Origin of the sequence: Geodermatophilus amargosae (assembly GCF_900116515.1) — a bacterium.
GTDB lineage: Bacteria > Actinomycetota > Actinomycetes > Mycobacteriales > Geodermatophilaceae > Geodermatophilus > Geodermatophilus amargosae.
In genome coordinates, this window is the sequence record NZ_FPBA01000033.1 from 1 (window position 1) to 47,203 (window position 47,203).

45 protein-coding genes are annotated in these 47,203 nt (G+C 75.3%); 15 read left to right on the forward strand and 30 right to left on the reverse strand.

Annotation, left to right across the window (positions count from 1 at the left end):
• Positions 1 to 240: leucine zipper domain-containing protein (locus tag BM414_RS25890; RefSeq protein WP_139246051.1), on the reverse strand; the 240-nt coding region annotated here is incomplete at its 3' end.
• 330 nt (positions 241 to 570) lie between these two features.
• Positions 571 to 1,161 (reverse strand): hypothetical protein, encoded by a 591-nt coding sequence (locus tag BM414_RS25895; RefSeq protein WP_093584361.1) that lies wholly within the window; start codon positions 1,159 to 1,161, stop codon positions 571 to 573.
• A gap of 173 nt (positions 1,162 to 1,334) precedes the next feature.
• On the opposite strand from BM414_RS25895, the gene BM414_RS25900 reads away from it, so the two are divergent.
• The 4 genes from BM414_RS25900 to BM414_RS25915 all read left to right on the forward strand — a co-directional run bounded on the left by BM414_RS25900 (position 1,335) and on the right by BM414_RS25915 (position 4,050).
• Positions 1,335 to 2,645, forward strand: a complete 1,311-nt coding sequence (locus BM414_RS25900) for a HupE/UreJ family protein (RefSeq protein WP_093584362.1) — start codon at positions 1,335 to 1,337, stop codon at positions 2,643 to 2,645.
• Positions 2,646 to 2,672: 27 nt separating this feature from the next.
• Positions 2,673 to 2,846: a nuclear transport factor 2 family protein gene (locus tag BM414_RS29750; RefSeq protein ID WP_175551816.1), complete on the forward strand. Its 174-nt coding sequence runs from the start codon at positions 2,673 to 2,675 to the stop codon at positions 2,844 to 2,846.
• On the forward strand, positions 2,843 to 3,508 hold the full coding sequence (locus BM414_RS25910; protein ID WP_093584364.1) for a hypothetical protein: 666 nt from the start codon (positions 2,843 to 2,845) through the stop codon (positions 3,506 to 3,508). The genes BM414_RS29750 and BM414_RS25910 overlap by 4 nt, the downstream gene beginning before the upstream one ends.
• 101 nt (positions 3,509 to 3,609) lie before the next feature.
• Positions 3,610 to 4,050 (forward strand): VOC family protein, encoded by a 441-nt coding sequence (locus BM414_RS25915; RefSeq protein ID WP_093584365.1) that lies wholly within the window; start codon positions 3,610 to 3,612, stop codon positions 4,048 to 4,050.
• A 17-nt stretch (positions 4,051 to 4,067) separates the two neighbouring features.
• Here BM414_RS25915 and BM414_RS25920 read toward each other — a convergent pair whose 3' ends face one another.
• From BM414_RS25920 to BM414_RS31665, 5 genes are all read right to left on the reverse strand, one after another.
• Positions 4,068 to 4,997 (reverse strand): ABC transporter permease, encoded by a 930-nt coding sequence (locus tag BM414_RS25920; RefSeq protein WP_245785001.1) that lies wholly within the window; start codon positions 4,995 to 4,997, stop codon positions 4,068 to 4,070.
• Positions 4,994 to 6,202, reverse strand: a complete 1,209-nt coding sequence (locus BM414_RS25925) for a quaternary amine ABC transporter ATP-binding protein (protein WP_093584366.1) — start codon at positions 6,200 to 6,202, stop codon at positions 4,994 to 4,996. The genes BM414_RS25920 and BM414_RS25925 overlap by 4 nt, the downstream gene beginning before the upstream one ends.
• Before the next feature lies 1 nt (position 6,203).
• Positions 6,204 to 7,163, reverse strand: a complete 960-nt coding sequence (locus BM414_RS25930) for a glycine betaine ABC transporter substrate-binding protein (RefSeq protein WP_093584367.1) — start codon at positions 7,161 to 7,163, stop codon at positions 6,204 to 6,206.
• Positions 7,164 to 7,295: 132 nt separating this feature from the next.
• Positions 7,296 to 8,189, reverse strand: coding sequence for a TauD/TfdA dioxygenase family protein (locus tag BM414_RS25935; RefSeq protein WP_093584368.1), 894 nt, complete (start codon positions 8,187 to 8,189; stop codon positions 7,296 to 7,298).
• Between the two features lie 52 nt (positions 8,190 to 8,241).
• Positions 8,242 to 8,331 (reverse strand): putative leader peptide, encoded by a 90-nt coding sequence (locus BM414_RS31665; protein WP_342716339.1) that lies wholly within the window; start codon positions 8,329 to 8,331, stop codon positions 8,242 to 8,244.
• A gap of 99 nt (positions 8,332 to 8,430) precedes the next feature.
• Here BM414_RS31665 and BM414_RS29755 point away from each other — a divergent pair, with 99 nt between their 5' ends.
• Together BM414_RS29755 and BM414_RS25945 are read left to right on the forward strand one after the other, a co-directional pair.
• On the forward strand, positions 8,431 to 8,811 hold the full coding sequence (locus tag BM414_RS29755) for a nuclear transport factor 2 family protein (protein WP_093584370.1): 381 nt from the start codon (positions 8,431 to 8,433) through the stop codon (positions 8,809 to 8,811).
• A gap of 87 nt (positions 8,812 to 8,898) precedes the next feature.
• Positions 8,899 to 9,993 carry an SPL family radical SAM protein gene (locus BM414_RS25945; RefSeq protein WP_093584426.1) on the forward strand — a complete coding sequence of 365 codons (1,095 nt, stop codon included), beginning with the start codon at positions 8,899 to 8,901 and terminating at the stop codon, positions 9,991 to 9,993.
• Between the two features lie 42 nt (positions 9,994 to 10,035).
• Here BM414_RS25945 and fdhA read toward each other — a convergent pair whose 3' ends face one another.
• On the reverse strand, positions 10,036 to 11,253 hold the full coding sequence (fdhA, locus tag BM414_RS25950; RefSeq protein WP_093584372.1) for a formaldehyde dehydrogenase, glutathione-independent: 1,218 nt from the start codon (positions 11,251 to 11,253) through the stop codon (positions 10,036 to 10,038).
• A 169-nt stretch (positions 11,254 to 11,422) separates the two neighbouring features.
• Here fdhA and yaaA point away from each other — a divergent pair, with 169 nt between their 5' ends.
• Both yaaA and BM414_RS25960 read left to right on the forward strand, forming a co-directional pair.
• Positions 11,423 to 12,169, forward strand: a complete 747-nt coding sequence (gene yaaA / locus BM414_RS25955; protein ID WP_093584374.1) for a peroxide stress protein YaaA — start codon at positions 11,423 to 11,425, stop codon at positions 12,167 to 12,169.
• A 154-nt stretch (positions 12,170 to 12,323) separates the two neighbouring features.
• Positions 12,324 to 14,936 carry a SpoIIE family protein phosphatase gene (locus BM414_RS25960; RefSeq protein ID WP_093584376.1) on the forward strand — a complete coding sequence of 871 codons (2,613 nt, stop codon included), beginning with the start codon at positions 12,324 to 12,326 and terminating at the stop codon, positions 14,934 to 14,936.
• Between the two features lie 36 nt (positions 14,937 to 14,972).
• Here the strand turns inward: BM414_RS25960 and BM414_RS25965 are convergent, their stop codons facing one another.
• Both BM414_RS25965 and BM414_RS31540 read right to left on the reverse strand, forming a co-directional pair.
• Complete coding sequence (locus BM414_RS25965; protein ID WP_093584378.1) at positions 14,973 to 16,688, reverse strand: DEAD/DEAH box helicase; 1,716 nt, start codon at positions 16,686 to 16,688, stop codon at positions 14,973 to 14,975.
• A 61-nt stretch (positions 16,689 to 16,749) separates the two neighbouring features.
• Positions 16,750 to 17,310, reverse strand: a complete 561-nt coding sequence (locus BM414_RS31540; protein WP_093584380.1) for a GNAT family N-acetyltransferase — start codon at positions 17,308 to 17,310, stop codon at positions 16,750 to 16,752.
• Here BM414_RS31540 and BM414_RS25975 point away from each other — a divergent pair.
• Positions 17,261 to 18,688, forward strand: a complete 1,428-nt coding sequence (locus tag BM414_RS25975; RefSeq protein ID WP_093584381.1) for an amidase — start codon at positions 17,261 to 17,263, stop codon at positions 18,686 to 18,688. The genes BM414_RS31540 and BM414_RS25975 overlap by 50 nt on opposite strands.
• Before the next feature lie 48 nt (positions 18,689 to 18,736).
• Here the strand turns inward: BM414_RS25975 and ppk2 are convergent, their stop codons facing one another.
• The 7 genes from ppk2 to BM414_RS26010 form a co-directional block, all read right to left on the reverse strand.
• Entirely contained in the window at positions 18,737 to 19,789 is a 1,053-nt protein-coding gene (ppk2, locus tag BM414_RS25980) for a polyphosphate kinase 2 (protein WP_245785003.1), read from the reverse strand.
• Positions 19,790 to 19,841: 52 nt separating this feature from the next.
• Complete coding sequence (locus tag BM414_RS29765; RefSeq protein WP_093584382.1) at positions 19,842 to 20,441, reverse strand: lysophospholipid acyltransferase family protein; 600 nt, start codon at positions 20,439 to 20,441, stop codon at positions 19,842 to 19,844.
• Positions 20,442 to 20,717: 276 nt separating this feature from the next.
• Positions 20,718 to 22,052 carry an alkaline phosphatase gene (locus BM414_RS25990; protein WP_093584383.1) on the reverse strand — a complete coding sequence of 445 codons (1,335 nt, stop codon included), beginning with the start codon at positions 22,050 to 22,052 and terminating at the stop codon, positions 20,718 to 20,720.
• 205 nt (positions 22,053 to 22,257) lie between these two features.
• Positions 22,258 to 27,183, reverse strand: coding sequence for an NAD-glutamate dehydrogenase (locus BM414_RS25995; protein WP_093584384.1), 4,926 nt, complete (start codon positions 27,181 to 27,183; stop codon positions 22,258 to 22,260).
• Between the two features lie 63 nt (positions 27,184 to 27,246).
• Entirely contained in the window at positions 27,247 to 27,615 is a 369-nt protein-coding gene (locus BM414_RS26000; protein WP_093584433.1) for a phage holin family protein, read from the reverse strand.
• Between the two features lie 196 nt (positions 27,616 to 27,811).
• Positions 27,812 to 28,186 (reverse strand): nuclear transport factor 2 family protein, encoded by a 375-nt coding sequence (locus BM414_RS26005; RefSeq protein ID WP_093584385.1) that lies wholly within the window; start codon positions 28,184 to 28,186, stop codon positions 27,812 to 27,814.
• A gap of 52 nt (positions 28,187 to 28,238) precedes the next feature.
• The gene (locus tag BM414_RS26010) at positions 28,239 to 28,955 is read right to left on the reverse strand and encodes a GAP family protein (RefSeq protein WP_093584387.1); all 717 of its coding nucleotides are present in this window, start codon (positions 28,953 to 28,955) and stop codon (positions 28,239 to 28,241) included.
• Between the two features lie 75 nt (positions 28,956 to 29,030).
• On the opposite strand from BM414_RS26010, the gene BM414_RS26015 reads away from it, so the two are divergent.
• The gene (locus tag BM414_RS26015; RefSeq protein WP_093584390.1) at positions 29,031 to 29,630 is read left to right on the forward strand and encodes a TetR/AcrR family transcriptional regulator; all 600 of its coding nucleotides are present in this window, start codon (positions 29,031 to 29,033) and stop codon (positions 29,628 to 29,630) included.
• Between the two features lie 54 nt (positions 29,631 to 29,684).
• Complete coding sequence (locus tag BM414_RS26020; RefSeq protein WP_093584434.1) at positions 29,685 to 30,872, forward strand: ATP-binding protein; 1,188 nt, start codon at positions 29,685 to 29,687, stop codon at positions 30,870 to 30,872.
• Positions 30,873 to 30,889: 17 nt separating this feature from the next.
• Here the strand turns inward: BM414_RS26020 and BM414_RS26025 are convergent, their stop codons facing one another.
• On the reverse strand, positions 30,890 to 31,906 hold the full coding sequence (locus tag BM414_RS26025; RefSeq protein WP_093584393.1) for a zinc-dependent alcohol dehydrogenase: 1,017 nt from the start codon (positions 31,904 to 31,906) through the stop codon (positions 30,890 to 30,892).
• A 244-nt stretch (positions 31,907 to 32,150) separates the two neighbouring features.
• Here BM414_RS26025 and BM414_RS30420 point away from each other — a divergent pair, with 244 nt between their 5' ends.
• Positions 32,151 to 32,417: a ZIP family metal transporter gene (locus BM414_RS30420; protein ID WP_217644939.1), complete on the forward strand. Its 267-nt coding sequence runs from the start codon at positions 32,151 to 32,153 to the stop codon at positions 32,415 to 32,417.
• Between the two features lie 17 nt (positions 32,418 to 32,434).
• Positions 32,435 to 33,355 carry an alpha/beta hydrolase gene (locus BM414_RS26035; RefSeq protein WP_093584397.1) on the forward strand — a complete coding sequence of 307 codons (921 nt, stop codon included), beginning with the start codon at positions 32,435 to 32,437 and terminating at the stop codon, positions 33,353 to 33,355.
• On the opposite strand, the gene BM414_RS26040 is transcribed toward BM414_RS26035, so the two are convergent.
• On the reverse strand, positions 33,352 to 35,082 hold the full coding sequence (locus tag BM414_RS26040) for a SpoIIE family protein phosphatase (RefSeq protein ID WP_093584400.1): 1,731 nt from the start codon (positions 35,080 to 35,082) through the stop codon (positions 33,352 to 33,354). The genes BM414_RS26035 and BM414_RS26040 overlap by 4 nt on opposite strands.
• Positions 35,083 to 35,296: 214 nt before the next feature.
• On the opposite strand from BM414_RS26040, the gene BM414_RS26045 reads away from it, so the two are divergent.
• Entirely contained in the window at positions 35,297 to 36,949 is a 1,653-nt protein-coding gene (locus BM414_RS26045) for a SpoIIE family protein phosphatase (protein WP_093584403.1), read from the forward strand.
• 115 nt (positions 36,950 to 37,064) lie between these two features.
• Positions 37,065 to 37,523: an ATP-binding protein gene (locus BM414_RS26050; RefSeq protein ID WP_093584406.1), complete on the forward strand. Its 459-nt coding sequence runs from the start codon at positions 37,065 to 37,067 to the stop codon at positions 37,521 to 37,523.
• 4 nt (positions 37,524 to 37,527) lie between these two features.
• On the opposite strand, the gene BM414_RS26055 is transcribed toward BM414_RS26050, so the two are convergent.
• From BM414_RS26055 to BM414_RS26105, 11 genes are all read right to left on the reverse strand, one after another.
• A complete protein-coding gene (locus BM414_RS26055) occupies positions 37,528 to 38,127 on the reverse strand; it encodes a GDSL-type esterase/lipase family protein (protein WP_175551819.1) in 600 nt (199 codons plus the stop codon).
• 132 nt (positions 38,128 to 38,259) lie between these two features.
• The gene (locus BM414_RS26060; protein ID WP_093584411.1) at positions 38,260 to 38,751 is read right to left on the reverse strand and encodes a hypothetical protein; all 492 of its coding nucleotides are present in this window, start codon (positions 38,749 to 38,751) and stop codon (positions 38,260 to 38,262) included.
• On the reverse strand, positions 38,748 to 39,110 hold the full coding sequence (locus BM414_RS26065) for a response regulator (RefSeq protein ID WP_093584413.1): 363 nt from the start codon (positions 39,108 to 39,110) through the stop codon (positions 38,748 to 38,750). Before BM414_RS26065 ends, BM414_RS26060 begins: the two co-directional genes overlap by 4 nt.
• Positions 39,107 to 39,631 carry a chemotaxis protein CheX gene (locus BM414_RS26070; protein ID WP_093584415.1) on the reverse strand — a complete coding sequence of 175 codons (525 nt, stop codon included), beginning with the start codon at positions 39,629 to 39,631 and terminating at the stop codon, positions 39,107 to 39,109. The genes BM414_RS26065 and BM414_RS26070 overlap by 4 nt, the downstream gene beginning before the upstream one ends.
• Positions 39,628 to 40,017, reverse strand: coding sequence for a response regulator (locus tag BM414_RS26075; protein WP_245785004.1), 390 nt, complete (start codon positions 40,015 to 40,017; stop codon positions 39,628 to 39,630). The genes BM414_RS26070 and BM414_RS26075 overlap by 4 nt, the downstream gene beginning before the upstream one ends.
• Entirely contained in the window at positions 40,014 to 40,838 is an 825-nt protein-coding gene (locus tag BM414_RS26080; RefSeq protein WP_093584422.1) for a CheR family methyltransferase, read from the reverse strand. Before BM414_RS26080 ends, BM414_RS26075 begins: the two co-directional genes overlap by 4 nt.
• Positions 40,835 to 41,953: a protein-glutamate methylesterase/protein-glutamine glutaminase gene (locus tag BM414_RS26085; protein ID WP_093584423.1), complete on the reverse strand. Its 1,119-nt coding sequence runs from the start codon at positions 41,951 to 41,953 to the stop codon at positions 40,835 to 40,837. The genes BM414_RS26080 and BM414_RS26085 overlap by 4 nt, the downstream gene beginning before the upstream one ends.
• Positions 41,954 to 42,436: 483 nt before the next feature.
• Complete coding sequence (locus BM414_RS26090; protein WP_093584424.1) at positions 42,437 to 43,330, reverse strand: hypothetical protein; 894 nt, start codon at positions 43,328 to 43,330, stop codon at positions 42,437 to 42,439.
• 245 nt (positions 43,331 to 43,575) lie between these two features.
• Entirely contained in the window at positions 43,576 to 44,028 is a 453-nt protein-coding gene (locus BM414_RS26095) for a chemotaxis protein CheW (protein ID WP_175551820.1), read from the reverse strand.
• Position 44,029: 1 nt separating this feature from the next.
• On the reverse strand, positions 44,030 to 46,405 hold the full coding sequence (locus tag BM414_RS26100) for a chemotaxis protein CheA (protein WP_093584425.1): 2,376 nt from the start codon (positions 46,403 to 46,405) through the stop codon (positions 44,030 to 44,032).
• 164 nt (positions 46,406 to 46,569) lie between these two features.
• The coding region (locus BM414_RS26105) for a methyl-accepting chemotaxis protein (RefSeq protein WP_245785005.1) at positions 46,570 to 47,203 on the reverse strand (634 nt) is incomplete at its 5' end.

Genomic DNA, 47,203 nt, shown 5'->3' on the forward strand with positions numbered 1-47,203 from the left:
GGCCGCGACGATCCGCGCCACCGTCTCCGGTGACGTGGTGCCCGGCATCCGGTGCGGGCGGGAGGAGCGATCAGCCAGGCCGGCCTCGCCCTCGCTCCGCCAGCGGCGCACCCACTTGTGAACCGTCTGCCGGCTGATCCCGAGTTGTTTGGCGACCTCACCGGGCCGGTGCCCAGCCCGGACACGAGCGACGATCAGCTTGCGGGCATAGACGGTCGTGCGGGCATTAGCGTGGGCCACGGAGACCTCCGGTTAGGAACGGCGACGTCAAGCACCGCCACTCCTTCCGGAGGTCTCCTTCGTCATCAAGACACCACGCCGACTGTCAACAACGTTCCTGGTTACGACAACTAGGACGTCGGCCGGACCCCGTAAGGCACATCCGGGGCACACGGGAGTGCCCCGACGTCCCGGGCCGCGTCGACAGCGCGGCGCGTCCGGATCCTCGCTGTCGGGCATCACGTGGCCGGAGGTGCCGAGGAGGACGGTGCCCCGGCTCGACCAGCCGGGGCACCGTCGCCCGATCGCAGCCGAGTTCCTGGTGCCCGTCGCAGCTCCGACCGGTGCGGGTCAGGCGTCGAGGCCGGTGAAGGTGGGCGTGGCCTCCTCGCCGTCCCAGTTCACCCGGAAGCTGAAGGCCTCCTCCAGCGCGGCGCGGTACTGCTCGGCCTCGTCCTCGGTGATGGTGCCGGCGGCCAGCAGGGTGTCGATGGCCGGACCGTACTTCGCGACCAGCGCGTCGATGAGGGTCTGCGGGTCGATGCCGAGGTCCTCGGCGACGGCGACGAGGTTCTGTCCGGCGTCCATCCGGACGTGCAGCTCGTCGTGGCTGATGGTCAGCACCTCGTCCAGCACGTCCTGGACAGGCTGGTGACCGCGGTGCAGGTCGAGGCCGGCGTCGCCGTAGGCCTCCTGGATCAGCTCGACCAGCTGCTCCTCCGTGGTCACCGAGGAGACGTCTACACCGCCGGGGCCGCCTCCGCCCATGGCGCCGCCCGGGCCGCCGGTGTCGGCGGTCTCGGTGGTGGAGCTGTCGCTGGTCGCGGAGCTGCTCGTGCTGCTGGTCGTGGTGGAGGCGGCCTCGGCGGTCGTACCGCATGCTGCGGCGACGGGGACGGCGGCGGCGAGGAGGACGGCGGCCAGGGTCTTGCGGAGCTTCACGGGGGCTTCTCTCGTTGTCGGGAGGAGTCGGTCGGGCTCCACGGTGGGCGGTCGGTCTCCGCCGTCGCTGGATGCCCGCTGTGCATCCGCTGTGAGCGGGACCTCACCCTCGGTGGAGATCCCCCAGCCGACGTCGAGGAACCTCCCAGCAACGACCGGCACGGTCGGTCGCCATGACCCCCCTCCTCCGACGCCGCACGTCCGCCGGCGCCGCCCTGACCGGCGGCCTCACCAGCGCCCTCGTCCTGCTCACCCCCGCGACCGCGGACGCCCACAGCCTCGACAGCAGCACGCTGTCGGTCCGCATGGGCGAGGACTCGGTGGACGCGACCGTCAGCGTCGCGCTGGAGACGCTGGATGCGGCGCTGGGCACCGCCTACACGAGCAGCAGCGACGTCGACTCCTACGCCGAGGCGGTCACCGCCTACCTCGACGAGCACCTGACGGTCACCGGTGCCGACGGGACGGCATGGACCGAGACCTACACCGACGTGGTGCGTCAGTCGGTCGAGGGCATCGAGTCCCTCAGCGTCGAGGTCACCCTCGACCCCGGCAACGCCGACCCCGCGGCGTTCACCGTGACCTACGACGGGATCATCGAGGCCGACCCCTCCCACGAGGCCGTCGTCGTCCTCACCGACGCGGCCGGGGACATCTCCACCGCCGGGGTCCTCACCGCCTCCGACGGCAGCCTGCAGATCGGCGAGGCCGCCGGGGGCGGCATCTCCACCGGTCTGCCCGACATGGTCGGCCACGGCCTGCACCACGTGCTCGAGGGCGCCGACCACCTGTTGTTCCTGCTGACGCTGCTGCTCGTGGCGCCGCTCGCGGTCACCGCCGGGCGGTGGCAGCGGCGCGTGGGCCTGGCCGCGACCCTGCGCCGGGTCCTCGCCGTCGTCACGGCGTTCACCGTGGGGCACTCGCTGACGCTGATCGCCTCCGCACTGGGCTGGGTGTCGGTCCCCGGCGCACCGGTGGAGGTGGCCATCGCCGCCTCGGTCGGCGTGGCCGCGGTGCACGCGATGCGGCCACTGGCCCGTCGCGGTGAGGTCCTCATCGCGGCCGGGTTCGGCCTGGTGCACGGGCTGGCCTTCGCAGGCATCCTCACCGACCTCGGCCTCGACGGCTCGGCGTCGGTGTCCGCGCTGCTCGCCTTCAACGTCGGCGTAGAGCTCGCCCAACTGCTCACCGTGGCGCTGGTCTTCCCCTCGCTGTACGTGGTGTCCCGGACCCGCTGGTACCCGGCACTGCGGCGGACCGGCGCGGTCCTGGCGCTGACCGCCGCCACGGGATGGGCCCTGGACCGCCTCGGCATCCTGGCGAACCCCCTGGCCGGCGCGGAGGAGGCCGTCATCGCCCACCCCGGGTACGTCGTCGCCGCCCTCGCCCTCCTGGCCGCCTCGTGCTGGGCGGATGAGCGCCGCCGACCGACCCGCCCGACGGAGCCGACGCTGCAGCCGACTCCCATCCCGTCCGCGTTCTGAGTGCCGCGGCGCTGCCCGTCGTCGAGCGTGACGCTCACCGCCGGCCTGCACCGGGCCACCTACCAGGACCACCCGGTGGCGGTGGCCGTCCGGGGCGGCCAGGTCTGGGTGCGCCGGGACGGGCGCTGGCAGCTGGTCGCCATCCAGTTCAGCCCGCTGGCGGAGGAGCCGCCCGTTTCCCCAGGAGGAGCGGCACGATGACCGCCACCGGCTCCGCACCCGACCGCGGCGCGCTCAGCGGGCCGGCCTCCGGGGTGCTCTTCCTCGCCGGGGTGGCCGGCGCACTCGTCACCGCTGACGTGCCCTACCCCCGTCCCGGTTCGGATGCCGCGACGATCCGCCGGTTCTTCCACGGCAACCGCGGCCCGGCGCGGGTCAGCGCGACCGGGCAACTGCTCTCCGCCGCGGCACTGGCCCGCTTCACCGCCTCGGTGGTGCGCCTGAGCGCGCCCGCCGGGCGCGACGTGCGGACGGCGGCCGCGGTGGGCGGCGCCGTCGCGGTGGCCTCGCTGACCGCCTCCTCGGTGGTGACCACGGCGCTCACCACCGACCGGGCCGCGGACGACGACCGCGCCGTCACGCTGCACCGCCGTGCGTTCCTGGCCGGGGGCGTGGTGCACGGCGCCGGGTTCGGCCTGCTCGTGGCAGCCCTCGGCGTCGCCGGACGACGCACCGGCCTGTTGCCCGTCGCGCTGTCCCGGGCGGCGCTGGGCTCGGCCGCCGCCGGCCTGCTCGCGCCGCTCCACCTGGTCGCCGAGCCCGCCGCCTGGGTCATCCCGGCCGGCCGGTTCAGCGGACTGCTCGTCACCGGGATCAGTGGCGTCCGGATGGCACGCGGCGGGCTCCCGTCCGTGCGCCGCTGAACCCGTCGTGGCCGCCCACCGCGGTCTCCCGGATGTCGAGGACTCGCCGTCTGCTCCGTCCTCGGGCCGGATGGACACGACGAGCACAGGAGGATGCACCCATGTCCCACATCCGACGCTTCGACCACGTCGGCATCACGGTCGCGGACCTCGACGCAGTGACGGCGTTCTTCGTCGGGCTGGGTCTCGAGGTCGAGGGGCGGACCTTCGTCGAGGGCGAGTTCCTGGACACCGTCAGCGGCATCCCCGACTCCCGCACCGAGATCGTCATGCTCCGGCCGCCCGACGGAGGTACCCGGCTGGAGCTGGCGAGCTTCGTCCGGCCCGACCACGAGCCGGGATCGCCCGAGGCGATGGCCAACGAACTGGGGCTGCGCAACGTGGCCTTCGAGGTCGACGACCTCCAGGCGGCCGTCGACCGGCTGGCCGCGGACGGTCACGGCCTGGTCGGTGGCGTCGGACAGTACGAGCAGGTCTGGCGCATGGCCTACGTGCGCGGACCGGAGGGGATCGTCGTCTCCCTGGCCGAGCGGATCGGCTGAGCCCCCCCGCCCGGTGGTCAGCGGGCGGTCAGCCGGCCGGGGGACGCGAGGCCGGCCTCCGCACCGCCGGCGGGCCGCTGCTGCCGTTCGGTCTGCCGGCGCAGGTGCAGCAGGCGCGAGAGGGCCGTCCGCTGCCCGAAGGCCCCGGTCAGCCGGTCGAGGAAGATCGCCAGGAGGACGACGGCGAGGCCACCCTCGAACCCGCTGGCGACGTCGAGCTGGGTCACCGCCCGCACGACCACCGCCCCGAGTCCGGCGGCACCGAGCAGGCCGGCCGTGACCACCATCGACAGCGCCAGCATGATCACCTGGTTCACGCCGGCCATGATCGACGGCAGCGCCAGGGGCAGCTGGACCTCCCGCAGCACCTGGCCGGGCCGGGCACCGAAGGCCTGGGCCGCCTCGACGACCTCCCGGTCCACCTGCCGGATGCCGAGCTCGGTGAGCCGCACACCGGGCGGGATGGCGAACAGGATGGTGGCCACCACGCCGGGCACGACGCCCACGCCGAAGAAGAAGACGGCGGGGATCAGGTAGACGAACACCGGCGTCGTCTGCATGAAGTCCAGCACCGGCCGGACCGCGACGCTGACCGCCCGGCGCCGCGCCGCCAGGATCCCCAGCGGCACCCCGATCGCCGTGGCGATGACCGCCGCGACCAGCACCAGCGCGAGGGTCTGCATCGTCTCGGCCCACAGCTCCAGCGACACCACCAGCAGGAACGCCAGCAGCGTGTAGAGCGCCAGCCAGGGGCCGCGCAGGACCAGCGCGACCACCGTGAAGACGACGATCCAGACCACCGGCGGCGGTGACACCAGGACGTCGGTCAGCCCGTCGACGAGGACCTGCATGACCGCGGAGATGGCGTCGAACAGCCAGGGCACCGTGTCGAGCAGCCAGTCGATGAGGTCGGAGACCCACTGACCGAGCGGGAGGTGCGGGATCACGGGCGCCTCCCCCGGACCGGGACGGCCGACAGCGCGTCGAGCACCGCGGCCCGTGGCACGACCCCGAGCAGCCGCCCCTCGGTGTCGACGACGCCGAGGGGCACCACGTGCCGCCCGACCAGGTGGACGAACTCGACGACGGGCCGGTCGGCCGCGATCGTCGCGTGGTCGGCGACCAGCTCACGCGGGCCGATCGCGGTCCGGCCCTCCTGCAGGGCGCGGGCCAGCAGGTCGTCGCGCGCCACGCCTGCGATGCGCCCGTCGCCGTCGAGGACGTGGACGCCGTTGGCCTCGGCCGCACCGAGCGCCCTGAGCACGTCGCCGCAGCCGTCCCCGAGCCGCGCGGTCATCCGTGGCTCGCGGAGCAGGTCGCCCGCGGTGAGCACCCGGGTCCGGTCGACGTCGGAGGTGAAGTCGGCGACGTAGTCGTCGGCGGGCGCGGAGATGATCTCGGGGCCGGTGCCCAGCTGCACGGTCCGGCCGTCCTTGAGCATGAGGATCCGGTCACCGAGCCGCATCGCCTCGTTGAGGTCGTGGGTGATGAAGACGATGGTCTTGGTCAGCTCCGCCTGTAGCCGCTCGAGCAGGTCCTGCATGTCGCGGCGGATCAGCGGGTCCAGGGCGGAGAACGGCTCGTCCATCAGCAGCACCTCCGAGTCCGCGGCCAGCGCGCGGGCCAGGCCCACACGCTGGCGCATGCCCCCGGAGAGCTCGTCGGGCCGGGCGTCGGCCCGCTCGAGCAGGCCCACCGTCTCCAGCGCCCAGTCCGCCCGCTCGCGCTGCTCGGCCGCCCCGGCGCCGCGGACCTTGAGCGCGTAGGCGGCGTTCTCCCGCACCGTGCGGTGCGGGAGGAGCGCGAAGTGCTGGAAGACCATGCTGATCTTCTCGTTGCGCACCGTGCGCAGCGCCGCGTCGTCGAGCGCCCGCAGGTCCCGGCCCTCGACCTCGACGGTGCCGGCACTGGGCTCGATGAGCCGGTTGAGCAGGCGCACCAGCGTGGACTTGCCCGAACCCGACAGCCCCATGACGACGAACAGCTCACCGCGCTCGACGGTGAAGCTGACGTCGTGGACCGCCAGCGTCGACCCGGTCCGGCGGTGGATCTCGTCGCGGCCGAGACCCTCGCCGGCCAGCCGCAGCGCCTCCTGCTCCCGCGTCCCGAAGACCTTCGTCAGGCCCGAGACGCGCAGCACCGGCGGGGCCACGTCAGCCGATCCACTCGGCGATCTGGTCGGCGTGGGCGTCGACCCACTTGCGCGCCACGGTGGACACGTCCTCGCCGTCGACGTCGACGCTCTTCTGCATCGCCTCCATCTCGTCGACGGAGATCCGCAGGTCGGTCAGCAGGTCGACGAAGGCCGGCGCCTGCTCGGCGAGCTCGTTGCTGGCGGCGATGTTGGCGCTGTACGACGGCATCGCGCAGGCGCCGTCGCCGGTGGTCAGGCAGCCGTCGGTGTAGGGCGTGGGCTCCTCGAGCTGCACCATGTCGTACTGCGCGAACACCGCGTGCGGGTGGTACAGGTACAGCACGATCGGCTCCTCGCGGCTGTAGCTGTTCTCCAGCTGCGCGAGCTCGGCCGCCTCGCTGGAGACCACGTGCTCCAGTTCGATGCCGTAGCCCTCCAGCCGCTTGGCGTTCTGCTCGGTGGTGATGTAGCCGGGGTCGGCGTCGTAGAACTTGCCGCCCAGCTCCTCGGCGTAGTCGTCGAGCTGCGTGACGCTGGTCAGCCCCTCCAGCGGCCCGCCGGCCTCGACCGCGTAGGCCGGCACGAACCACCCCTGGGCCGCGTCGCCGTAGGTCTCCGACACGATCTCGACCTGCTCGCTCGCGGAGTCGGCCAGCTCCTGCTGGTTGGGCAGGGCGACCTCGGTGAGCAGGTCGATGTCACCGCGCTGCGCGCCGGCCCAGGCCGCGGCCGGGTCCAGCTGCGTCGTCGCCAACGACGCGACGCCGAGGTCGGGGTGGTCGGCGGCGATCTCGCTGAGGATGCCGTTGGTCAGGCCCGCGGCGGTCCAGCTGAACTGCGCGGTCTGCACGGTGATCCCGCTGCCGCTCCCGCCGCCGCTGCCGCCCGCCTCCTCGGCGGTGCACCCGGCGACGGCGGCGGTCAGGACGGCGGTCAGGGCCACCGCGGAGGCGCGGGGGCGGAGAGTGGTGCGCTGCATGGGGTTCTACTTCCCTGGGACGTCGGGCCCGACGCGGGCCGGCGCGGATGGAGGCGCGCGAGGAGGCGCAGACCCCGGTGGGGCCTGCGCCTCGTCACTCGGTCGAGCGCTACGGACGACCGTAGCCGCGGGTCAGCGGACCGTCGTCCCGACCGGGGCGTCCCCACGGAGCGTGATGCGGTGCATGACGCGGCGCTGGTCGCCGTAGTCCCGGTTGGCGTAGTGCACCGTCGAGCGGTTGTCCCACATGACGACGTCACCCACCGCCCAGCGGTGCCGCACGATGTGCTCCGGCTTGGTGATGTGCGCGTAGAAGAGGTCGAGCAGGTACCGGCTCTCGGCGTCGGACACGCCCTCGAGGTGCGAGACGAACCCGGGGTTGACGAACAGCCCCTTCCGGCCGGTCTCCGGGTGCACCCGCACGACCGGGTGCGAGACGGGGACGAGGGCGCGGAACTCCTCGCCCTCCCACGTGGTCCGCGCCTCGCGCTGGGCGAGGTAGTAGCCGAACTCGCGGGTGCCGTCGTGCACGGCGACGAGCTGGTCGGCCAGGCGCTGCACCGGCTCGCTGAGCGAGCGGTAGGCCAGTTCGAGGTCGGCCCACTGGGTGTCCCCGCCCACCGGCGGGAGGACGACGGCGCGCAGCACCGAGCCCAGCGGGGGGCGGCGCACGAAGGTGACGTCGGTGTGCCAGACGTCGGCGAACCCGCCGGTGGCGCTGTCGAGCGCGTAGATCTCCGGGTGCTCCTCGTCGACGCCGGGGACGACCGGGTGCGACTCGGTGACCTCGCCCAGGCGGCGGCCGAGCGCGACCTGGCTGTCGGGGTGCAGGTCGTGCTGCCCGGCGAAGAACAGCACCTTGTACTCGGCGAGCGCGGCCCGGATGGCCCGGACCTGGTCGTCGGTGGCGCGGGCGAGGTCGACGCCGTGGACGCGGGCGCCGATGGTCGGCTCGAGGCGCTCGAGGTCGAGGATGCCGCCGTCGACGGCGGCGGGCGTGGTCGGGGCGGCAGCGAGCAGGGTCATGCGAGGTCTCCGGAGGTGGGTGCGGGCGGGCGGGCGGGGCCGAGGACGGGTGTCAGACCCGACAGAGCGCGCTCGCGCACCGCAGCAGGTCGACGTGCCGGCGCTCGACGAGCGCAATCCGCACAATCTCGACCGGATGCATGGGGAATACCGTAGCGGGTGCTCGTCCTCCCGACACGACGGGTCCCCTGTCGGGCCGCGGGGCATCGACGTCCGGGAGGCCGGCGAGGAGCATCGGCCCATGGACGAGCAGTCGGTCCGGGCGGCGCTGGAGCACTACATCCGCTTCAGCGCGGCCGGCGACGAGGACCGGGCCAGCGAGATCTACTGCGAGGACGCCGTCCTGGAGTTCCCGCAGTCCGGTGAGCGGTTCGAGGGCGTGGCGAACTTCCGCGAGTGGCGGCGGGAGTACCCCGCGGAGGTCGAGCTCGAGATCGTCCGGGTGCGGGGGCGGGACGACTTCTGGGTGGTCGAGATCCGCGCCCGCTACGACGGCGGTGCGTGGCTGTTCGGCCCGGCGCTCTACGAGTTCCGCGGGGACCTCGTCGCCCGCGAGACCATCTACGTCGGCGAGGCGTGGGAACCCCCGGAGTGGCGGGCGCGGTGGCGGGCCGCGCCCTGACCCCGGGGTGGCCCACCTCACGGGCTGACCTGCGCGGATGTCCTCGGGAGGGGCATCGGCGAGCCGCCCGCGGTGTTGTACCCGTCGATGACCGCGCCTGCCCTCGAGGCCCCCTCCCCCACCCGTCTGTGGACGCCGAAGCGCGTCCTCGTCACCCGCTCGGCCGCCGAGCGCCCGCACGGGCAGCGCGTGCTGGCCCGCCTCGAGGCCGCCGGCGTCTCCGACGTCGAGCTGCTCCCCGGGGACCGGCTGCCCAACCTCCGCGGCGACGACGACCGCGCGGCCTTCATGGCCGCCAAGGACACGATGGCGCTGGTCGTCCCGCCGCCGTCGAAGCGCAAGCTCCAGCCCATCCCGCCGTCGGCCGACTTCCGGCTCGACCTGGCCGAGGGCTGCCCCGCGCACTGCCAGTACTGCTACCTCGCCGGGTCGCTGTCCGGCCCGCCGATCACCCGGGTCTGGGCCGACCTCGACGAGGTGCTCGGCGACCTCGACCGGTACGTCGGCCAGGGCCGCATCACCACCGGCACGCTCGAGCGCGGTGACGAGGGGACGACGTTCGAGGCCTCCTGCTACACCGACCCGCTGGCCATCGAGCACCTCACCGGCGGCCTGTCCCGCATGGTCGAGCACTTCGGCACCCACACGTGGCCCGGCCCGGTGCAGCTGCGCGCGACGACCAAGTTCGACGACGTCGCGGGTCTGCTCGACCTGCCGCACGGCGGGCGCACCCGGCTGCGCTTCTCGCTCAACGCCGCCTCGGTCGGCCGGCGGTTCGAGGGCGCCACGAGCAAGGTCGACGCGCGCATCGCCGCCCTGGGCGCCGTCGCCCGCGCCGGCTACCCGGTGGGCCTGACCATCGCGCCGATCATGCCGGTCGAGGGCTGGCGCGAGGAGTACGGCGCCCTGCTCGACGCTGCCGCCGCGGTCCTGCCGGCCGGCACCGACCTCACCGTCGAGTGCATCACCCACCGGTTCACGCCGGGCAGCAAGGAGACGCTGCTCGACTGGTACCCGCGCACCAAGCTGGAGATGGACGAGTCCCGCCGCACCACCAAGCGGGGCAAGTTCGGCTCGGTCAAGCACGTCTACCCCAAGGAGACGATGGCCGAGCTGCGCACCTGGTTCGAGGCCGCCCTCGCCGACCGTCTCCCCCGGGCCCGCTTCCTCTACTGGACCTGAGTGCCCGGGGTGGCGGGACGGTGCCCGCCACCCCGGGACGGCTCACGCCGGGATCAGGCCGTTCGGGTTGAGCACGTACTTCTTCGCCGCGCCCTGGTCGAACTCCTGGTAGCCGCGCGGGGCGTCCTCCAGCGGGATCACCTCGGCGTTGACCGCCTTCGCGATCTGCACCCGGTCGTGCAGGATCGCCATCATCAGCTGGCGGTTGTAGCGCATGACCGGGCACTGGCCGGTGGTGAACGCGTGCGACTTCGCCCAGCCCAGCCCCAGCCGGATCGACAGCGAGCCCACCTTGGCGGCGTCGTCGACCGCACCGGGGTCACCGGTCACGTAGAGCCCCGGGATGCCGAGCGCACCGCCGGCCCGTGTGATGTCCATCAGCGAGTTGAGCACGGTGGCCGGCGCCTCGTGCTCGGCGTCCTTCCCGTGTCCGCGCGCCTCGAAGCCGACCGCGTCCACACTGCAGTCGACCTCGGGCTCGCCGAGGATCTCCGCGATCTGGTCCTTGGGGTCGCCCTTGGAGACGTCCACGGTCTCGCAGCCGAAGCTGCGGGCCTGGGCCAGCCGGTCGGCGTTCAGGTCGGCGACGATGACGACGGCAGCCCCGAGCAGGTGCGCGGAGGCGGCCGCCGCGAGACCCACCGGGCCGGCGCCGGCGATGTAGACCGTCGAGCCGGTGGTGACGCCGGCGGTGACGCAGCCGTGGTAGCCGGTCGGGAAGATGTCCGACAGCATCGTCAGGTCACGGATCTTGGCCAGCGCCTGGTCGCGGTCCGGGAACTTCAGCGCGTTCCAGTCCGCGTAGGGCACCATGACGTACTCCGCCTGCCCGCCCGTCCAGCCGCCCATGTCCACGTAGCCGTAGGCCGAGCCGGGGCGGTCGGGGTTGACGTTGAGGCAGATGCCGGTCTTGCCCTCCTTGCAGTTGCGGCAGCGGCCGCAGGCGATGTTGAACGGCACGCTGACGATGTCGCCGACCTCGAGGAACTCCACGTCGGAGCCCTTCTCCACGATCTCGCCGGTGATCTCGTGGCCGAGGACCAGCCGCTCGGGCGCCGTCGTCCGCCCGCGGACCATGTGCTGGTCGCTGCCGCAGATGTTGGTGGCCACCGTCCTCAGGATGACCGCGTGCGGGGTCTTGCGACCGACGTTGGCCGGGTTGACGCCCGGGCCCTCCTTGAGCTCCAGCCCCGGGTAGTCCAGGTCCGCGACCTCGACCTTGCCCGGACCCATGTACATGACCGCCCTGTTACCTGCCACGGACACGCCTCCTCGTCACGACGTGCCCGACGGCCCGCCGGGCGCGCCTTCCCCCCACCCGCGCCGGTCGGCGCGGGGAGGCGAGTGTGTCGCGGGTCACCTCCGGGGACCGGTGGCTCCACTGGCCGGTGCGCGGGACCCGGCACGTTGCCACGTAGCGTCGCCGGTCGTGCTCGTGCTGCTCCCGCCCTCGGAGACCAAGTCCCCGGACGGCGACGGCGCCCCGCTCGACCTCGCGGCCCTGTCCACGCCGGAGCTGACGCCGGTCCGCGCGCAGCTGGTCGAGGCGCTGATCCGGCTGGCCGCCGACCCGCCCGCGGCCCGCACGGCGCTGGGCCTGCCCCCTGCCCAGGACGTCGAGCTGGCCCGCAACGCCGCGCTGTGCACCGGCCCGACGAAGCCCGCGGTCGAGCGCTACACCGGCGTCCTCTACGACGCCCTCGGCGTCCGCACCCTGACCCGAGCGCAGCGGGCCCGCGCCGACCGGCGGCTCGCCGTCGGCTCGGCGCTGTTCGGTCTGGTCCGCGCTCCCGACGCCATCCCGGCCTACCGGCTGTCCGCGGGCTCGGTCCTGCCGGGGCTGCCGACGCTGCGCGCGCTGTGGCGGCCGGCGCTCGGCCCGGTCCTGGCGGCCGCTGGCGAGCTGGTCGTCGACCTGCGCAGCGGGGCCTACCAGGCGCTGGCGCCGGTCCCGGGCGCGGTGACCGTCGACGTGCTGAGCGAGCGCCCCGACGGCAGCCGGGCCGTGGTGAGCCACGCGAACAAGGCGCACAAGGGGCGCGTCGCCCGGCTGCTGGCGACCACCACGGCCGAGCCGGACGACGTGGTCCGGGTGCGGGCGCTGCTCCGTCGCGCGGGGTTGCACGTGGAACACGACGGCGGGACTGCACTCACGCTGGTGCTGCCGCCGACCTGACCGCGCGTTGTCACGGTCGGTCACTGATTCGCGCTTCTCGTGTGAGGCCTGTTGGCCGCAATGGACGTCGCTTACGCTGTACACGGCGTCCGGACCCAGCACCGGCCGGGGCGCTGTTGCATCGAGTCGGCCACGAGCCGGGCGAAGGGGTTCGGTGGACGACACGTACCGCCCTCGCGGCGAGGGGCCGGTGGAGAGCACGCACGCCGCGGCGCAGCTGCTCCGGGCCGACCGGCCCCGAGCACGGGCCGCGCGCCGCCTCCGTCTCCGGGACGCCAGCGCCGCGCTCGACCGCCTCGCCGAGCTGGCCGCCCGGTTGCTCGCCGCACCGATCGCCCAGATCTCGCTGCTCGACGACGTCGAGGTGATCGTGGCCGGCACCGGCCTGCCGCCCGGCACGGTGGGCCGGGAGGCCCCGCTCGACGCGACCGCCTGCGCCGTCCCCGCTGCCGAGGGCCTCCCCGTCGTCGTCCCCGACGTGCGCGACGAGCCCCGGGCCGCCGACCTGCCGCAGGTCAGGGCAGGGGTCGTCGGCGCCTATCTCGGAGCGCCGATGATCGACGCGGACGGGTTCGCCGTGGGTGTCCTCTGCGTCGCGGCCCCGACGCCCCGGACCTGGGCGGACACCGACGTCGCCACCCTCCGCCAGCTCGCTTCCGCCGCCGTCGCCGAACTGGAACTGGCCGCGCTGCGCACCGAGCACGAGAGGGACCGGCTGCGCTGGGGCCTGGCGATCGACGCGGCGGGCATCGGCACCTTCGACTGGGACCTCCGCACCGGCGAGCTGACCTGGGACGCCCGGCTGATCGCGATGTTCGGCTACGACGTGGACTCCTTCGGCGGCACGATCGAGGCCTTCAACGAGCGGGTCCACCCCGACGACCTGCCGCGGGTGACCGACGCCCTGCAGGCGAGCATCGCCGCGCGCGGTGACTACGAGGCCGAGTACCGCGTCGTCTGGCCTGGCGGGGAGACCCGCTGGGTGCAGGCCCGCGGCCGCACGCTGGCCGACGAGACCGGCGCGGCCACGCGGGTGCTCGGCGCCGCCTACGACACCACCGCCGAGCGGGCCGCCGGCATGCGGGTCACGCGGGTGCTCGACGCCATGCCGGCCGGCTTCTACTCCCTCGACCGCGAGTGGCGGTTCACCCACGTCAACGCCGAGGCCGAGCGGCTGCTGCAGCACAGCCGTGACGAGCTGCTCGGCCAGGAGCTGTGGACGGCGTTCCCCGCCGCCGTGAACAGCGTCTTCGAGGAGAGCTACCGCACCGCCGTCCGCACCGGCACTCCGGTCCATTTCGACGCGCACTACCCCGCGCCGCTCAACGGCTGGTACGAGCTGCGCGCCTGGCCCAGCCCCGAGGGGTTGTCGGTCTACTTCCTCGAGGTCACCGAGCGTCGCCGCGTGCAGGATCGGGCCGAGCGTGCGGCGCAGCGGCTGGCCCTGCTCGCCCAGGTCAGTGCCGAGCTCGCCGGGGCCCTCGACGCCCAGACGGCGACCGCGCACCTGCCCCGCCTCGTGGTCCCGGCGCTGGCCGACTGGTGCATCGTCACCGTCGTCGACCCCGACGGGCGTCCGCGCGACGTCGGGTACTGGCACGTCGTCCCCTCGTCCCGTGCCCTGGTCGAGCGCTACGCCGCGGTCCGACTCGACGCCATGCCGGCCACCGCGCCGCTCATGCGCGCCCTGCTCACCGGCGAGGCGGTCATGGAGCGCACCGAGGCCGTGCGCGCCGTGCTCGCCGACGGCGAGGCCCGCGACCTGCTGACCGCGCTGGACCCCGAGTCGGCGATCGCGATCCCGCTGCGGGGCCGCGACCGCACCCTCGGCGTGATGACGCTCTACTACCGCCGGGGGTGGACGCCGCGCGACGAGGACCTGGCCACCGCCCAGGACGTGGCCGACCGCGCCGGCCTGGCGCTGGACAACGCCCGCCTCTACGGCCAGCAGCGCGCGCTCGCGGAGGGCCTGCAGCGCAGCCTGCTCACCGAGCCGCCCGAGCCCGACCACGCCGAGATCGCCGTCCGCTACCTCCCTGCGGCCGAGGCCGCGCGGGTCGGCGGCGACTGGTACGACGCGTTCCTGCAGCCGGGCGGGGCGACGATGCTGGTCATCGGCGACGTCGTCGGCCACGACACCGAGGCAGCGGCGGCGATGGGGCAGCTGCGCGCGCTGCTGCGCGGCATCGCCACCTACAGCGACGGCGGCCCCGGCGAGGTGCTGCGCGGCCTGGACGCCTCGATGGCCCTGCTGCAGACCCGCGTGCTGGCCACGGCCACCGTCGCCCGTTTCGAGCAGACCGACGACGAGCGCCGGCGCGGCGTCACCCGGATGCGCTGGGCCAACGCCGGGCACCTCCCGCCGCTGGTCATCAACCCCGACGGCAGCGTGGCCGAGCTCGCCACCTGGCGCGGGGACCTGCTGCTCGGCGTCGACCCCGACGCGCTGCGCGAGGAGTCGGTCGTCACCCTCGACCGGGGCGCCACCGTGCTGCTGTTCACCGACGGGCTCATCGAGCGCCGCGACGCCGACCTCGACGCGGGCATGGCCCGGCTGCGGGAGGCGCTGCGCGAGCTGGCCGACCGGCCGCTGGAGGAGCTGCTCGACGAGGTCCTCCACCGGCTGGTCGACGGCCGCCCCGAGGACGACGTCGCGCTGGTGGCGGTGCGGCTGCACCGGCAGGACCAGCCGCGCCCGCCCGAGGCCGGCCCCAACCGGGTCCCCGACGTCGTCCCGGAGGACCCGATGAGCCCGGTCCCGGGCTGACCGTCGGACCCCTGCCGCGGTAGCGGGTCCTCTCGGCTAGGTGCGCGGCCGCTCCCGGCGGACGGTCACCTTCCGTCCCTTGATCGTGCTGGCCCGCAGCGCGGTGATGACCTCCTCGGCGGAACCGGCGGGCACCTCGACCAGGCTGAACCGCTCGGCGATCTCGATCGAGCCCACGTCGCGGCCGCGCAGCTCGGTCTCCCCTGCGATCGCGCCGACCAGGTCGCCGGGGCGCACGCCGGCGCTCCGGCCTGCGCCGATGAACAGCCGCGCCGTGTCACCGCCACCCGGCCGCGGCCGGGACGGCCGGCCCCGGTCGCCGTTCCCCTCGCGCTGCGGGCGCTCGGGCCGCAGCGTGACCTCGGGGATCTCCTCGTCGTCGTCGGGGCCGTTGGTGGCCTCGTGCGCCAGCTTGACCGCCGCCAGCGCCACCTCCATGACGTCGAACTCGTCGGTGAGCGTCTCGACGACGGCGCGGAAGCGCTCGAGGTCGTCACCGAGCAGGCTCTCCCGCAGCGCGGCGCGGGTCAGCTCCAGCCGGCGGGCGCGCAGGTCGGCGACCGTGGGCACCCGCTCGACGTGGATGGGCGCGCCGGTGACGCGCTCGATGGTCTTGAGCATCCGGTGCGCCCGCGGCTCGACCAGGGTGATCGCCACGCCCTCGCGCCCGGCCCGCCCGACCCGGCCGATGCGGTGGACGTAGGTCTCCGCCGCCGCCGGGACGTCGTAGTTGACGACGTGGGTGAGCTGCTCGACGTCGAGCCCGCGGGCGGCGACGTCGGTGGCCACCAGCAGCTCCGCGGTGCCGCCGCGCAGCCGGCCCATGACCCGGTCGCGCTGCTCCTGGCTCATGCCGCCGTGCAGCGCCTCGGCCCGGTAGCCGCGGCCGTTGAGCGTCTCGGTGAGGTCGTCGACCTCGTCGCGGGTGCGGCAGAAGACGATGGCCGCCGTCGGGCTCTCGACGTCGAGCACGCGGCCCAGCGCCGCGGGCTTGGCCGCGCGGGCGACGACGAACGCCGTCTGCCGGACCCGCGGCGCCTGGCCCTCGGTGGGCACCTCGCGGGCGACCTGGATGCGCAGCGGGTCGCGCAGGTGGCGGCGGGCCATGCTGTCGAGCCGGCGCGGCATCGTGGCGCTGAACAGCACCGTCTGGCGCTCCCCGGGCACCTCGACGAGCAGCGCCTCGAGGTCCTCCGCGAAGCCCATGTCGAGCATCTCGTCGGCCTCGTCGAGCACCACGGTGGCGACGCCGCCCAGGCGCAGGCTGCCGCGCTGCAGCAGGTCCAGCGCACGGCCGGGGGTGGCGACGACGACGTCGACCCCGGCTTCCAGCGCCCGCAGCTGGCGCGGGATCGGCTGGCCGCCGTAGACCGGCACCACGCGGGCGCCGAGGTCGCGGCCGTAGCGGTGCAGCGCCTCCGACACCTGGATGGCCAGCTCGCGGGTGGGCACCAGGACCAGCGCGAGCGGGTCGCCGCCGGGGCGGTCGTCGGGCAGCCGCTGCAGCACCGGCAGCGCGTAGGCCGCCGTCTTGCCGGTACCGGTGGCGGCCTGGCCGAGCAGGTCGCGCCCGGCCACCATCGGCGGGACGGCCTCGCGCTGGATCGGGGTGGGCTCCTCGTAACCGAGCCGGGTGAGCGCGGCGAGCAGTTCGGGACGCAGCCCGAGGTCGGCGAAGGTCGCCGTCTCCTCGTCCCCACCGGCCGCCGTCCGCTCGTCCCGAGCGGCCGCCGTGCCCACGTCGCTGGTCATGTCCTGATGGTCCCCCGAGGCGTGGGACGGCGCGGACCCCGGGGTCGCACCGGGGTGGTCGTCAGGCACCCGGGACGTGACCGCGGAGGGCGGTGGGCTTCTCGGAGCAGACGGTGCCCGGGTGGTCCCTGGAGTACCCGTAGCAGGGGATCTCCCGCCAGCCGGCGCTCCGGTGGAGCTGCAGCGCCTCCGGCTGCTCCGTGCCGGTCTCCAGGCGCAGCAGCCGGTGACCGCGCGAGTCGGCCGGCTCCTCGACGCGCTCCAGCAGGAGCCGTCCGATCCGGTGCCCACGCGCGCCGGGGTCGAGGTACATCCGCTCCACCTCGCCGATGCCGTCCTCCAGCGACCCCAGGGCCACGCACCCGACCGGGTGACCGTCCAGGCGTGAGCAGGCACACGGCTCGCGGACAGACACGGGCCCGCGTCGTCCACGCCGTAGCGGGCCGTCACCTCCCGCTCCTGGGCCGCCACTAGCCCCAGCAGGGCGGGGTCCTCGCTCGTCGTCACCTCGACGACCGGCTCCACGCACCGATCGTGCCGCCCCGCGCGGCCGTCCGTGGCACCCTCCCCCGGTGACCTCGACAGCGCCCCCCGACGACGACCTCTGCCTGCGCCCGGCCACCGAGCTGGCCGCGCTCGTGCGCGCGAAGGAGGTCTCCGCGCGGGAGCTCCTCGAGGCGCACCTGGCCCGCATCGAGCGGATCGACCCGCAGGTCAACGCCATCGTCACCCTCGACCCCGAGGGTGCCCGGGCCGCGGCCGACGCCGCCGACGCCGCCCTGGCCGCCGGGGAGGAGGTCGGCCCGCTGCACGGCCTCCCGGTGGCGCACAAGGACACCCACGCCACCGGCGGGATGCGGACGACGTGGGGCTCACCGCTGCACGCCGACACCGTCCCGGCGCGCGACGAGCTCGTCGTCGAGCGGCTGCGCCGCGCGGGGGCGGTGCGCGTGGGCAAGACCAACGTGCCGGAGTTCGCGGCCGGCTCGCACACCTTCAACCCGCTCTTCGGCGCCACCCACAACCCGTGGCGGCACGGGCTGTCGGCCGGCGGCTCCAGCGGCGGCGCGGCGGCCGCGCTGGCCGCGGGGCTGGTGCCGGTGGCCGAGGGCAGCGACATGGGCGGCTCGCTGCGCAACCCCGCGGCCTTCTGCGGCGTCGTCGGTCTGCGGCCCTCGCCCGGGCGGGTGCCGACCTGGCCGGCGGGCCTGGGCTGGGCGACGCTGTCGGTGCAGGGCCCCATGGGACGCACGGTCGGCGACGTCGCGCTGACCCTGTCGGCGATCGCCGGTCCCGACCCGCGGGTGCCCATCGCGCTGTCCGAGGACGGCGCCGGGTTCGCCGCCCCACGCCCGGCCGACCTGCGCGGCCTGCGGGTGGCCTGGGCGCCCGACCTCGGCGGGCTGGTACCGGTCGAGCCGGCCGTTCCCGAGGTGCTGGCCGGGCTGCTGCCGCAGCTCGAGGCGCAGGGCGCCGTCGTCGAGGAGGCCTGCCCCGACCTCCGCGAGGCCGACGAGGTCTTCGGCACGCTGCGGGCGTGGCTGTTCGAGGCCACCTTCGGCGACGTCGTCCGCCGCTCGCCGGAGCAGGTCAAGGAGGCCATCCGCCGCAACGCCGCCCGCGGCGCGGCGCTCAGCGGTGCCGACGTCGCCCGCGCCGAGCTGGCCCACACCCGGCTGCACGAGCAGGTGGTCGGGTTCTTCGACCGCTACGACGTGCTGCTGGCACCGACCACCCAGGTGCTGCCCTTCCCCGTCGAGCAGGAGTACCCGACGGAGGTGGCCGGGGTGCCGCAGGAGGACTACCTCGGCTGGATGCGCTCCTGCACGCTCATCTCGGCCACCGGGTGCCCCGCCCTGTCGCTCCCCGGCGGGTACACCGCCGACGGCCTCCCCGTGGGGCTGCAGGTGGTCGCCGCGCCACGGGCGGACCTTCGCCTGCTGGAGATGGCCGCCGCGGTCGAGCAGGTCACCGGACCGGCCCGCCGCCCGCCGCTCTGACGCCGTCTGCGGCTCTCTAACGCCGCAGCTAGAGAGCCGCAGACGAGGTCATCGAAACCGGGCCACCCGAGGCGATGGCGGGGCGACGGGGACGCCGGAGGACTCCTCCAGCACGTCGGCGGCCGAGCCGACGATCAGCGGATCGGGGTCGCCGACGACGTCGCAGTCCTTGCCCTCGTAGTCCAGCCGGCACAGCACGTGCCGCATCGCCTCGAGGCGGGCGCGCTTCTTGTCGTTGCTCTTGATGACCGTCCACGGCGCGTGCTGGGTGTCGGTGTGGAGGAACATCGCCTCCTTGGCCTCGGTGTAGGCGTCCCACTTGTCGAGGCTGGCCAGGTCGGTGGGCGAGAGCTTCCACTGCCGCACGGGGTCGATCTGGCGGACGACGAAGCGGGTCCGCTGCTCACCGCGGGAGACCGAGAACCACAACTTGAACAGCCGGATGCCGCTGGCCACGAACATCCGCTCGAGCTCGGGGGCCTGCAGCAGGAACTGCTGGTACTGCTCCTCGGTGCAGTAGCCCATGACCCGCTCGACGCCGGCGCGGTTGTACCAGGAGCGGTCGAACAGCACGATCTCCCCGGCGGCGGGCAGGTGCTGCACGTAGCGCTGGAAGTACCACTGGGCCCGCTCGCGCTCCGAGGGCTTGTCCAGCGCGACCACGCTGGCGCCGCGTGGGTTGAGGTGCTCGGTGAAGCGCTTGATCGTGCCGCCCTTGCCCGCGGCGTCGCGCCCCTCGCAGACGATGACCAGCCGCTGGCCGGTCTCCTTCACCCAGCCCTGCAGCTTGAGCAGCTCGATCTGCAGCCGGCGCTTCTCGATCTCGTACTCCCGGCGCTCCATGCGCTCGGTGTAGGGATAGCCCTCGCGCCACGTCTCGACCAGCGCGCCGTCGGGGCCGAAGAGCTGGCGGTCGTCGTCCCAGTCCTCGTCGCTGTTCTCGTCGGGGAGGGCGTTGAGCCGCCAGCGGCTGAGGTCGAGGACCTCGGCCTCCTTCGGCGCCTCGGTGGTGGTGCGGGACGGTTCCCCGTCGAACGTCTCGGCGTCCTCGCTGTGGGCGAGCGTGTCGGGCTGCACGGGGTCCCCCTCCGGGCGGGTCACGGACGGGCTCGTCCGTACCCCCCTCGGCGGACGGACAGTCCCGGGACGGCTCTCAGACCGGCGCGCCGGACTCCAGCACGTGCGCGACCGCGTACTCGGCGAGTGCGGCCAGGGCCCGCGCGTCGTGTCCCGGCTGGAGCGCGGACAGCAGGTGGACCTCCAGGACCCCGCTCCCGGCCGGGCGGACGGCCACCGGGCAGACGGCGGCCTGGGCGTCGACGGCGGGGGCGAGGGCACGGGCGCGGAACCGGCCGGGGTCGTCCGCGCCGGCCGCGCCACCGGGGTGCGCGGTCACCGTGGCGCCGGCGCGCAGCAGCGCGGTGACCTGGGCGCGGACGGCGCCGCTGCCGTCGTCGACCAGCAGCCCGCCGCGGCGGGCCAGCGAGCGCAGCAGCGGACGGGCGGCCAGCGCGGCGTCGACCACCGGCGTGCCGGGCACGACGGTGGCCAGGGCCAGCACGTCGGCCCAGCCGGCGGCGTTGGCCACCACCAGCCGCGGGCCGCGCGGCCAGGCGACCGGCGGGTTCACGACCCGGACGCGCAGGCCCTGCGCCAGGAGCAGGTCGGCGGCGGTGCACACCCGCAGCCGCTGCTGGCGGCGGTCGCCGCCCCAGGTCGCGGTGGCGGCGCGGACGGCGGTCCGGGCGAGCACCGGCGTCATCGCGCTGCGGGCAGGTGCAGCGCTGCGGGCAGGAGCAGAGGTGTGCGGAGACGAGGTGTGCGGAGACGAGGTGCGGACGGGGGTCGGCGTGCCGTGGTCCATCGGTCCTCCCGGCGGCGGACGAGCTGTCCGCACGCCAGGGTCGGGTGCCCAGGTGTCCGCCGGATGACGGCGGCGCGGAGACCGGAGGTCGATCCGGGGAACCCGTCGGCACGTGCCGGGACCCCGGGACCGGCGATCGCCGGCCCCCGGGCCCCGGGGGGTGCGTCAGTCGAACAGCACCGAGGACACCACGTCGTACAGGTGGGTGTTCGGGTAGTAGCCGGTCAGGTCCTCGCTGCCCGGCCCCTCCGCGGTGACGACGGTCGGGACGCCGGTGTGCGAGGTCGTCGTCCAGTCGAGGGCGAAGTCGTACGCGCCGCCGGTGCCGGCGACGACGAACGGGCCGTCCTCACCGGACTCGGTCTCGCCCGCGATCGACGGGTCGAGCGTGCCCCCGGGGCCGCTCTCGTCATCGGCGTCGACGTCCTCGATGGTCAGGCCGCCGCACTCGTGGTCGCCGGTGACGATCAGCAGCGTGTCGGGGTGCTCGGCGACGTAGGCCCGGGCGACCTCGACGGCGTCGTCGAGGGAGCGCATGGACTCCAGCATCCGGGTGCCGTTGTTGTTGTGGCTCATCTCGTCCACGGCCTCCTCCTCGACGAGGAGGAAGAAGCCGTCCTCGTCCTGGGAGAGGACCTCGAGGGCCCGGGTGGTCATGTCGGCGAGCGAGACGACCGGGTCGAACTCGTCGCCCTGCCCCTCGGGACGCTGCTGGAACATCTCCTCGTTGGCGAACAGCCCGAGCAGCAGGTCGGAGTCGGCGGCGGCGAACTCCTCCGCGGTGCTGACGTACTCGTAGCCGAGCCCCTCGGCCTGCGCGACGAGGTCGCCCTGCGTGCTTCGGGACACCTCCGGGTCCTCCTCGTCGCCGGCCCGCGGTGGGTAGGTGCCCTCGTCGCCGGCGGGCAGCCACCAGTCCTCGCCGCCGCCGAGGATGACCTCCGGTCGGCTGACCTCCAGGTACTGGCGGGCGATGTCGTCCTGCGCGGCGCGGTCGGTGCTGTTGGCGAAGAACGCCGCGGGCGAGGCGTCGGTGACCTGTGCGGTGGTCACGATCCCGCCGGCCAGCCCCGCCTCCTCGGCCTGCTGTCCCAGGGTGGGCAGGGGGTTGCCGTCGACGTCGACGCTGATCGCGCCGTTGTAGGTCTTCACCCCGGTGGCCCAGGCCGACGCCGAGGCCGCGGAGTCGGTGACCGTGTCCTCGGGGTCGCGCGCGTCGGTGGTCTGCAGTCCGGCGATCGGCAGCCGGTCCATGGCCAGCTGGCCGTCGAAGCCCTCCTGGTCCAGGCGCCCGGCCTCGCGGTGGGTGGCGCCCATGCCGTCGCCGTTGACGAAGATGACGCTGCGCGGTTGCCCGTGGGCGTTGCCGTGCCCGTTCCCGTAGCCGCTGCCGTGCCCGGGCCCGGCGAATGCCCCGCTGAACGGGAGGAGCGCCAGCGAGCCGCCCGCCACCGCGACCACGGTGACCGTCCGCAGCCGTCGTGTCCTCGTCGTGGTCATGGCCGTCCTCTCGTCGCCCGGTCCCCGGCCCGGCACGTGCCGGCCGGGGATGCCCCCACCGTGCGGTGTGACGTGCGTCACCGTGGGCAGGCGCCGGGAGTGTCCCGGCCGTGTCGCGGCCGGTCCGGGCAGCCCGTGACGGACCGGTTCCGTACAGCGACCGTCCAGCCGTCTCCCAGCCGCCCGGACCCCCCGGGACGCGCTCTCAGCGGCGGCGCAGGCCCCGCAGGGTCCGGACGGCGACCAGCAGCTCGGGTAGCTCGTGCCGGTCGCCGGCGGCGATGTCGGCGAGCTGGGCGGCCGCCCGGCGCTGCGCGGGCTCCCAGCCCTCCACCCAGGCGCCCACCAGCGACGCGGCGTCGGTGAGGGTGGCCGGGCCGCTCCCTCGCACGGCCAGCACCTCCACGGCGAGCTCGGCCTGCTCGGCGGCGAGGTCGTCGCGCAGGGCGGCGCGCGCCATCGACGGCCAGCGGCGGTCCCGGGGCAGCGCGGTGACCAGCTCGCGCAGCGGCACCACCGACAGCCGCTCGGCCAGCTCCTGCGCCACCCGCCCGGCCAGCTCGATCGGCGCACCGGTCCGCTCGGCGACGACGGCGAGGTCCAGCGACGCCGGCAGCAGCGGCGCGGCCGCCACCTCCCCCGCCAGCTCGGCGGGCACGCCCGAGGCCTGCAGCCGCTGCGCCCGCTCGGCGTACGCGGCGGCCTCGTGGCCGAGCAGCCAGCCCGGCAGGCCGCTGCGCACCGCCGCGACGGGCGCGGCGAACCGGTCGGTCACCGCGGTGATCCCGGCCGGGGGCCGGCTGCCGAGCTCCGGCAGCCGCAGCAGCCAGCGCGCCGCCCGCTCGGCCAGCCGGGTCGCCTCGGTGCGCAGCTCCACCTGCACCGGAGCGGGCACCCGGTTGTCCAGCGGCCGGACGGCGTCCCACAGCCGGTCGACGTCGAACACCGCCCGGGCCACCGCGTGCGCCCGGACGACGGCCGCCAGGTCCAGGCCGGTCTCCTCCGTGAGGCGGAACAGGCCGGTCACCCCGGCGGTGTTCACCGCCCGGTTGGTCAGCGCGGTGGCCACGATCTCCCGGCGCAGCGGGTGCGTGTCGACCGCCTCGGGGAACCGCTCGCGCAGCGCGGCCGGGAAGTAGTCGCGCAGCAGCCGGGCCAGGGCGGGGTCGTCGGGCAGGTCGGAGCGCAGGACGGCGGCGTCCACCTCGAGCTTGGCGTAGGCGAGCAGCACCGACAGCTCCGGGCTGGTCAGCGCCTGACCGTCGCGGCGCCGCTGCGCCAGCGCGCGGTCGTCGGGCAGCGCCTCGACGGCGCGGGACAGCCGCCCGGAGCGCTCCAGTGCCCGGAGGTACCGCTCGTGCGCGTCGAGCAGGCTCCGCGCGGAGGTGGCCTCCGTGGCGAGCGCGGCGTTCTGCGCGTGGTTGTCGGTGAGGACGGCGACGGCGACCTCGTCGGTCATGTCGGCGAGCAGCGCGGCCCGGCCCCCGGCGTCGAGCTCCCCGGCGCCCACGACCCCGTTGAGCGCGATCTTGATGTTGACCTCGTGGTCGGAGGTGTCCACGCCCGCGGAGTTGTCGATGGCGTCGGTGTTCACGCGGCCACCGGCCAGGGCGTACTCCACCCGCCCGCGCTGGGTGAGGCCGAGGTTGCCGCCCTCCCCCACCACGCGCACGCGCAGCTGGCCGCCGTCGACGCGGACGGCGTCGTTGGCCTTGTCCCCGACGTCGACGTGGCTCTCGGTCGCGGCCTTGACGTAGGTGCCGATGCCGCCGTTGAACAGCAGGTCCACCGGGGCGAGCAGGACCGCGCGGATCAGCTCGACCGGCGAGAGGGTGTCGACGCCGGCGTCGAGACCGAGCGCGGCCCGCATCGGCTCGCTGACCGGCACCGCCTTCGCCGTCCGCGGCCACACGCCGCCGCCGGGGCTGATCAGCGCGGGGTCGTAGTCGGCCCACGACGAGCGCGGCAGGTCGAACAGCCGCCGCCGCTCGGCGAACGACGCGGCGGCGTCGGGGGTGGGGTCGACGAATACGTGCCGGTGGTCGAAGGCGGCCACCAGGCGGATGTGCTCGCTGAGCAGCATCCCGTTGCCGAACACGTCGCCGGACATGTCGCCGATGCCGACGACGGTGAACTCCTGGCTCTGCACGTCGACGTCGAGCTCGCGGAAGTGGCGGGTCACCGACTCCCAGGCGCCGCGGGCGGTGATGCCCATGGCCTTGTGGTCGTAGCCGACCGAGCCGCCGGAGGCGAAGGCGTCACCGAGCCAGAAGCCCCGCTCGATCGCCACGGAGTTGGCCAGGTCGGAGAAGGTCGCCGTCCCCTTGTCCGCGGCGACGACGAGGTAGGCGTCGTCGCCGTCGTGGCGGACCACCCGCGGTGGCGGCACGACCTCGCCGCCGACCAGGTTGTCGGTCAGCGACAGCAGGGCGCCGATGAACAGCCGGTAGCAGGCCTGGCCCTCGGCCTGGACCTCCTCGCGGGAGGCGCCCTCCGGGAGCGGGTTGCGGACGACGAAGCCGCCCTTGGCGCCGGTGGGCACGATGACGGTGTTCTTGACCATCTGCGCCTTGACCAGCCCGAGGACCTCGGTGCGCAGGTCCTCGCGCCGGTCGGACCAGCGCAGCCCGCCGCGCGCGACCGCGCCGAAACGCAGGTGCACGCCCATCACCCGCGGGGAGCTGACGAACACCTCGCGGGCCGGGCGCGGCTCGGGGAGGTCGGGGACGGCGTGCGGGTCGAGCTTGATCGCCAGCGGCGGGGCGGGCACGCCGCCGGACGCCGCGTAGTAGGTGGTGCGCTGGGTGGCGGTGACGGCGGCCAACAGGCTGGTGAGGACACGGTCGGCGTCGAGGGTGTCGACCCGGCCGATCGCCTCCCGCAGCGAGGCGGCGAGGTCCTCCTGCCGCTGGGTGCGCCCGGACTCGCGGTCGGGTGAGAAGCGGGTCTCGAACAGCGCCACCAGCCGGGCGACGACGTCGGGGTGCGCGGCCAGCGTCGTCTCCACGTAGCGCTGGCCGAAGGGCAGGCCGGCCTGGCGCAGCCACTGCACGTAGGCGCGCACCACGGTCACCTGCCGCCAGTTGAGCCCGGCCAGCAGCACCAGCGCGCCCAGGCCGTCGTCCTCGGCCTCGCCGCGCCATACGGCGGCGACCGCCTCGGTGAACCGCTCGGGCAGCGACCCGGGGAAGGGCAGCTCCCCGCCGGGCGCGGTGAGCCCGAAGTCGTAGATCCAGGCCGGCGGGGCGCCGATCCGGTCGATCTCGTAGGGCCGCTCGTCGACGACGTCGACGCCCATGTTCTGCAGCACCGGCAGCACGTCGGAGAGCAGCAGCCGCTCCCCCACCCGGTAGACGGTCAGCCGCGGCTCGCCGGCGTCGGCCCCGGGCGGGCGGTGCAGCCGCAGGCCCAGCTCGCCGGGCCGCAGCCCGTCGAGGCGGGCGAGGTCCTCGACGGCCGTCGTCGCCGGGAAGTCCTCCTGGTAGGCGGCGGGGAACGCGTCGGCGACGCGGGCGAGCACCTGCTCGGTGCCGTCGCCGTGGCGGGCGGCCAGCGCCTCGGCGAGGTCGTCGAACCAGCTGCGGGCGACGGCGGCGAGCTCCTGCTGCAGCGCGTCGGCGTCGACGTCGGGCAGCGCGGGCGTCCCACCCCGGCCCACCGGCACCCGGACCACGAAGTGCAGCCGGGCCAGCACCGACTCGGTGGAGCGGGCGGTGAACTCGATGTCGCGCCCGCCGAGCCGGGACAGCAGCAGCTGCTGCATCGCCAGCCGGACCTCGGTCGTGTAGCGGTCGCGGGGCAGGTAGACCAGCGCCGACCAGAACCGGCCGAAGGGGTCGCGGCGCAGGAAGAGCCGGGTCTGGCGGCGCTCCTGCAGGTAGAGCACGGACAGCGCCACGGGCAGCAGCTCGGCGGCCGGCGCCTGGAACAGCTCGTCGCGCGGGAGGGTGTCCAGGACGTCGACGAGCGTCTTGCCGGTGTGGCTGTCGGCCGGGACCCCGGACCCCTCGACCACCGCGGCGACCCGGCGGCGGACCAGCGGCACGTCGCGGACGCCGGCGGCGGACGCCGTGCCGGGGAACAGCCCGACGAACCGGTGCTGTCGGGCCGGGCGGTCGCCGTCGGCGGGCACGGTGACCGCGACCAGGTCCAGCCAGGCACGGCGGTGCACCGTGGAGCGGATGTCGGCCTTGGTGACGGTCACCAGCGAGGGGCCGAGCGGGCCGGCGGCCTCGGGCATCGCCGCGGCGGTGTCGCTGCGCAGCACGCCCAGGCCGGTGCCGGGGACGGCACGCACGGTGTCGCCGACCTCGACGTCGCGGGCACCGAGGAAGACGAAGTTGCCGTCGGCCAGCCAGCGCAGCAGCGCGGCGGCCTCGGCGGGGTCGTCGGCCGGGTCCGCGCCGTCGGCCGGTTCCGGGGTGCCGCCCTGCTCCTCCAGGCGGGTGGCCAGCTCCAGGGCGCGGGCGGCGGTGCGCGGGGCGTCCTCGTCGACCGCGCGCACGTCGGCGAGGACGGTGCGCAGCCCGGTCGCCAGGTCGCCGGCGGCCTCGTCGTCGAGCGGGCCGTCCAGGACGACGGCCATCCAGGACTCGGCCAGCGCGTCGGGGCCGCAGGCCGCGGCGGCGGTGCCGGGGCTGTCGCAGAAGGCGCGCAGTCCGCCGGAGACGTCCCGGCGGACGACGACGACCGGGTGGACGACGTGCTGCAGGCCCGCGCCCTGGCGGACCACCTCGGCGGTCACCGAGTCGACGAGGAACGGCATGTCGTCGGTGACGACGAGCAGCAGTCCCCGCCCGTCGGCCAGCCGCTCCACGACGACCGTGGCCGAGCCCTGCGGGCGGACGCCGGCCAGGCGCAGGTGGCGCAGCGCGAGCGCGGCGAGGTCGGCCGGGCCGTGCCCGAGGACCTCGGCGGCCGGCTCGCTCCAGTAGTAGCGCCGCAGCAGGGCCGGGAGGTCCGCGGTGCCGCAGCCGGCGGGCAGGCCCTCGTCCAGCGAGCCCGCCGCGGCGTCGGCCGCCTCGGCCAGCAGCGCCCGCTTGCGGTCGTTGGCCTCCTCGAGGGCGACCAGCGCGGGCGGGAGGTCCTCCGGTCGGCCGGGGACGACGGTGTCCGCGCCGGTGGTGCTCATGCCTCCGACGCTAGTCGACGGACCCCCTGCCCCCCACCGGGGAAGGACCCCGCTGGGCCGGACTCAGCCGCGGTCGAGGACCTGGTCGGCGACCCAGCCGACGACGGCGAGCACGAGCCCGCCGAGGACCGCGGTGCCGAAGCCGTCGACCGACAGGCGGTCCGACAGCGCGGCGGTCAGGCCGAGCAGCGCGGCGTTCACGATCAGCAGGAACAGCCCGAGGCTGAGCAGGATCGCCGGGAAGGACAGGAAGCGCAGGACCGGCCCGACGATCGCGTTGACCACCGCGAAGACCAGCGCCACCCACAGGAACGTGCCGCTGACACCGAGCGCACCGTTCTCGTTGCCCTCGATGTCGATGCCGGGCAGCAACCGGGTGAGGCCGTAGAAGGCCAGGGCCATGACGACGACCTTGAGCGCGAACCTGATCACGGTCGCCACGCTAGCGGCGCAGCCTGTGAGCGACCGTCGTCTGGGTCCGTCTAGGGCTCTCTCGCGTCGGCGCTAGAGGACCGCAGCCCGTCCACGACACGGCGCCGCGGTGCTCACCAGGCGCCGAGGGTCGTCCCGCAGGCCGCGGGGACCGCCGTGGACGGGTGGTGATCACCCCCGGGTCGTCCGCGCGGCGTCAGGACACCGGCGTCTGCGTGTAGAGCGCGAGCCGCCAGCGGATGCCGTCGCGCACGTAGAGGCTCGTCATGGCCCCGGTGAACGGCTCGCCGTCCTCGTCGCGCCAGGCCCGCCCGGTGTAGACGAGCGCCGCGGCGTCGCCGCCGGCCGGCACGACGCGGACGTCGGCCAGGTCGAAGTGGTGCCAGGGCGGGGACGCCTCGAGCGCCACGACGACGGCGTCCCGGTCCATCACGGCGCCGCTGGCCAGCACCATGACGCCGTCGTCGGTCATGACCTCGCCGTAGAAGGCGGCCGCGGTCCCGTCGCACAGCGCCTCCCAGCCGCGCCGTTCGAGGGTCAGCAGGTCCTGGTGAACGTCGTCGTCGTCCATGCCCGGGGACCCTGGCCCGGTCCGTCGCCGGCGTCCAGCCCGTGCCCGCCGGTCAGCGCAGCGGCAGGGCGTCGGAGACGAGGAAGAGGCCGAGCAGGAACAGCACCCAGGCCGTCGTCTCGCCGGCGTTGCGGGACATCCACGCCTCGATGCGGGCGAGGGCGGGCGTGAGCCGGTCGTGCAGTGCCGCCCGGACGGCGAGCAGGACCAGCGCCGGCAGGACCATGACCACGCAGTAGCCGGCCAGCACCGCGACGGTGGGTACGACCCCGACGCCGGAGGTCGCGAGGAGGGCGATCGCGGCGAGGTAGGGGACCATCGACGCCGCCTCGATACCCACCGCGGTCGCCGCGAGGACCATGACCGCGCCGGGCGGGCCCTCCCCGCGCGCGCGGTCGCGCCAGCGCGCGAGACGGCCGGGCCCGCGGGCGGCGCGGGCGGCCCGTCGCCTCTCCTTGCCGGCCCGCGTCCACGGCTCGACGGTCAGCCCGAGCACGACCAGCACGATCCCGGCGACGAGCTGGGCGACGCGGCCGGCGGCGCCCTCCAGCGCCACCCGCAGCGGGTCGAGCACCTGCCCGGCTCCCAGCACGAGGGCGACGCCGAGCAGGAGGTAGGCGCCGGCCACGGTCGAGAGGAACAGCAGCACCCGGCCGGCCCTCACGCGGCCCGGCGCGAGCATCAGCCACAGCGGCAGGACCAGCGTGCCGACGCTCGTGCTGTCGATCAGGGCCAGCCCCGCCAGGGCCAGCAGCACCGCGGGCTCCACGTCGCCTCCCCTGGTCTTGGCAGCACGGGTGTGCTGCCAAGATCTAAACTAGCACAGTCGTGCTACAACGACGCCGTGCCGAGGACCGTGGACGCCGCGGAGCGCCGCCGGGAGATCGCCGCCGCCGTCTGGCGGGTGATCCGCCGCGACGGCGTGCAGGGCGCGTCCGTGCGCGCCGTCGCCCGCGAGGCGGGGACGTCGATGGGCGCGCTCCGGCACTGGTTCGCCACCCAGGACGAGCTGCTGCACTTCGCGATGACCCTCGTGATCGAGCACGCGCGGGCGCGGGTCGCGGCCGTGGTGGCCGGCGCCACGCCCGACGCCCGTCTCGTGCTCCGGGTGCTGGAGGAGACCCTCCCGCTCGACGACGGGCGGCGGGCCGAGGCCGAGGTGTGGCTCGCACTCACCGCGCGCGCCCTCACCGCCCCCACCCTCGCCGCCCTGCGCGACCGCTCCGCCGAGGACCTGCTCGCGCTCTGCCGGTGGGTGCTCACCGTGCTGGCCGACGCCGGCGACCTGCGGCCCGGCTCGGACCCGTCACTGGAGGCCGAGCGCCTGTACGCCGTCCTCGACGGGCTGGCCGTGCACGCCGTCACCCGCCCGTCCGCCCTGCCGGTCGGGCGTGTGCGGCAGGTGCTCGCCGCCCACCTCGACGACCTGCGCGACACGCGCTAGGCCGTTCTACCGATCTCTACCGGCACGGCTAGACGAGGCCATACGGTGCTCGACGTGGACCCCGTCCGGAACCCCTACGCGCCCGGCGCCGGCCAGCGCCCGCCCGAGCTGGCCGGCCGCGACGACGAGCTGTCGGCCTTCGACGTCGTCCTGGAGCGGATCGCCCGGGGCCGCCCCGAGCGCTCGCTGGTGCTCACCGGGCTGCGCGGCGTGGGCAAGACGGTGCTGCTCAACCAGCTGCGGTCGGCGGCGATCAGCCGCGGGTGGGGCACCGGGAAGATCGAGGCGCGGCCGGACCAGTCACTGCGCCGGCCGGTCTCCTCGGCACTGCACATGGCACTGCGCGAGCTGCGCCATCCCGACCAGGACTCCATGGACGCCGTCCTCGGCACGGTCAAGGCCTTCGCCCAGCGGCTCACGCCGTCCGACGCCAGGCTGCGCGACCGATGGCAGCCGGGCATCGACGTCCCGGCGACCACCGGCCGCGCCGACTCCGGCGACATGGAGATCGACCTGGTCGAGCTGCTCAGCGACGCCGCGGGGCTGGCCGCCGACGTCGGCCGCGGCGTGGCGCTGTTCATCGACGAGATGCAGGACGTGCAGGCCGCCGACGTCTCGGCCATCTGCGCGGCGTGCCACGAGCTGTCCCAGCAGGGCGCACCGCTGATCGTCGTCGGCGCGGGGCTCCCCCACCTGCCGGCGGTGCTGTCGGCGTCGAAGAGCTACTCCGAGCGGCTGTTCCGCTACCTGCGCATCGACCGGCTGGACCGGCCCGCCGCCGACCGGGCGCTGCTGGCCCCCGCCGAGCGCGAGGAGGTCACCTTCGAGCCGGCCGCCCTCGACGCCCTGTACGCGGCCGCCGACGGCTACCCGTACTTCGTGCAGGCCTACGGGAAGGTCACCTGGGACGTCGCGGCGGCCTCCCCCATCACCGCCGGCGACGTCGCGATGGCCGCTCCGGTGGCCGAGGCCGAGCTGGCGGTCGGCTTCTTCGGCTCGCGCTACGACCGCGCCACCCCGGCCGAGCGCGAGTACATGCACGCGATGGCCGAGCTCGGCGGCCCGGCCGGCACCCCGGTGGCGACGTCGGAGGTGGCCGCCACGCTGGGCCGCAAGCCGGCGTCGCTGTCCCCCGCGCGCGACTCGCTGATCAAGAAGGGGCTGGTCTACTCCGCCGAGCGCGGCCAGATCGCCTTCACCGTCCCCCACTTCGGCCGCTACCTGCTGCGCCACCCCGACTGACGGAGCGCCCGCCGGGACTACCGGGACAGCACCAGCTTGGTCGCCGGCTCGAGCCAGACCTCAGCGGCGTCCTCGAACGGTGCGGTCGTCGTGGGGACGGCGAGCGGGTCGAAGGCCCCCGACGCGGCGAGCGCGAGGACCTCGGGCAGGTTCCGCCGCGAGTCGGCCCGCGACAGGTGGACGGTGATCCCCCGGGTGTACATCTCCAGCAGCGGCAGGGACGCCTCGCCGAAGACGATGCCGACGACGGTGAGCAGCCCCCCGTCCTCCGTGGAACGCACCGCGCAGGCCACGCCTGCGGCGTCGGCGGTCCCGTCGACGACGACCTCGGCCCGGTCGTACCGGCGCGGCCAGTCGCCGTCGAGCCGGGTCACCTCGGCACCCAGCCCCGCCGCCACCGCGCACCGCTGCTCGTCCCGGTCGACGTAGCGCACCCGCCGGGAGCCCAGGGCACGGGCCAGCGCGACGGCGTACAGCCCGATCGAGGGCACCGCGCCGGCGAGCACGAGCACCTCGGCACCGGGACGCTCGCGCAGCTGCGGCCCGACCGTGCGCCAGGCGTCGACGGCGTTGTCCGGCAGGGTCGCCAGCGCGACGTCGGACAGGCCCGGCGGTGCCACCACGAGCGCGTGGTCGGCGTGCGGGACGGCGAGCAGGTCGGCCACCGCGCCGCCGTGGCCCCCACCCCGCGCGCCGAACCCGTACGCGGCACCGGCGGGGGCGCGGTAGGTGCCGCACGCCACCGTGCGCCCGGCCCGGCACGGCCCGCAGTCCCCGCACGAGACCTGGAACGGCACGCTGACGCGGCTGCCGGGGCGCAGGGCGACGTCGCCGCCCACCTCGACGACCTCCGCCACCAGCTCGTGGCCGACGGGGAACGGGCCGGGGAAGAGGCCCAGCGCGGCCATCGGGGCGTCGAGGTCGCACCGCGCGACCGCCAGCGGCCGGACGAGGGCGCCGTGCGGCGCGACCTCCGGGTCGGGCACCTCCTCCCACACGAGGCGGCCGGGGGCGGAGAGGACGAGGGCGCGCACGTCAGGCCGGCGCCCGGAGCGCGGGGACGGGAGCGTCGGTTCCGGGCACGGCGGGCTCCTCGGCGGGGACGACGTCGTCACGGGGACTGTGCCGGTCCCCGTGGCCTGCCGTCGAGAGCCGCTGTCCCGGGTTCCCGGCCGCGTCCCGTGCACACGACGCGGCGGTCGGCGCCGCAGGACGGCGGAGACGGCCATTCCCCCGCACGGATGGTTGCTGGGCGCAACGGTGGGCAACGAGCGGGCCGTGCCTAGAGCTGTCGAAGCAGGGCTGTGGGGGTTGCTGGGCGGGGCCGCCCTCGTGCTCGGGGCGCTGGTCGCCTGGTTCGTCCGCGTGCCGCGGGCGGTGATCGCCGTCATCACCGCGGTCACTGCCGGCGCGATTCTCACCATGGTCGCCGACACGATGATCCCGGAGGCCTTCGAGCGCACCCGCACCCGCACCTGGACCGGCCTGATCACGACCTCCGGCTTCCTCGTCGCCTTCGCGGCGATCGAGCGGCTCGGCGCGTGACCGGGCAGGGTGGGCCCGTGGCGGAGCTCCGAGACCCGGTCCAGATCAACGTCCCCGTCGACGGCGGTGACCTCTCGGCCCTGTACTGGGCGGCCGACGCCCCCGGCTCCCCCATCGCGGTGCTCGTCCACGGCATCACCGCCAACGCGATGGCCTGGGCCCGCGTCGCGGCGGCGCTGGCCGGCGAGTTCGAGGTGGTCGCACCCGACCTGCGCGGGCGCGCCGGCTCGGCCGGGCTGCCCGGCCCCTACGGCCTGGAGCGGCACGCGCAGGACGTCGCCACCCTGCTCGACCGGTTCGGCGCCGACGACGACGCCGGTGCCGACGCCACCGTGCTGGTCGGGCACTCCATGGGCGCCTTCGTCGCGGCGCTGGCTGCGGCCGGCCCGGCCCGCGACGAGGTGCACGGCCTGGTCCTGGTCGACGGCGGCCTGGCCCTCGCGGAGCCGCCCGGCGCCGACGTCGACGCCAAGCTCGCCGCCGTCCTGGGCCCGTCGCTGGACCGGCTGTCGACGACGTTCCCCGACCTGCCCGCCGTCCGCGCGTTCTGGGAGCGGCACCCCGCCGTCGGCCCGTGGGTGGACGTGCCCTCGGTGGCCGCCTACCTCTCCCGCGACCTGGTGGCCGGCGAGACGCCCCTGCGCAGCGCCTGCGTGCCCGAGGCGGTCCGCGTCGACGGCGGCGACGTGCTGCTCAACGAGCGGGTCCTCGAGGCCACCACCGCCCTGCCGGTGCCCGCGACGCTGCTGTGGGCGACCCGCGGCCTGTTCGACCAGAGGCCCGGGCTCTACGACGAGGTGCGGCTGGCCGGCCTGGGGCTGGAGCCGTCCGGCATCACCGCCCGCGAGGTGCCCGACACCAACCACTACTCGATCCTGTGGGCCGAGCAGGGCGTGGCGGCCGTGGCCGACGAGGTCCGGGCGGCGGCCGCCCGCTAGGCCGGGCGGCCGAGGAGCGGCGGCAGGACCTCCGGGCCGGCCACCGCGGGCCGCTCCCCCGCGACCGGGTGCGCTCGGACGGCCAGCACCGCGACGTCGTCCTCGGCGCCCTCCCCGAGCATGCCGGCCAGCAGCCCGTCGCACAGGTCGTCCAGCGTCCGGCCGGCCGAGGCGGCTAGCAGCTCGCGCAGCTGCGCGCGGCTGTCGTCGAGGAGGACGCCGCGCCGCTCGAACAGGCCGTCGGTGAACAGCAGCAGCGTGCTGTCCGGCGGGACGAGCACCTCGCCGTCGGCACGCGGGCCGCGCCAGCCGATGCCCAGCGGCGGGCCGACCGGCGCGGTGAGGTCCTGGACGGTGCCGTCGGCCAGCAGCAGCATCGGGTCGGGGTGCCCGGCGGTGGACCAGAGCAGCCGGCGCACACCCGCGGCCCGGTCGGCGTCGTCCTGCTCGACCCGGCACACCAGCGCGGTGGCCATCGCCGGCACGTCCAGGCCGACGAGGGCGTGGTCGACCCGGCGCAGCACGCCGGCGGGCTCCTCGAGCCGGTCGAAGGCGATGGCGCGGACCAGCGTCTTGACCTGCCCCATCGCCGCGGCGGCCTCGATGTCGTGGCCCATGACGTCGCCGATGACCAGCACGGTGTCGCCGTCGGGCTGCAGGAACGCGTCGTACCAGTCCCCGCCGATCGACACCCCGCGGGTGGCCGGCCGGTAGCGGACGGCGAGCTCCAGGTGGTCGGGCTGCACCGGCGGGGACAGCAGGCTGTGCTGCATCCGCTCGGCCATCTGCGCGGCGGCGCTGGCCAGCCGCGCGTTGTCCAGCGCCAGCGCGGCCCGCCGGGAGGCGATCTCGGCGGTGCGCAGCTCCAGCTCGGTGTGCGGTCCCCGCTCCCGCCCGTTGACGAGCGTGAACGCGCCGAACTGCTCCCCGCGGGCCAGGAGCGGGAAGGTGGCGACGGCGGAGGAGCGCAGCGGTTCCAGCGCCTCGCGGCTCACCTCGTCGGCCACCATGACCGCGACGTCGTCCTCGGTGAGGTCGGCGATGACCACCGGCCGGCCGCTGGCCAGCGCCGTGGGCACCGGCGCGGAGAGGCGGTTGCTGCGCACGCGGAGGTCGGCGTAGCGGTGCACGGCCCCGACCATCGCGGGGTCGCTGTGCGCGCGGCCGACGTCACGGCGGGTGCCGTCGGGGTCGACCACGCTGACCAGGCACCAGTCGGCCAGCAGCGGGACGACCAGCGCGGCGAACCGGGCCACGGCCTCGTCGACGTCGGTGGTGGCGGTCATCGCCTGGCTGATGTCGCCGAGCAGCACGAGGTGGCGGGCCGAGGCCTCGGCGTGTGCCGCCGCCGCGGCGGCCTGCACGGCGGCCGCCTCCCGCGCCGCGACGGCCGCGGCGCGCTCCTCCTCCGTGCGCCGGCGCTGCGTGACGTCGTCGTAGGTGACCACCAGGCCGGCGCCGGTGAGGAAGGCATCGGCGCGGAACCACGTGCCCAGCGGGCCGAACCACGCCTCGGTCGAGCCGGACTCCCCCGTCTCCCGGACGTGCCGGTACAGCTCCTCGAACGGGCCGCCGACCGCCTCGGGGAACTGCTCCCAGATCCCCTGTCCCTGCAGGTCGTCCACGCTGCGGTCGAGCGCGGCGGCACCCGCGGGGTTGACGTAGCTGAAGCGCCAGTCGGCGTCGAGGACGAACAGCGGCCGGTCCATGCCCTCCACGGCCTGCACCAGCAGGTCACGGGGCCGGCGGCGCGGCGCCGTCCGGGGTCATGGGCCACATGCTCCCCCATGGCGGGACGTACGCCGAGGTGGCCGTACCGGTCCGGGTGATCACGACCCGCCGCGGGACCCGTTGGCAGCGCGGTCCCCACCCGCCAGGATCGGCGGCGACGACGTCCGGCGTCCCTCCGCCGGTCCGGACGGGCGGCGAGGGGGTGCGGGCATGGCCGAACCGCTGAGGTCCCCGCCGCGCGCCGAGCCGACCGTGCCCCTCCCCCACTCCCTGCTCGACCGCCTCGCGCTCGCCACGCTGGTCGACCGGTTGCCGGCCGCCGTCCTGGCACTCGACCCGGCCGGGCGGCTGACGTGGCTCAACGCCGCCGCCGAGCGGCTGCTGGGACGGGGCGCCGCCGTCCTCGTCGGCCGGCCGCTCGACGACGCCGTCCCCGGCAGCCCCGGGCACGCCCTCGCCCAGGCCTGCACCGAGGCGGCCGGCTCCGGCGAGCCGGTGACCGTCGCGGCCGGGGAGGGCGGCTGGTACGAGGTGCGGGCCGTGCCCGGGCCCGAGGGGCTCGCGGTGACCGTTGCCGACGTGTCCGGCCGCCGGGCGGTGCAGGAGCAGGCCGACCGCGCCGCGGCCCGCGCGACGCTGCTGGTACGCGTCGCGGCCGAGCTGTCCGGCGCGCTCGACGGCGTCTCGGCGCTGGGCCGGCTGGCGCGGCTGGTGGTCCCCGTGCTCACCGACGGCTGCGTGGTCACCGTCGTCGACCGGGAGGGCCGCGCCCGCGACGTCGGCTCCTGGCACGTCGACCCCGAGCGCCGCGAGCTGCTCGCCCGCTACGCGCGGGTGCGGCTGGACCGGCTCCCGGCCGCCTCCCCCGTGGCACGGGCGCTGCGCGCCGGGACGCCGGTGAGCTCCCCGGTGCCGGAGGTCCTGGCGGTCATGACGGACGAGACGACGCGGGGCATGCTGCGCGACCTGCGCGCGGGGTCGGTGGTCGTCCTGCCGCTGCCCGCCGAGTCCCGGACCGTCGGCGTGCTCACGCTCTACCTCGACGCCGGCCGCGCGATGGGCGAGACCGACCTCGCCACCGCCCGCGCCGTCGCCGTCCAGGCCGGGCGCGCGGTGGACCGGGTCGGGCGGCAGAGCCGGCAGATCCAGCTGGCGGAGGCACTGCAGCGCAGCCTGCTCACCGAGCCGCCGGTGTTCCCCGGCCTGGAGGTCGTGGTGCGCTACGTGCCCGCGGCCGAGGCGGCGCGCGTGGGCGGGGACTGGTACGACGCCTTCCTCTCCCCCGCCGGTGACCCGGTCGTCGTCATCGGCGACGTCGTCGGGCACGACACCGCGGCCGCGGCGGCGATGGGGCAGCTGCGCGGCCTGCTGCGGGGGGTCGCCCACCGCGGTGGCGCGGGGCCGGCCGAGGTCCTGCGCGGCCTGGACGAGGCGATGGCGACCATGCACGGGGGCACGCTCGCCACGGCCGCGGTCGCCCGGCTGGAGGACGGCGGCCGGCGGCTGCGCTGGGCCAACGCCGGCCACCCGCCGCCGGTGCTGCTCCTGCCCGACGGCCGGGTCACCGCCCTGGACCACGGCACCGGCGAGGGTGACCTGATGCTCGGGGTGCAGGCGGCTGCCGTGCGGCGCGAGTCGACCGTGGACCTGGCACCCGGGACGACGGTCCTGCTGCACACCGACGGGCTGGTCGAGCGGCGCGGCAGCACGCTGGACGCGGACACCGACCGGCTGCACCGCACGCTGGCCGAGCTCGCCGGGGCACCGCTGCCGGCCCTGTGCGACGAGCTGCTCGCCCGCCTGCTGCAGGGCACACCGCAGGACGACGTCGCCCTGGTCGCCGTCACCGTCGGGACGGACTGAAGCCGAGAGCCGCCTCACCCCGCGGGGCCAGGAGGGCGCCGGGAGGGTTGGCCGGCCGTCCCGCTGGGCACCGAGACGTCGTCCCGGAGGAACTGGACGACGACGGAGAGAGGTCATGGGCCGACTTGCCTGGCCGCTGCGCCCGTTGCCCGACGGGCGGGGCGACCTGTGGCGCATGGACCTCGGGGGCCTGTCCGAGCTGCCCGCGGCGCGGGCGGGGCTCCGGGACCACCTCAGCGCCATCGGCTTCCCGCGCGACTCCGACGACCCGGCCGCCGACCGGATGATCCTGGCCTTCGACGAGCTGGCGTCCAACGCACTGCGCCACGGGGTGTCCCCGGTGGTGGCGACGGTGGTGGCCGGGACCGGCGGCTGGCTGCTCGACGTCAGCGACCGCGACCCCCACACGATGCCCGCGCCGGCCGTGGGCCGGGACCCCGCGAAGGGCGGTCTGGGCCTCTACCTCGTGGCGCGGCTGTCCGTAGCGCACGGGTGGTACGTCGACGACGGGTGCAAGCACGTGTGGGCCTGCCTGCCCACGGCGATCGAGGAGTGCGCGGTCTCCTCGGCCTGACGCCTCAGGCCAGCCAGGTCCGCAGCGCGGGCAGCAGCAGGCCGGCGAGCAGCCGGTAGCCGCGGGCGTCGGGGTGGATGCCGTCGCCGGCGCGGACGGCCTCGGCCCAGGACGGGTCTGCGGCCAGCGGTGCGGCCAGGTCGGCGAACGGGACGCGGCGCGCGGCCGCCACCTCGGCCATGGCGGCCGACAGGGCGAGCGCACGTCCGGTCTGCGCGTCGTCGTCGGGGACGGGCGGCGGGCCGGTGACGAAGGCGGGCCACCCAGCCCCGTGCGCCTCGTCGAGCACCGCGGCGAGGACGTCGAGGGTGCGCTCCTGCGGCACGCGCGCGCGGCCGGTGGGCGCCGAGACGTCATTGGCGCCGAAGGAGAGGACGAGGCGGTGGTCGGCGCCGTCCCGCAGCCGGGCGCGGACCTCGGGGTACCAGCGCCGGGCGATGTCCAGCGAGGTCTCGCGGCGGACCCCGAGGGGGTAGCCGGTCACCGCGACGCCGTCGGCCCGCAGGGCCGCCAGCACGGGGCCGACCCAGCCGGCACCGGTCCCGTCGCCGGTGCCCGCGGTGAAGGAGTCGCCGACGAAGCAGATGCGCAGGTCACGGGCCACGGCCCGGAGTCTGCCCGTCGCGGCGACGACGGCCGAGTGCGCCCGGGGCGGCGGGGACGGTGGTCCCGGCGCCGCCCTGGGGCAGCCGATGGGGGTCCCCCGGCCGGTTCGCGGCCGGGGAGGACCCGTCGGTCAGGGGATGACCAGCGAGAGCCGGCCCTTGCCGTAGCCGGAGACCTCGACGGCGAGGTCGAGCCGGTTGAAGACGGCGAGCATGCCGGCCACGTCACCCGGCAGGTCGTCGCCCGGCGCGTACAGCTGGTGCAGCTTCGAGTGCGGGGCACCCGGCACGTTGAACAGCGCCGAGAGGACGTTGACGACCTCGTGGAGGGCCTCGGTGAGCATCGCGGTGAGCTCGCCGTCCTCCTCGACGACGTCCTGGACGCCACCGGGGGGCAGCAGGGCCAGCGCGCCGCCGGTCCAGGCCGACAGCGGCAGGTCCATGACGCACAGCGCGTTGACCGCCATCGAGGGGCTGACGTAGACGGCGACCGAGACGGGGTCCTTCTCGGTCGGCGTCACCGGGGCACCCGGCGTCACCGCGACCGGCTTGCCGACCAGGCCCGACAGCATGTCCTTGACGGCCTTGGCGTCCGGGAGCTGGACGGTCAGCGGGGCGGTCACGCCAGCACCCCCTCGAGGTGCTCGGTGAAGGTGTCCGCGGTGAACGGCTTGGCGATGAGGAACAGCGCGCCGGCGTCGGCGGCCTTCTCCCGCATCTCCGCCGAGCCCTCGGAGGTGACGAAGCCGAAGGGGACCGACGAGCCCGAGCCACGCAGCGCCTGCAGGCACTCCAGGCCGGTCATGTTCGGCATGTTCCAGTCCGACAGGACCAGGTCGGGGCTCTCGCTCCGGACCTTGTCGTAGGCGTCGCGGCCGTCCTCGGCCTCGACGATGTCGTGGTCGTCGTAGCCGGCCTGCCGCAGGGTGCGGATGACGATCTGCCGCATCACGCGGCTGTCGTCGGCGACCAGGATCTTCACAGGGGCACCTCGTTCTCTCGCTCGGCGTGCGACTGCACGGAGACGGTCAGCGGCTCGCCGCGCCACAGGACGTCGACGCGGCAGGTGTCGGCCTCGCGGCCGGGGGGTGGGGTGGAACCGGTCTCGGGCAGGCCGAGGACCGACGGGCCGGGGAGGACGGCCTTGACGTTGCCGCCGACGACGTTGGCCAGCTCGCCCAGCGCGTCGTCGACGTCCTCCTCCTTGATGAGCACCTCGGGGGCGTGCTCGCGGAGCAGCGCGCGGGTCAGCGCCAGCGCCGTGTCCCGGCCGCAGGTCAGGACGACGCTGCCGGTCCAGGGGCCGACGATCTCGACCCAGGAGCTCAGCGCGTCGGCCGGCATCGGCGCCGGCAGCGGGACGAGCACCTCGTCCTCGCCGACGAGCGCCAGCCAGGCCTGCTCGGTGATCTCCTGGACCGTCGCCCCGTCGATCAGCTCGGTGACCAGCGGGGGGCGGTCCCCGGCGCGGCGGCGCTCGCCGCTGTCGGTCGGGACGGTCACAGGGAGACCTCCTGCGGGAGCAGGCCGAGCAGCGCGAGCTTGTCGCGGAGAGCGTCGGCGGTGAACGGCTTGATCACGTACTCGTGGGCGCCGGCGGCCAGCGCGCGCACGATCTGGCCGTGCTCGCTCTCGGAGGTGACCATCATCAGCGTCACCGCCCGCCAGGCCGGGTTCGACCGGACGGCGTTGACGAACTGCAGGCCGTCCATCACCGGCATGTTCCAGTCGATCGTGCAGAGGTCGGGCACCCAGCCCTCGTGCAGGACGTCGAGCGCCTCCTGCCCGTGCCCGGCCTGTCGCGTCTCGTAGCCGAACCCCTCGAGGGTCCCGGTCACGATGCGCCGCATGGCGCGGGAGTCGTCGATCACCAGAGCGCGCACGGTCATGCCCCCTTCAGCGGGCGGTAGGCGGAGCTGCGGCCGAGGACGACCCGGCTCCAGGAGTCGTCGACGCCGAGGGTGGTCTCGGCGGCACCGAGGAACAGCCAGCCGTCGGGGCGCAGGAGCTCGCGCACCCGGCGGAGGATCGCCTGCTTGGTCGGCAGGTCGAAGTAGATGAGGACGTTGCGCAGGTACACGACGTCGAAGGGGCCCATCCGCGGCAGCGGGGCGGCCAGGTTGCACTCGCGGGCGGTGACCATGCGGCGCAGGTTGGGCGCGACCTCCCACTCACTGCCGGCCCGCTGGAAGTGGCGGACCAGCATCGGTGCGGGCAGGCCGCGGTTGACCTCGAGCTGGCTGAACCGGCCGGCCCGGGTGCGCTCCACCATCTCCCGGGAGATGTCGGTGGCGGTGATCGAGACCCGCGCCGAGGCGTTGGGCATCGCGTCCTCGAGCAGCATGGCGACCGTGTAGGCCTCCTGGCCGCTGGAGCAGGCCGCCGACCAGATCTGCAGCCGCTCGGCGGGGCCGCGGGCGGACAGCAGCGAGGGCAGCACGGTCGAGGTCAGGGTGGTGAACGGGTCGCCGTCGCGGAACCACGAGGTCTCGTTGGTGGTGAGCGCCTCGACGATCGAGCGGGTGTCGTCCGGCCGCGGGCGGCTGCGCACGCTGTCGACGTACTGGTCGACGTCGCTCAGGCCCATCTTGCGGGCCAGCGGCAGCAGCCGGGCCTCGACCAGGTACTCCTTGCCCGGCGCCAGGACGATCGCGCTCTCGCGGTGCACCAGCTGGCGCACCCAGTCGAAGCGGGTGGCGGTGAGGGTCATCGGAGGGCTCCCGTCGCGAGGGCCAGGTGGGCGGGCTGCGGCGGGAGGGCGCGGGCGAGGTGGCGGGTGATGGCCTCGGCCACGCGGTCCAGGGGCAGGACCTCGTCGGCCAGGCCGGCGGAGGCGACGGCGCCGGGCATGCCCCACACCACCGAGGTGGCCTGGTCCTGGACCACGACGGTGCCGCCGGCGTCGCGGATGACGCTCGCGCCGTTGCGGCCGTCGGAGCCCATGCCGGTCAGCACCACGGCGAGGACGGCGCCGTCGTAGGCGGTCACCGCGGAGCGGAACAGCGGGTCGACCGCGGGGCGGCAGAAGCTCTCCGGCGGGCCCTGCGACAGCATCGTCGTCGCGCCGCGGCCGGTGCCGCGCACGGTCAGGTGGTGGTCGCCGGGGGCGAGGTGCACCGTGCCGGGCTGCAGCGGCGAGCCGTCGACGGCCTCGACCACGCGCAGGGCGCTGAGGCGGTCGAGCCGCTGGGCGAACTGGCGGGTGAAGACCGGCGGCATGTGCTGCACGAGCAGGACCGGCACGGGCAGGGTGGCCGGCAGCGCGGGCAGCACCTTGGCCAGCGCCTCGGGGCCGCCGGTCGAGGAGCCGATGACCAGCACCGCGGGGGCCTTGTGCGGAGCGCTGCGCGGCGCCGGCGGGCGGGCCACGACGGGCGCGGCGGCCGGGCGCGCGGCAGCGGCGCCGAGGCCCAGCGGGCGGCCGGTGAGGGCCTTGATCTTGGGGATGAGCTGCTCGCGCACGCTCTCCATCGACTGCGCGACGCTGCCGACGTTGGCCGGCTTGGTCACGTAGTCGTTGGCGCCGGACGACAGCGCGTCGAGGGTGGCCGAGGCGCCGCGCTCGGTGAGCGTGCTGAACATGACGATCGGCACGCGGTTGCGGCGGGCCCGGATGGCGCGCACCGCCTCGATGCCGTTCATCTCCGGCATCTCGATGTCCATCGTGACCAGGTCGGGCTTGAGCGTGTCGAGCTTGGTCAGCGCGAGCTTGCCGTTGACCGCCGTCCCGACGACCTCGATGGCCGGGTCGGAGGACAGCACGTCGGTCACGATCTTGCGCACGACGACCGAGTCGTCGACCACCAGCACCCGGATCGGGTCCACACGTCCTCCTGCTCCAGCGGCGACCGGCCGGAGAGGGCCGTCGTCGAGGTCTCGGCAGCGCGGCGGGAGGTGTCAAGGTCAGCTCCGGGACCTGATCCGGAACGGCCCCGGGTCTCCCACCCGTCTCGCCTGTCCCAGGAGTTGTCGGCCGTCCCACCCGTCGTGTTGACCGGGAGCGCGCAACCGTTACAGGACGTCCGGTGACCGCGGGGGCCGCGGGCACATGTCGACCCGTGCGGCGGGCGCCGGGCCGGGCCCGTGCAGCGCTGACCGGGGCGGACGCGTGTCGATCACCTGATGCGTGCACGCCGCGGCCGCGCGTCACGCCGTGTCGCGCGCACGCAGCCGGCCGGGCGCCGTCGCGGGCGGCGGCATGGGCGTCGAGATGCGGCTCGTTGCCGCTCGCAGCGGCGCGTCCGCGCGTGTCGGCGGCAACGAGCCGATGATCGACAGCCAACGGGCGCTACGCGCGCCCGCGGGTGGTCAGCGGCCGGTGACGCGGTGCCAGGGGGCGAGCAGGACGCCGAGGGCACTGCCGTCGAGCAGGTCGCCCATCGTGAACGCCTGCACGACGCCGGCGAGGGCGTTCCACGAGCCCGCGGCGCCGTCGGAGGCGTGGAAGCCGCCGTCGGCGAACGCGCGGACGGCGAGCAGCTGGGCGGTGGCCAGCGTGCGGGTGCGGCCGGAGACGTGGGCGGCCCAGGACGCCTCGTGCATCGCGGTGGCCCACGGGCGCTGGGCGGCCCGGCCCTCGTCGACGGCGCCCCGCCAGCGGTCGCGGCCGCGGACGTCGAGGCCGGCGAAGGTGGCCAGCAGCGAGGCCAGCTCGGGTGTGCCCGGGCCGAGGTCGGCGTCGGCGCCGCGGGTGGCCGCGTCGGGGACGACGGCGGCGTAGGGGGTCACGAGCTCGCGGTGCACCAGCGGGGGCAGCACGTCGGCGGCCCACTCCCCCACCGCGGCGTCGGCGAGCACCTCGGCGGCCTGCTCGCGGACGTCGTCGTCGGCCTCCGCGGCGGGCCGGTGCTCGGGACCGAGGACGTCCTCGCGCAGCAGCCGCTCGAGGGACGCGGCGTTGCCGATGGTGCCGCGCTCGAGCTGGGCGACGAGGACGGCGGTGCGGTCCTCCCCCGCGCCGGGCGACACCGAGCGCAGCTGCGCGACCGCGGCGGCCAGCTCGCGCGCCCGGCGGGCGCGCACGGCCAGGACGGTGCGCTGCTCGCGGTCGGCGCCGCGCGTGCGGGCGCCGGCGGCCAGCGCGGTGAGCTCGGCGGGGCCGGCGGTCAGCCCGGTGAGCAGCACGTCGGCCACCGCGCGGCCGGCGGGCAGGCGGACGAGGTCGAACCCCAGCGTCGCGGCACTGACCAGCGAGTACGGCACGTCTCCCCCTCCGACGGCACCGCCCGGGACGAGGCGGCCCGTCCATGCTGGCGGGGGAGGCGGCGGACCGCCACGGGACGGTCACCCGACGGACGGAGCGCTATCGGGTGACGTTCGCGTGTCACTGCCCTTTGCGGAGCCGACCGGTCACGCAGCGTCACACGAATGCGTCCAGGAACGCCGACGGCCCCCGTCCCGTCCGCGAGGGACGGTCCGGGGGCCGCAGGAGGGACCGGGGAGGCGCGTCAGGCGCCGACGGCCTTCTGGACGTCGAGGGCCAGCAGCAGCGTGCCGTCGAGCTTGTAGGCGCCGCGGATGAGCTCACGGGCCTGGCCGTCGAGGGTGTCCGGCGGGGCCTCGAAGTCGGCCGCGTCGACGTCGACGACGTCGGCGATCGAGTCCACCAGCAGGCTCACCGCCTCGCCGTGCAGCCGCACGACGATGACGACGGCGTCGGTGCCGGCCGGCCGCGGCGGGCGACCGAGCCGCTCGCGCAGCTCGATGGCGGTGACCACCTGGCCGCGCAGGTTGATCAGCCCGGCGACGGCCGGCGGCGCCAGCGGCACCCGGGTCAGGACCTGGCTGCGCAGCACCTCCTGCACGTGCTCCACCTCGACGCCGTACAGGTCGCCGTCGAGCCGGAAGGTCGCCAGCTGGCCGCTGGTGGCCCGGGTGGGGGTGTCGGTCGGGGTCGTCACGTCAGACCTCCAGCAGGGCGGCAGTAGAAGAGGGGGTGGGGACGGGCGCCGTGTAGAACGCCGGGTCGGCCGCGAGGATGGCGGCGCGGACGTCGAGCAGCTCGGTCACCTTGTCGCCGAGGACGGCGGAGCCGAGCAGGCCGAGGTCGTCGATGTCGCTGCGGACGGCGGCCCCGCCGTCGACGATGTCGAGGATCTCCCCCACGACGATCGCGACGCTGCGGCCGTGGTCGCTGTAGACGATGACCTCGAGCACCTCGCGGTCGCTGGTGCCGTAGGCGCCCAGGTGCCGGTCGAGCCGGACGATCGGCAGGATCGCGCCGCGGTACTGCACGACCTCGCGGTTGCCGACCCGCTCGACGGAGTCGGTGCGCACCTGCTCGAGGCGGGTCACGGTGTCCAGCGGGATCGCCACGCGCCGGCCCTCGCCGATCGCGGCCAGCAGCATCCGCTGCCGCCCGGTCTCGGCGGCGACGGTGCGCGCCGCGGCCTCGCGGGCCTCCTGCCGCTCGGCGGTCTCGGTGCGCAGGGCGCGGCGGGCCAGGGCCTGCACGTCGAGGATGAGCGCCACGGCGCCGTCGCCGAGGACGGTCGCGCCCGAGTACAGGCCGATCGCCTTGAGCTGGCCGCCGACGGCCTTGACCACGATCTCCTCGGTGTTAATGACGCGGTCGACGACGAGGCCGAAGCGCCGGCCCTCCGAGCGCAGCACGGCGATGACCACGTGGCCGTCGTGCCGGTCGGAGGTCAGGCCGAGGACGTCGGTGAGCCGCACCAGGGGGAGCAGCTCGCCGCGCAGCCGGTAGACCGGGGCGCCGCCGACCTCCTCGACGGCGTTGGCGGCCTTCTCGGCGTCGAGGCTGACCAGCTCCTGCAGGCTGATCTGCGGGATGGCGTAGCGGTCGCCGGCGCACTCGACGGTCAGCGCGGGGACGATCGCCAGGGTCAGCGGGATGCGCAGCCGGCAGACGGTGCCGCGGCCGGGCTCGGACTCGACCTCGATCGTGCCGCCGATGGACTCGATGTTGGTCTTGACGACGTCCATGCCGACGCCGCGGCCGGAGACGTTGGTGACGGCGGCGGCCGTCGAGAAGCCGGGTAGGAAGATCAGCTGCAGGACGTCCTGCGGGCCCATGCGGGAGAGCTGGTCGGCGGTGACCAGGCCGCGCTCGACGGCCTTCGCGCCGATCCTCGACGGGTCGATGCCGGCGCCGTCGTCGGCGACCTCGACGACGACCTGACCGCTCTCGTGCTTGGCGCGCAGGGTGAGCACGCCCTCGGCCCGCTTGCCCGCGGCGCGGCGGCGGTCGGGGGACTCGATGCCGTGGTCGACGGAGTTGCGGACCAGGTGGGTCAGCGGGTCCTTCACCGCCTCGAGCAGCGTCTTGTCGAGCTCGGTGTCCTTGCCCTCCATCTCCAGGCGCACGGTCTTGCCGCACTGCAGGCCGAGGTCGCGGACGACGCGGGGGAGCTTGGACCAGATGTGGTCGATCGGCTGCATGCGCGTCTTCATGACGCCCTCCTGCAGCTCGCTGGCGATGAGGTTGAGCCGCTGCGAGGCGCGCACCAGGTCGGTGTCGGTGGAACGGCCGACGTACTGGACGATCTGGTTGCGGGTCAGCACCAGCTCACCGACCAGCAGCATCAGCGAGTCGAGCAGGTCGACGTCGACGCGGATGGTCGAGTCGGCGACGGCGCGGCGGCCCTGCTGGCCGCCCTGACCCTCGGGGCGCGCGGCGCCGGCGTGCTCGTCGTGGGCCTCGTCGGCGTGCTCCTCGTGCACCTCCTCCTGCACCGTCTCGGCAGCGGCCTCGACCACGGCCTCGACCACGGCCTCGGCTGCCTCGACGACGGCCGCGGCGGCGACGGGCTCGGCGGCGACGGGCTCGGCGACCGGCTCGGCGACCGGCTCGGCCACGGGAGCCTCGACGACGTCCTGGGCGGCCGGCGCGGCGGCCGGCGCGGGGGAGGGGACCGCGGCCGGGACCGAGCGGTCCTCCATGGCCGCGCTGATCTCGGCGACGACGGCGGAGACGTCCACGCCGCCCTCGCCGCCGGTGGCCTCGATCGAGGCGAGCAGCGAGCGGACCGTGTCGACCATCCGCAGCAGCACGCTGGTGCGCTCGGGGGTCAGGTCCAGGACGCCGTCCCGCAGCCGGGAGAGCATGTTCTCCCCGACGTGGGTGACCTCCTCCAGCCGGCCGAAGGCCAGGAAGCCGCTGGTCCCCTTGATCGTGTGGATGGTGCGGAAGATGCTCGAGAGCCGCTCGCGGGAGTCGGGCTCCTGCTCCAGCGCCACCAGGTCCGTGTCGAGCTGGTCGAGGTTCTCGTGGCTCTCGACGAGGAACTCCTCGACGATGTCGTCCAGACCGTCCACCGGTGCCTTCTCTCTCACTGTCTGGTGCGGGTCGTCCCGCTGGGTGTTCGACGCCGCACCGGTCGGACTCAAGGCGAACCCGGGCTGCGGCCGTCGTCGGTGTCTGTCATCGGCAGCCCCCGCCCCGGAGCCGACCGTCGGCCGGCTCCGGGGCGGAGCGATGCTCAGTAGGTGAAGCGGGCGACGCTGGTGCGCAGGTCGGCGGCCATGCGCGAGAGCTCGTCGACGGCGACCCGGGTCTGGCTCAGCGCCTGCGTGGTGGAGTCCGCGGCGGAGGAGACACCGGTGATGTTGTCGGCGATCTGCCCGGAGCCCTGGGCGGCCTCGGCCACCGACCGCGACATCTCGTTCGTCGTCGCCGTCTGCTCCTCCACCGCGGAGGCGATGGTGGTCTGGCGGTCGGAGATCTGGGCGACGATCGAGGAGATCTCACCGATCGCGCCCACCGCGGCGGTGGTGTCCCCCTGGATCGCCTCCACCCGGCGGGCGATGTCCTCGGTCGCCTTGGCCGTCTCCTGCGCCAGCTCCTTGACCTCGTTGGCCACCACCGCGAAGCCCTTGCCCGCCTCCCCGGCCCGCGCGGCCTCGATGGTGGCGTTGAGCGCCAGCAGGTTCGTCTGCTCGGCGATCGAGGTGATCACCTTGACGACGTTGCCGATCTCGGCCGAGCTCTCACCCAGCTTCGCCACCGTCGCCGTCGTCGTCTCCGCCGCGGTCACCGCCCGCGCGGCCACCGCGGAGGCCTCGGCGGCGTTGGTGGCGATCTCCCGGATGGAGGCGCCCATCTGCTCGGCGCCG

What these genes read in the sequence shown, in the direction of transcription:
- BM414_RS25900 (WP_093584362.1), top strand. Translation starts at nt 1,335, where the DNA reads ATGACCCCCCTCCTCCGACGCCGCACGTCCGCCGGCGCCGCCCTGACC.
- BM414_RS25910 (WP_093584364.1), top strand. Translation starts at nt 2,843, where the DNA reads ATGACCGCCACCGGCTCCGCACCCGACCGCGGCGCGCTCAGCGGGCCG.
- BM414_RS25915 (WP_093584365.1), top strand. Translation starts at nt 3,610, where the DNA reads ATGTCCCACATCCGACGCTTCGACCACGTCGGCATCACGGTCGCGGAC.
- BM414_RS25930 (WP_093584367.1), bottom strand. Translation starts at nt 7,163, where the DNA reads ATGCAGCGCACCACTCTCCGCCCCCGCGCCTCCGCGGTGGCCCTGACC.
- BM414_RS25935 (WP_093584368.1), bottom strand. Translation starts at nt 8,189, where the DNA reads ATGACCCTGCTCGCTGCCGCCCCGACCACGCCCGCCGCCGTCGACGGC.
- BM414_RS31665 (WP_342716339.1), bottom strand. Translation starts at nt 8,331, where the DNA reads ATGCATCCGGTCGAGATTGTGCGGATTGCGCTCGTCGAGCGCCGGCAC.
- BM414_RS29755 (WP_093584370.1), top strand. Translation starts at nt 8,431, where the DNA reads ATGGACGAGCAGTCGGTCCGGGCGGCGCTGGAGCACTACATCCGCTTC.
- BM414_RS25945 (WP_093584426.1), top strand. Translation starts at nt 8,899, where the DNA reads ATGACCGCGCCTGCCCTCGAGGCCCCCTCCCCCACCCGTCTGTGGACG.
- BM414_RS25965 (WP_093584378.1), bottom strand. Translation starts at nt 16,688, where the DNA reads ATGACCAGCGACGTGGGCACGGCGGCCGCTCGGGACGAGCGGACGGCG.
- BM414_RS25990 (WP_093584383.1), bottom strand. Translation starts at nt 22,052, where the DNA reads ATGACCACGACGAGGACACGACGGCTGCGGACGGTCACCGTGGTCGCG.
- BM414_RS25995 (WP_093584384.1), bottom strand. Translation starts at nt 27,183, where the DNA reads ATGAGCACCACCGGCGCGGACACCGTCGTCCCCGGCCGACCGGAGGAC.
- BM414_RS26005 (WP_093584385.1), bottom strand. Translation starts at nt 28,186, where the DNA reads ATGGACGACGACGACGTTCACCAGGACCTGCTGACCCTCGAACGGCGC.
- BM414_RS26045 (WP_093584403.1), top strand. Translation starts at nt 35,297, where the DNA reads ATGGCCGAACCGCTGAGGTCCCCGCCGCGCGCCGAGCCGACCGTGCCC.
- BM414_RS26050 (WP_093584406.1), top strand. Translation starts at nt 37,065, where the DNA reads ATGGGCCGACTTGCCTGGCCGCTGCGCCCGTTGCCCGACGGGCGGGGC.
- BM414_RS26075 (WP_245785004.1), bottom strand. Translation starts at nt 40,017, where the DNA reads ATGACCGTGCGCGCTCTGGTGATCGACGACTCCCGCGCCATGCGGCGC.
- BM414_RS26080 (WP_093584422.1), bottom strand. Translation starts at nt 40,838, where the DNA reads ATGACCCTCACCGCCACCCGCTTCGACTGGGTGCGCCAGCTGGTGCAC.